This is a genomic window from Nocardia sp. NPDC004860 (genome assembly GCF_040609015.1).
Taxonomy (GTDB): domain Bacteria; phylum Actinomycetota; class Actinomycetes; order Mycobacteriales; family Mycobacteriaceae; genus Nocardia.
On record NZ_JBEXJI010000033.1, the window covers coordinates 1 to 57,671 of the forward strand.

General features: G+C 62.8%; 35 protein-coding genes and 3 pseudogenes (1 of these 38 running past the window's edge). 16 read left to right on the top strand and 22 right to left on the bottom strand.

The features are described from left to right. Positions 1–189 precede the first annotated feature (189 nt). Complete coding sequence (locus tag ABZV44_RS37945) at positions 190–699, top strand: SUKH-3 domain-containing protein (RefSeq protein WP_354847636.1); 510 nt, start codon at positions 190–192, stop codon at positions 697–699. A gap of 242 nt (positions 700–941) precedes the next feature. Here ABZV44_RS37945 and ABZV44_RS37950 read toward each other — a convergent pair whose 3' ends face one another. Continuing rightward, complete coding sequence (locus ABZV44_RS37950) at positions 942–1,217, bottom strand: hypothetical protein (RefSeq protein ID WP_354847639.1); 276 nt, start codon at positions 1,215–1,217, stop codon at positions 942–944. Between the two features lie 144 nt (positions 1,218–1,361). Between ABZV44_RS37950 and ABZV44_RS37955 the strand changes: the two genes are divergently transcribed. Beyond that, positions 1,362–2,078, top strand: coding sequence for an LppP/LprE family lipoprotein (locus tag ABZV44_RS37955; protein WP_354847642.1), 717 nt, complete (start codon positions 1,362–1,364; stop codon positions 2,076–2,078). A gap of 443 nt (positions 2,079–2,521) precedes the next feature. Here ABZV44_RS37955 and ABZV44_RS37960 read toward each other — a convergent pair whose 3' ends face one another. The 5 genes from ABZV44_RS37960 to ABZV44_RS37980 all read right to left on the bottom strand — a co-directional run bounded on the left by ABZV44_RS37960 (position 2,522) and on the right by ABZV44_RS37980 (position 6,783). Further along, positions 2,522–3,007, bottom strand: coding sequence for a TraR/DksA C4-type zinc finger protein (locus tag ABZV44_RS37960; protein ID WP_354847645.1), 486 nt, complete (start codon positions 3,005–3,007; stop codon positions 2,522–2,524). 94 nt (positions 3,008–3,101) lie between these two features. After that, the gene (locus ABZV44_RS37965; protein WP_354847648.1) at positions 3,102–3,689 is read right to left on the bottom strand and encodes a CBS domain-containing protein; all 588 of its coding nucleotides are present in this window, start codon (positions 3,687–3,689) and stop codon (positions 3,102–3,104) included. 15 nt (positions 3,690–3,704) lie between these two features. After that, the gene (locus ABZV44_RS37970) at positions 3,705–4,235 is read right to left on the bottom strand and encodes a GreA/GreB family elongation factor (protein ID WP_354847650.1); all 531 of its coding nucleotides are present in this window, start codon (positions 4,233–4,235) and stop codon (positions 3,705–3,707) included. A 386-nt stretch (positions 4,236–4,621) separates the two neighbouring features. Continuing rightward, the gene (locus ABZV44_RS37975; RefSeq protein ID WP_354847653.1) at positions 4,622–6,145 is read right to left on the bottom strand and encodes a helix-turn-helix domain-containing protein; all 1,524 of its coding nucleotides are present in this window, start codon (positions 6,143–6,145) and stop codon (positions 4,622–4,624) included. Between the two features lie 269 nt (positions 6,146–6,414). Continuing rightward, positions 6,415–6,783, bottom strand: a complete 369-nt coding sequence (locus ABZV44_RS37980) for a DUF488 family protein (RefSeq protein WP_354847656.1) — start codon at positions 6,781–6,783, stop codon at positions 6,415–6,417. 610 nt (positions 6,784–7,393) lie between these two features. Between ABZV44_RS37980 and ABZV44_RS37985 the strand changes: the two genes are divergently transcribed. Beyond that, positions 7,394–7,801 carry a hypothetical protein gene (locus ABZV44_RS37985; RefSeq protein WP_354847659.1) on the top strand — a complete coding sequence of 136 codons (408 nt, stop codon included), beginning with the start codon at positions 7,394–7,396 and terminating at the stop codon, positions 7,799–7,801. A gap of 235 nt (positions 7,802–8,036) precedes the next feature. On the opposite strand, the gene ABZV44_RS37990 is transcribed toward ABZV44_RS37985, so the two are convergent. Continuing rightward, complete coding sequence (locus tag ABZV44_RS37990) at positions 8,037–9,539, bottom strand: plasmid pRiA4b ORF-3 family protein (RefSeq protein WP_354847662.1); 1,503 nt, start codon at positions 9,537–9,539, stop codon at positions 8,037–8,039. Positions 9,540–9,831: 292 nt separating this feature from the next. Next, positions 9,832–10,158, bottom strand: a pseudogene (locus ABZV44_RS37995) (DUF3375 family protein); the annotation flags it as partial. A gap of 150 nt (positions 10,159–10,308) precedes the next feature. On the opposite strand from ABZV44_RS37995, the gene ABZV44_RS38000 reads away from it, so the two are divergent. Further along, positions 10,309–12,075: a hypothetical protein gene (locus ABZV44_RS38000; protein WP_354847665.1), complete on the top strand. Its 1,767-nt coding sequence runs from the start codon at positions 10,309–10,311 to the stop codon at positions 12,073–12,075. A gap of 53 nt (positions 12,076–12,128) precedes the next feature. Then, positions 12,129–12,587, top strand: coding sequence for a hypothetical protein (locus ABZV44_RS38005; protein ID WP_354847667.1), 459 nt, complete (start codon positions 12,129–12,131; stop codon positions 12,585–12,587). 18 nt (positions 12,588–12,605) lie between these two features. Here the strand turns inward: ABZV44_RS38005 and ABZV44_RS38010 are convergent, their stop codons facing one another. Further along, positions 12,606–12,908, bottom strand: a complete 303-nt coding sequence (locus ABZV44_RS38010) for a WXG100 family type VII secretion target (protein ID WP_354847670.1) — start codon at positions 12,906–12,908, stop codon at positions 12,606–12,608. Between the two features lie 35 nt (positions 12,909–12,943). Next, complete coding sequence (locus ABZV44_RS38015; RefSeq protein ID WP_354847673.1) at positions 12,944–13,261, bottom strand: WXG100 family type VII secretion target; 318 nt, start codon at positions 13,259–13,261, stop codon at positions 12,944–12,946. 181 nt (positions 13,262–13,442) lie between these two features. On the opposite strand from ABZV44_RS38015, the gene ABZV44_RS38020 reads away from it, so the two are divergent. Both ABZV44_RS38020 and ABZV44_RS38025 read left to right on the top strand, forming a co-directional pair. Continuing rightward, a complete protein-coding gene (locus ABZV44_RS38020) occupies positions 13,443–13,805 on the top strand; it encodes a YbaB/EbfC family nucleoid-associated protein (RefSeq protein WP_354847676.1) in 363 nt (120 codons plus the stop codon). A gap of 1,158 nt (positions 13,806–14,963) precedes the next feature. Continuing rightward, a complete protein-coding gene (locus ABZV44_RS38025; protein WP_354847679.1) occupies positions 14,964–18,719 on the top strand; it encodes an AAA domain-containing protein in 3,756 nt (1,251 codons plus the stop codon). A gap of 338 nt (positions 18,720–19,057) precedes the next feature. On the opposite strand, the gene ABZV44_RS38030 is transcribed toward ABZV44_RS38025, so the two are convergent. Continuing rightward, positions 19,058–20,353: a serine/threonine-protein kinase gene (locus tag ABZV44_RS38030; protein WP_354847681.1), complete on the bottom strand. Its 1,296-nt coding sequence runs from the start codon at positions 20,351–20,353 to the stop codon at positions 19,058–19,060. Between the two features lie 624 nt (positions 20,354–20,977). Between ABZV44_RS38030 and ABZV44_RS38035 the strand changes: the two genes are divergently transcribed. Beyond that, on the top strand, positions 20,978–23,032 hold the full coding sequence (locus tag ABZV44_RS38035; RefSeq protein ID WP_354847684.1) for a DUF262 domain-containing protein: 2,055 nt from the start codon (positions 20,978–20,980) through the stop codon (positions 23,030–23,032). Positions 23,033–23,053: 21 nt separating this feature from the next. Here ABZV44_RS38035 and ABZV44_RS38040 read toward each other — a convergent pair whose 3' ends face one another. The 5 genes from ABZV44_RS38040 to ABZV44_RS38060 form a co-directional block, all read right to left on the bottom strand. Next, entirely contained in the window at positions 23,054–24,643 is a 1,590-nt protein-coding gene (locus tag ABZV44_RS38040) for a serine/threonine-protein kinase (RefSeq protein ID WP_354847687.1), read from the bottom strand. 42 nt (positions 24,644–24,685) lie between these two features. Then, on the bottom strand, positions 24,686–27,850 hold the full coding sequence (locus ABZV44_RS38045) for a type I restriction endonuclease (RefSeq protein ID WP_354847690.1): 3,165 nt from the start codon (positions 27,848–27,850) through the stop codon (positions 24,686–24,688). A 6-nt stretch (positions 27,851–27,856) separates the two neighbouring features. Beyond that, positions 27,857–29,080, bottom strand: a complete 1,224-nt coding sequence (locus tag ABZV44_RS38050) for a hypothetical protein (protein ID WP_354847693.1) — start codon at positions 29,078–29,080, stop codon at positions 27,857–27,859. A 65-nt stretch (positions 29,081–29,145) separates the two neighbouring features. Next, positions 29,146–31,143 (bottom strand): class I SAM-dependent DNA methyltransferase, encoded by a 1,998-nt coding sequence (locus ABZV44_RS38055; protein ID WP_354847696.1) that lies wholly within the window; start codon positions 31,141–31,143, stop codon positions 29,146–29,148. After that, positions 31,140–33,143, bottom strand: coding sequence for an N-6 DNA methylase (locus tag ABZV44_RS38060; protein WP_354847699.1), 2,004 nt, complete (start codon positions 33,141–33,143; stop codon positions 31,140–31,142). The genes ABZV44_RS38055 and ABZV44_RS38060 overlap by 4 nt, the downstream gene beginning before the upstream one ends. 200 nt (positions 33,144–33,343) lie before the next feature. On the opposite strand from ABZV44_RS38060, the gene ABZV44_RS38065 reads away from it, so the two are divergent. From ABZV44_RS38065 to ABZV44_RS38085, 5 genes are all read left to right on the top strand, one after another. Continuing rightward, positions 33,344–35,839 (top strand): AAA family ATPase, encoded by a 2,496-nt coding sequence (locus tag ABZV44_RS38065; protein WP_354847702.1) that lies wholly within the window; start codon positions 33,344–33,346, stop codon positions 35,837–35,839. 782 nt (positions 35,840–36,621) lie between these two features. Then, complete coding sequence (locus ABZV44_RS38070; protein WP_354847704.1) at positions 36,622–38,172, top strand: hypothetical protein; 1,551 nt, start codon at positions 36,622–36,624, stop codon at positions 38,170–38,172. Then, the gene (locus ABZV44_RS38075; RefSeq protein ID WP_354847707.1) at positions 38,169–40,253 is read left to right on the top strand and encodes a hypothetical protein; all 2,085 of its coding nucleotides are present in this window, start codon (positions 38,169–38,171) and stop codon (positions 40,251–40,253) included. The genes ABZV44_RS38070 and ABZV44_RS38075 overlap by 4 nt, the downstream gene beginning before the upstream one ends. 11 nt (positions 40,254–40,264) lie before the next feature. Beyond that, positions 40,265–41,296, top strand: coding sequence for a hypothetical protein (locus ABZV44_RS38080; RefSeq protein WP_354847710.1), 1,032 nt, complete (start codon positions 40,265–40,267; stop codon positions 41,294–41,296). Continuing rightward, complete coding sequence (locus ABZV44_RS38085) at positions 41,289–46,628, top strand: DEAD/DEAH box helicase (RefSeq protein WP_354847713.1); 5,340 nt, start codon at positions 41,289–41,291, stop codon at positions 46,626–46,628. Before ABZV44_RS38080 ends, ABZV44_RS38085 begins: the two co-directional genes overlap by 8 nt. Positions 46,629–46,948: 320 nt before the next feature. Here the strand turns inward: ABZV44_RS38085 and ABZV44_RS38090 are convergent. From ABZV44_RS38090 to ABZV44_RS38100, 3 genes and pseudogenes are all read right to left on the bottom strand, one after another. Beyond that, positions 46,949–47,352: pseudogene (locus ABZV44_RS38090) on the bottom strand (transposase); the annotation flags it as partial. Between the two features lie 103 nt (positions 47,353–47,455). Beyond that, complete coding sequence (locus ABZV44_RS38095) at positions 47,456–47,593, bottom strand: hypothetical protein (protein WP_354847715.1); 138 nt, start codon at positions 47,591–47,593, stop codon at positions 47,456–47,458. Between the two features lie 404 nt (positions 47,594–47,997). Then, positions 47,998–49,533: a CBS domain-containing protein gene (locus ABZV44_RS38100; protein WP_354847718.1), complete on the bottom strand. Its 1,536-nt coding sequence runs from the start codon at positions 49,531–49,533 to the stop codon at positions 47,998–48,000. Positions 49,534–50,432: 899 nt separating this feature from the next. Between ABZV44_RS38100 and ABZV44_RS38105 the strand changes: the two genes are divergently transcribed. Together ABZV44_RS38105 and ABZV44_RS38110 are read left to right on the top strand one after the other, a co-directional pair. After that, positions 50,433–51,314, top strand: a complete 882-nt coding sequence (locus tag ABZV44_RS38105; protein ID WP_354847721.1) for a helix-turn-helix transcriptional regulator — start codon at positions 50,433–50,435, stop codon at positions 51,312–51,314. Continuing rightward, on the top strand, positions 51,311–51,511 hold the full coding sequence (locus ABZV44_RS38110; RefSeq protein WP_354847724.1) for a DUF397 domain-containing protein: 201 nt from the start codon (positions 51,311–51,313) through the stop codon (positions 51,509–51,511). Before ABZV44_RS38105 ends, ABZV44_RS38110 begins: the two co-directional genes overlap by 4 nt. Positions 51,512–51,551: 40 nt before the next feature. Here the strand turns inward: ABZV44_RS38110 and ABZV44_RS38115 are convergent, their stop codons facing one another. Next, positions 51,552–54,644, bottom strand: a complete 3,093-nt coding sequence (locus ABZV44_RS38115) for an aminoglycoside phosphotransferase family protein (protein WP_354847839.1) — start codon at positions 54,642–54,644, stop codon at positions 51,552–51,554. Between the two features lie 27 nt (positions 54,645–54,671). Then, positions 54,672–54,995: pseudogene (locus ABZV44_RS38120) on the bottom strand (ATP-binding protein); the annotation flags it as partial. Positions 54,996–55,267: 272 nt separating this feature from the next. On the opposite strand from ABZV44_RS38120, the gene ABZV44_RS38125 reads away from it, so the two are divergent. Next, a complete protein-coding gene (locus tag ABZV44_RS38125; RefSeq protein ID WP_354847726.1) occupies positions 55,268–56,935 on the top strand; it encodes a DUF262 domain-containing protein in 1,668 nt (555 codons plus the stop codon). 246 nt (positions 56,936–57,181) lie between these two features. On the opposite strand, the gene ABZV44_RS38130 is transcribed toward ABZV44_RS38125, so the two are convergent. Beyond that, positions 57,182–57,671: the end of a Fic family protein gene (locus ABZV44_RS38130; protein ID WP_354847729.1), read on the bottom strand. It continues 701 nt past the right edge of the window; 490 of the gene's 1,191 nt are visible here — the last part of the coding sequence; the start codon falls outside the window, past its right edge; its stop codon occupies positions 57,182–57,184.

Here is a 57,671-nt window from a genome sequence, read left to right on the forward strand (position 1 = left end):
CATTCCGAACCCGGAAGCTAAGGCCACCTGCGCCGATGGTACTGCACTCGACAGGGTGTGGGAGAGTAGGACACCGCCGGAACATCCTTCGCGAAGGCCCCGACCAATCTGGTCGGGGCCTTCTGCGTATCCAGGGCAACTCAACCAAATCGATACCTGCCCAACACGATTCAGCACCGAATAGTCTCTATGCGCTTCTATTGGCCGAATCCAATCACGCTACAAGCTCTCAAAGCCGCGGGCTGGACTCCAAGTCGCCGAGTAGACATCACCGAGTGGATCGACCGCCTGAAAGCCGAAGGCTTCCACGTCTCCCGCCTCGCGGCATCAACCCTCGAATCCTTCGGCAAACTCGCCATTCGCCCCCCTGACCTCGCCGGCGCCCTGTGGCCTCCTGACCCCCTCTTCTTCGACCCCATCGACGTAGCCACCGGCATGTACGACCGCTACGCCGACTTCGAATCAGCCCTCGGCCACCGCATGACCCCCCTGGCCGCCAACGCCACCGGCACAACCTTCCTCCTGATGCTCGACAACGGCAACGTCGTCTCCGACGGCATCCTGGCCCTCCACCTCCTGGGCCCCACCTTCCCCCAGGCCCTCGACCTAATCCTCCGCCGCCACCGCACCCCCGACCAGATCCTCACCTACCACCGCGGCCGCCCGATCCCAGCAGCCCGGCAAACCCGAGCATGCTAGGTCTCGGCACAACCTCAAATCAGATGACAACCACTTATGCCAACGTCCCGGATCTCACTGTGCCGCCAGGTAATCCGACATCAGAGACCCTCCAGAGGAGTCAGCGTGACGGCCGAGGGACAGGTGTGCGGATTGATCGGTGTCGATCAGTCGTGGTGACGGGTGCGGTCCACCCGTCACCAACGTCGAGCTCGGTCTCCCAGCGCGAGGTCCTCTGTGCCTGACACCGCAATCCGGCAGATTTATGCGGGGTCCTCGAAGAGGCTGTCGACGGTGCTGGCCGCTATGGATTTATCCAGCCAGCCGAGGATACGTTCGGGTTCTGTGCAGGATGTGACGCGCTCACGGGCCGCGGCGGTGATGGTGATTCCGTTTCGCTCCAGTGTGTGAATGACGGCCACGGCAAGCCCCTCAGCACGTCCTTCAGCGAGTCCTTCGGCATGTCCCTCAGGACGGGCCTGCGCGCGCAGGCGCTGGGAGGCCTCGGAGCGGAAAAAGGAGAGGTCCACGGTCATCACTGGGCGAATTGTGTTCGCGCCCCTGGTTTTTGGGGCATCCCGCCCCCATACGCTTCGATAACGCCTGCCTGACTGGACCCGATGACCAGTTTGTCCTTCCGTTTGGATGGAAGTCGGGGATGGCGTATCGATGCGAGGAGATATATGAAGGCCAGATCAGTGCTGTTCGCCGCGTTCGCCACAGCCCTCGTGGCCGCCGCGAGCGGATGCTCCGGCAGCTCGTCGACCCAGGCGGGAACAGCGAGCACGACAGTCGCCGCATCCCAGGGGACGACCGTACCGGCGCAGGGTAACCAGTCGGCTCTGCCTCCGGCCCAGGCTCCGGGCGGCCAGGGCGGCAATCCGTCTGCGGGCGATGCCAATTCGCCGCAGCCCGCGCCTGCCACCAGTGCCGCGACCGACACGCCGCAGCCCACGATCGCGCCGGTGACCACGAATCCGGCGCCCAACGGCAGCGGCCACGGACTGTGCTTCGACCTCAATTCCGGGCTCGCGAACTCGGCGATCAAGAGTCTCGCCCCGACCACGAACGGCGGATGGGGCAACCCGTCGGCGAGCAATGACCCGATCTCGGCGGGCTGCGATGGCGTGCTGTCGTGGATGACGGTGGAATCGGGCAATATTCACCCGTACACCCATGTCCTGTTCTTCACCAACGGCACCTACCTGGGTACCGCGACATCCAGCCCCTACGGCTACACCGAGGTCATCGGAAAGACCGCGAATACCGTCTCGGTGCAGTACAAGTGGGCGAAATCCAGTGACGCCCTGTGCTGCCCGAGCGGCGGCCCCAGCGTGGTGACCTTCACACTCTCGGGTGGCAAGGTGGTGGCGAAGGGGCAGTTCCCGCCGAGCAATTGAGTGCCAGGCCGATGCTCAGGGCAGGCGGACCGCGTCCGGAGCATCGGCGAGTTGGACCAGTAGCGGCGTGCCGTGCCGGGATGTCGGTGCTGATGCGGCTCCGTGGATATCCGTCTGACGGCCGGGTCGCCGTCTCTTATGTGGGCTCCCCTGCGATCCAAACCGCCGGGGCCCGCAACCCGGGTAGCCGCACGGCCACAACGGGGTTCGCCAGCCGAGCCCAATCCACCAGCGCGACCAACGCCAACAGTGGCGGCGGATCCGGCAAGAAATAGCCACAGCCACAACCATTTTCGTGATGCCTGGGTCCGCGCCCGGGGAATCACTGCGCCAGCGCCGGATTCCGGCGGGTTGCGCCACTACCCCCGATGGGCGATGAGGTGGAAACCGGCCCTCAACGACTTCGCCATCACCTTCGAAGGCCGGATCACCCCGACCGGGAACTAACCCACACCGAGATCGGGTCCACCGTTGATCCGAAACTCCCAGCGGCGGTGGTGGTCAGGTAGACGGAGCCAATTGCTGAGCTCCGGTCCTCTCAGAACTGGGCGTGTGTCGTTTCGACGTACATCGGCGGGGGTGAGATGCTGCCGACAATTCAGGCACCACCGTGAAGTGGGAATGGTCTGCAGTAGATGGATCGGGATCTCTGCATGACAGCGGCGGCAGCGGCCGTAACGGCCTGTGGTGATGAGCGTGAGGGTTTCATCGATGTCGGCCAACGCTTGTCGTGCTGCCGCGTACAGCTTGACAGTGACCTCATGTCTAGCCGTATCAGCCGCGTTGGTGGGTGCGGTGGCGCGGTCGATTTCGGCTTCGAGTTCGGCCAGCTGCTGCAGGCGGAAGCGGCGTTGCTGGTTCAGTGTGTTTCGCAGCGCGGGGAGGTGGTCGGTAAGGCGGTCGCCGGGGGCGGTGTGTGCGTGGGCCATCTGGTCTCCAGGGGTTGGTGCTTGCGATGCGGTGGAGTAGAAGGCATGGCCGCCCTGCCGGTCCGCCTCTTGTCCGATTTCTCCACTCGTGTCCCTAGTGCACGGCTGCGGCCGCGGCGGCAGGTGTGGTCGCGATGGTCGCGGTGCGGATTCCGGGCACTGTGCGGGTGAGGGCGATGGCGATGCGCCGTTCGGATTCGTCGGCGAACCGGCCGGAGATGGTGGCGTCGGCTTCGCGGACGGTGACAGGCCAACGCCGTGCGCCGATGTACTGATCGAGGAGGCTTTGTGCATCGGCCGTGAGTGCGTCATCGGGGGTGAGCATGATTCGCAACACGTCGCTGCGGCTGAACATGCCGATCACGCGGCCGTCGGCATCGACGACGGGCAGACTGCGCAGTCCGTGCGTTACCAGTCTGCTGATGACCTCGGCCAGTGCCGCGTTGTCGGGGACCGAGACCGCTGGTGTGGTCATCACCGCACTGGCCGTGTCGTCGAGTTCGCCGGCCCGCAAGAGGTCACCGCTGGTGATCACCCCGATGAGGCGATCGTCCTGGTCGAGAACGGGCAACGCGGCGTAGCCCAGTTCGGCGAGCATCAGCGCAGCCTCGCGTGCCGTGTTGTCGTGCCGCACCGCGGTGATCGGTCGTTGCATGACCTCGAATACCCGAATGTTCTTCATTCCGTTCAACTCCGTTCAACTAGTTTCCGGCTCGGCACGACAGGGCAGATCCTTCGCTGGACTGTTCTCGTGTTCTCCGGAGGCTGGGTCGGTCAGCGCGTAGGGGACCGCGTGTAGCAGCGTCACTGCCATGGTCGTGCCGCTGGGGGCCCGGTAGGTACGGCGTTCGCCCGGTCGCGCTCCGGAGATGGCGCGGCCTAATGGCGATTGCATGGAGTAGACCTCCATCTCGCTGTCTTCGGCCTCGCGTACTGCGAGCAGGAACGTCTCGACCGCTCCGGTGTCGTCGTAGCGAACGGTCAAGACCATGCCGGGCTCGGCGATTCCGTCGTCGGGTGGGTTCTGGCCGATGAGGGCGTTGCCGAGCAGGTGGTGGATCCGGCGGATGCGTGCCTGGCGTGCGGAATGCAGAGCCTGGTTGCGTGCGTAGTCGCCACTGTCCCCATCGGGCATTTCGATGTGGCGTTGCGCGAGCAGTTCCTGCAATTCGGTCTGAAGCTGATCATGGGCTCGAGATGTCATCCAGACGCCTGCGGTGTTGGGCATGTGTTTGTGTCCCTTCCTTTCTGGCTGGGTTGCAGATTGTCGTCAGGGGCGGGGCCAAGACGGCGGTGCCGCCCCTGACAACGCGCAGGCCCTGATGTCGGGCCGAGTCTGAGTCGGTGGGACCCGCGTCGATCGCGGCTGCTGTGCCGAATCGGATTGGATTCGTGCCGCGCGTCAGCTCTGCCGCTGGCTGTGTCTTCAGCGGCACGGGGGGTCTTCAGCGGCACTGGGGCTATGGTCGGTTGTCGGGCCGATCGATGCTCACCGTTTCGCTGCTGCTACCTGCGGCTTTCTTGTCAACTCCAGGGTGGCATGGTTGTCGGGGCGATCAGTTGCGCTGACCCGACAATCGAGGGGTCGAGATTTGTGGCGATGGCACAGCACGGTCAGTCGTCGTCGGTGACGGCGAGTTCGATCATCATGGCGAGTCGTTTGCGGGGGTCGTCCAAGCCGAGGTTGGTCACCTCTGCCATCTTGCGCAGCCGGTTACGGACGGTGTTCTCGTGCACGCCCAGCTGCGCGCCCGCCCGTGCGGGGTCGCCTTGGGCCTGTAACCAGGCGCGCAGCGTTGCCACGTACTCGGTGGAGTTGATGCGGTCGTGGTATCGCAACTGCGACACCGGCCCCCGTGCGGGGGTGCGTCCAGAAAGCCCAGCGGTGCGCAACCGTTGCAGCAGGATTTCGTCCCACGACTCGTCGTAGGCGGGGGGCGCAGCACCTGATGAGTGGGTCTCGTGCAGCGCCAGGCATTCGTCGGCCTCTTGGCGCGCCAACGCCAATTCTGTGACCCGGGCAACACCGCTGATGCCGGCCAGCACCGTCATCTGCGCTGGCAGTGCCGCCTGTAGCTCGCTTATCCAATGGCGTGCCGTCGCCGCCTGATCGGCGGGCAGCACGGTGTAGATGGTGTCGCCGACCAACGCGCTGCGGCTCGAACGGGACCAGCCGAATCCGGTTGTTGCTCGCTCGAAGGCCTGCAGCAGCGCGGCGTGCTGCTCGTCGGCGATCCGTGCACGCAGCGCGATCGCCCGCAAATTCTCCGGCGCCAACCCCAGCCTGCTGGCCACTGTCGCCGCGTCCGCGGCGCCCTCCAGCAAACTGATCACGAGTTCGGATTCCACCTGACGTTCCAGATCCGCGCTGGCCCGCGACCGCAACAGATGCAAGGCCACCGTATGCGCGCCGTCGGCCAAGGCGATCCGTCGAGCCCCGTGCAACGGTGCCGGGCATGACACCCATACCGAGCCCAGCAGTTGCCGGCCCACGCGCACGGCCACGACCATCCGCCCCGTCAAACCACGCTCTGCCTGCGCAGGAACGAACAACGGTTCATCCGAGACCGCCAAATGTGCGAAGACACCGTGTGCATCGAACAGGGCCCGTAACCACTGCGGCATTTCCCGGCTCAGGATCGTCTCGACCCGTGCGGGGTCGAGGTGCTGCTGCAGCTTCGAATACGCCAGCACCCGAGACCGGCGGTCCTCGATCGTCACCGCACCCCCGACCGCGTCGGCCAGACTGTCGGCCAAGGCGAACAAATCGGTTGGGCCGCGACCGGCCTCGGTCTCGCGGCCTTCCAGCACCAACCCGTACACCACCGCGGCAACCGCACTCCAGGCCACCGCAGGATCGACCACCATCACCGCCACCCCCTCGATCTCCGGCTCGTCCGCAGTTTGCGCACCCCCACGGATGAGCGCGACAACAGCCCGCGCCGATATCGCCCAGTCCACTACCTCCGACACCGAGCGTGCCCCGATCCCGAGCAGCACATCACCGACTTCCGCGGGGTCCTGATCGGCCCCGCGGATCACCACACTGCGCAATTGGGTGGACCGGGGAACCGAACACAACCGCAAACGGATCCCATAGCCACCCAGTACGTTCGCCAACCGGTCCAATGTCACCACGAGCCGCTCCTGTGTCGAACCGAAGGTGCAAGTGCAATCAGGCGGCCGACAGATGTTCGCGGACAAGGAAGTCGGGCCATTTCGTGGAGCGGTCCATCGGGATGGACACCAGCGCGACCCGGCGACCCGCGTCGCATCGACGAGGTGAGATTTCCAGTGCCGCGCCCCGTGCGACATAGCCTCTACCTGTAGACGCCGTCAATGCGTATGGCGCGGCTGCGTTTCCGCGGTGAACCTGTATCGCGTCGTAGCCTGTCACCCTCTGGGGATCAGCCCAGTCGTGCGACGGCATCGGCGAGTACGGCGGCTTCGCTGATGTCGGTGTTCTTGGTGCCGGTGAGCAGCGTGAGTTTGTTCTGGTCTGCCAGTTCGCGCAGGTGGGCGAGCGCATCAGCGCGCTCGGGTTCGGTGAGTTCGTCGCGGTAACGGCGGGCGAATTCATCGAAAAGTTCCGGGTCGTGGCCGTACCATCTGCGCAGTTCGGTGGACGGAGCGATCTGTTTGCACCATTCGTCGAGGTGGGCTCTGGTTTTGCTGACACCGCGGGGCCAGAGCCGGTCCACGAGGACGCGGGTGCCGTCATGCGGGGTCGGGTCGTCATAGATTCTGCGGATTTGCACGGTGCGTCGAGTCGTCATCATCGATCCCCGGTTTTATTGCTGCTCGTTTTGGCGGGTTTGGTGTTTGTCGTGCGGTGAACACGTCGGTGGAGGAGGTGTGGAAGCTGATGATTCCTTCGGCTTCGAGGGCGCGGCCGAGGTCGTCCAGGTCGACTCCGGCGGCGACCCGCTCACGCATGGATGCTGACGGCTGCCTGGCCCTTGCCACATATCGAACGGTACGCGCCCGACCGACCGAACTTTGCGATTTGCGTTGGGCGCACACATCATGGTGCAGGCGGTCATCAACCTGACGTGTTCGATATTGCTCCCGCCTCGGTGAGGTATCAGGGCTTCGTCGACACAAGTTTCGCACCGGAGCATTTGTGCGGTGACACTCCGGGCCACGGCCCCCGCAAACTGTCTGGACTGGCGCGTTCGCTGCGACGCGTGTACCGGGGGCCCGCTCCTGCTCCGACAGAAACCCGAGTCGGACTCACATCAATTCGCACGACAACTCGACGACTGATCGAGCGCAAGCATTGCTGTCGTGTCGAGCATGGTGGCGTCGGCACTCGATGTCGTCGATTTATGGTGCGGCGGCCGCCGGTAACGTGGGGATCGGGCGGGGTTTGCGAAAGGGGAGCAGATGGGTACCGTCCGGGCCGCGTCGTGTTTGATGGAAGTGTCTGATCTGGATCGTTCGGTGCGCTTCTACTGCGACGTCTTCGAATGCAGTGTCGCGATTCACGAGTCCGATGCCGCGATGCTTTTAACCCCCGAGGGCTTCCAGTTGTACCTACGGGTGAGCGGAACGTCTGTGAGGCGCGGAATCGGTGACCTGGGCATCACACAGATCATCTGGTCCGCCGACAGTAAAGCAGAACTGGACCGAATCGAGCACCGCCTGCACGCGTGCTATCCCGCCACGTACACCAACACTGCGAACGGGATCAGTTTCGTCGACGGCGTCGACCCCGACGGTTCCCGAGTGCTGATCACCTACCCGAGCCCCGAACAGCTTCCACGCGAGGTTATCGACCATCGGTTCCGATGAATGGTTGATCTCGTTGGTCGGCGCTATCCGAGTCTGCGGCGTAGGTCGGTCGGGGTAGTCGCGGTAGGCGGCGGCGACGTGCAGGGCGGCTTCGGGCACGGTGTTGACCACGTTCGGCGGGTCGGAGGCCAGGTGCCCCGGGAAGGCTTGGGAACATTAAGCCCAGGGCAGGTGTCCGCGTAGTTGCCGTCTCATTCATCTCGCACAACGAGTGGGGTGACCATTCGTCGGACATCTACCGCAACAGTATCGACCGCGCGAACTCGGCTGCGTGTGAACTGAACTGGCGTCCGAATGTGGTGTGGTCCCACCGTAAGAGATTCATCCGCTCGAACACGTCGCTCAGGTGCCCGACCGCGGACGTGATGGCCACCCTTTCGAGCGGGGTGCCGTCGGCGAGCCGCCAGCCGGTGGCGGTCAGGAGGTCGGCGACCATGCGGTCGACACCGTCGGTCACACCGGCAGCGATTGCCATGAGATACAGCAGGGCTGGCTCGTCCCCGTACTTGCCGATCTGTGCACCGGTCTTGGTTGCCAGGTGCCACCACAACGCGATCGGGTCATCGCGAAGTGCACGGCCTTTCGTTGTGGCCGACAGCTTGCCGCGATACTTGCGCACCAGGCCCATCTGTTGCGCCGACGCTCGCAGCTGTGCCACGGGTGGAGTCAGGTCTTCGCGATTGCCCTTCCCGATCCAGTCCTCGTCCATGCTCAGCTCGCGGAAGATGGACGACACGACCGCCGGTGGAAGATATCCGGCTCCAGTCAGGGCGATGCCGCTGGTTCCGAGATGCTCGATGAGGCAGCGATAGGGGTATACCGCGGCGGAAGCGATTTCCTCGTCGATGTGCATCGGGATGCCGAGCTGTACACGATCGGTCAGCTGTCGCAATTGATTTCGAGCCGGCGGCGGTGCTGTCCGCTGGAGCATGACTACGTCGCGCATCAGCTCAGGCAGATCGGCGTCGGTGCTATCGATCGGCCCGGGCTCCCGGTCGGCGGGAATCTCCAATTCGATGGCGGTGAGGCGCTCGTTGATCGTGTCGAGGTCGAAGGGGACCGGCGAGTAGTAGTTCTGATCGACGTCCTCGCCGTACAAACTCCGGAACTCGGCCACCGCCCGACGATGCTCAGGATGTGCGGAATCAGTTGCCGCAATGATCAATTCGTATCCTCCGACACCGCCGCAGTCCTCCGGCGGACCTGGCCGTCGGCCGTCCGTGCACACTGCGCGCGCCGCGCCGGGCTCGCGCGGCGACACGGCCTCCAACTCGATGACGTGCTGCCAGTCATCGCCGAAGTCGTAGAGGTAGTACAAGATGTCGCCGACATCGACCAGCACCTCATCCACGCGGACTTGCTCTTCCGGGATCCCCGGCTCACCCTCGTCGGCTTGGAACGGGCACAGGTAGTACTCCGTGCGTCGGTCGTAATACGCTGGCCCGCTGCCGAACTGATGCAAGTGACTGTCGGTCCAGCCGAACGCGGCCTGAATGGCCGCATGCAGTTCGTCGAGAAACAGTCCGGACGAGAGCTCGAGCCGCCGCCACACGGGCGGTTCGGTATCCACCAGATCGATGCGAACGCGATAGGTCATCGCCTGCTCCCGCCGCGGTCGGCGTCGAGAGGGCACCGGCACCTCTTCCGGCTCGCGGGGGCCGTCCATCAACTGCCCGATCAGCGCTTTCAGGTCATCGGGATGCAGCTGCGCCAGCATTTGCTCGATGACGGGATCCATATCGCGCTGAGGCATAGCGAGCACGCTACTCGGCCCTGGGCGTCGCCCGCCCGCCCGTGGATGCGTACGGGGCCGCCGCCCGGTTTGCTGGCTAAATGCCATGCCTGGCAATCGGCGCATCGATCGAACTACGGATCGTGAGATCCTCGAAGGCCGAAGGCCCGAGCTGACGGGTGGCCTTGGTGACGAGCGCCGGCTGGTTACTGTGGCCCCACGCGGACGGTGTGGGGTTGCCAGATCCCATTGCAACCAATTCAGCTTCCTCTCAGCGGAATATAGCCAGTTTGGGGTGATCGAGCGGCGAGAACTGCCCCGCGGCAACGCTTTCGATCCGCGCGTCGATCTCCTCGAGGCGGCGCCGCAACTCCGCCAGGCGCACTGGCGGATCGGTCTCGGCTCCGAAAGCCTTCTGCCGCAACAGCTCGAACACCGTGTTCAGTCGTGACTCGGTCGCGACGAACGACCGCTCGGCCAGCCCCTTCACCCACGCCAGCGCCTTCTCCACTGCGGGCGTGGTATCGAAATGCGCCTCATCCGAACCCGGCGGATAGAACTTGCGTAACCACCCCGCCTCCGGCGCGGCCCAATCGTTCAGATACGCCGTCGCGGTCTTGGGAAACGTGCCCGCCCCCAGGGTTTCGCATGGCAATGGCCACATTATCGTGCGGTGCCGACAGGGGATGGTTCCGCTTCGCTAGAGTCGAACATCGGATGCGAGGTCGGGGGCGGGGGAAGCCATGGGAATCGGTGTGCGGCGAGGTGAGCGCTGATGGCCCCACCTGACGGTGCGACGCTGGCCGTCGACCCCAACGTGTATTACCAGGCGGCCAAGAGCCTCGTCACCCTCGCGGGCGATATCGGCACCGCCGTCACCCGCGATCTGGTGCCGGGCCTGGCGGCCAGTTCGGGGATGGCTGGTAACTATTCGGCGGTGACCGGCTGGAACACCGCCTATCGCAAGCACGTCGGCGATGTGAGGACCGCGATCATGACCTGTGCGGCCGCGCTGGCGCACTTCAGCGACATTCTCAATATCGCCGGATACAACTGGGATGCCGCTGAGTACAACGCGAATCCGAGTCCGAATAAGGGGACACCGCCGCAGCAGCCAACGCTGGGGACGGTGAAACCGGTGGGGGCCGATGTCTTCCCCGAAACCCCGGACCCCAGCGGCGACAATGGCGCCGGGCTGGTGATCGCGCCCGACTGGCAGAGCCCGACGCCGTGGACGGGAGCGCCGAACGGGCGTGTCGACGCGCTCTCCGCGGCGTCTGCCGCGTGGGATGCCTTCGCCTTCAGCGGCGAGTTGCTGACGTCACCGATGACACTGTTGGACGTGCGGAATTCCTTCATCGGTGTGCAGGCGCCCGAAGTGCAGGATATCGAGGCCGCATTGGATGCGCTGAAGACAGGGGTGGAGCAAATCGGCAATGTCGCAGCCACTCTCGCCATCCAGACCGGGTACCACCGGGACCGTCTCATCGACGCGCGCCAGAAGCTGTCCGACGCCGCGCCGGGAGCGTTCCCGACCCATCCGGGTGTCAAGGTGACACCGACGACGAGTAATACCTCGCTCCGGGTTTCGGTGGCTGCGACGCTCAGCGTGATCGACGTGCTCAACGCCGCGAACACCTTCAACGTGACGGCACGCAACACCCCACTGTTCACCGACTTCGCCAAAACCAACTATGCCGTCGATGGTTTCGTCGCCTCGGATGCGCTGAGTGTCCTTCCGCAGATTCAAGCGCTGTCGAAGTTACCATTGCTGGCCGAATCTGGAAACCAGGGCGACAATACTGCGTTCATCGGAGAATGGGACAACATTGCCGCCTGGTATTCCCCGACGGCAAAGTTGACCGCGGTGAATCTCGGCGCGTTGGATGCCTATGGACCCCAAATGAAGTCATGGGCCGAGCTGGCGGTGAAGTACGGGAACGAGGCGGGAGTCGATCCGCGCCTGGTGCTCGCCATGGCGCTGCAGGAGGGAGCTCCGCTCCGTTCCGGGCTGGGAAGCCACTTTTACGATGACCTCCAGGGTGGGCCATCGACCTATAAGCCCAAGTCCGAGAATGGCATTGATGCCGGGAACATATGGGACTCCGCGCGAGTCAAAGCCTCCGAGCTGGGCATCGACAAGAACGGTGTCGGGAACTCCATCGGTCTCACGAATATGAAGGTGACGCCGTTCAACGAGGTCAAGGCAAAGTACCCGGAGCAGTTCAAGGGAAAGGAATGGTCGGATTTGGTGGGAAACGATGACCTGGGTATGAAGGCGGCTGCCTTGAATCTGAAAATGCTCAACGAGGACGCGGCCACCCAAGCGACGCCGGAAGTGCGCGCGAGCCAGCCCAAGGACCAGTTCCTTGGGTCCGGCTACAACGCCGGTGGTACCTGGGAACGTTCGCTGGAGGTCGCCACGGGAGCAGGTGCGTTCCTGGAGGACGACCAGCATCATGAGGTAGAGCACGGAAAGAGCACCATCAACGTCGTCGCGCTCGCGGACACCATCCTCTGCGGAAGCGGGGCGTATCGGTGAGGGGCCTGGTGCGCGGCGACAGACGATGGGTTCGATGGGGGCTCGGTGCCTTCGTGCTCCTGATCGGTGTGGTGCTGCTGGCATGTGGCTATCAGCGTTTCGAATCCTGGCGCAGCCTTCCGGTCGAAGCGACGCGAATAGCTGAAGCGACTACTGTCGCCGGGTTTTCGCGCACCGCGATAACGAGCTATACGGACGACGATCGGTCCTTCGCACATGTCTATTTCATCGGCCCCGCGCCGAAGCCGGATCCTGTGGCGGTCGCGTCGGTGCCGACGATCCAGCTGAACGGTTCGATCCCGCCTTCCAGCCCGCCGGGCGTCGATACCAAGGTGGGCGTGGTTGCGAAGGGTCAGCGTTCGGATGGATGCATGGCATCCGTCTCATATCCCGCGAATCTGGATCTGGACGCGAGGAGATCACAGTTCCATCTGTCCGCCGATCAACTCGCCGCCGTGTTCAAAGGTGAACAGGTGGTCATCGACGTAAGCATCGGAAACTGTGGCAAGTGAGGTATGCGGCGGCGAACCTCATCCGCGACCGAGCATCGCACTGTTCGTTTTCGCCGCGCTGCTGTAGTGGGTGTGCGCATCTCGGGCGGCCCGCTTCATCTCCTCGATTCCGTCGGAGACCTCGGCCGCGCCGGTCAGCCACTGCTGGAAGGCATCGGACTGGGCGTCTGCCGCGGGTCCAGTCCAGCTTTGCTGGACCGAGGCGATCCGCTGCTGTAGCCCCGACAGGCTATCGGCGAGAAAGCTGGTGAAAGACGATATCTGATCCTGAATGCCTTCCAGTTCAGACAGATTCACCTGAAAGGCTTGCGAGTCATTCATCATTCTCTCCCCAGCGGGATCGGTTCGGCAGCGGTTCAGAGTGAGCAGAAGTCGCCGGAGTTGCCTTGATCCATGTCCGTGTACATGGTGGCCGAGACGCCCAGCAGTTCGGCCATGGATTTCAGGGCCTCCAGCACGTCGTGCGCTCCGGCATGGACTTCTTCCCAGCCGTGGCGGTACTGGTCCGCGGAGTTGCCCTTCCATGTGGTCAACAGGCTCGTCACTTCGGCATCGAGCGATTTGACTCCGCGGATCAACTCTTCGGCTGTCAGTTGCACGAACCGGCCGGCATCGGTCACGTCGGCGGGTACAACGTGGAAGCCCTCCCCGGGCGTAGCCGAGCTCGATGTCATGAACCCCCCTTGGTTTCAACCCGCACAACGAATCCGCGTTAGCCTACACGTAATCGATTGGTGCGCTGAGGGTCTGGTATCGGCAGCATCGCGCTTGTCGCGAACTCGGCTGGACCGCTAGGTTCTTCATCGGCGCGTTCCGACGAGATCGCGGGTTCGTGCGTCGACGAAGGGGTTGCCGATGAGTGCCGAACTCGAACAGCTGGCCGAAGACAACGCGCGTCTCCACAGCGCGATCGTAGAGGTTCGCGGTCGGGCCGAAACCCCCGGCGGCACAGTGGCTGTCGAAACCGACGTGAACGGAACGATCACCGACCTCCGTATCGAGCGGTCGGCGATGTCGGTCGAGCCGGCCCGGTTGGCTCAGGCCATCGCGCAATGCCACCAAGCCGCTCGGGAACGCGCGCAGGCAGAGGCCACCAGGGTCTTCGCGGAGTTGCGGGATCAGCCCGAGGCGTCGAGAGGGAAGGTCTCATCGGACCCACGGTCCGAGGCCACGGAGTGGGAGGAATCGACTCCGCTCCGCATAACCCATTCGTTGTGACGTCACCTCGACCACGAGGCCGCCACATCGCCGCCACGCTATGGACACCAAAGTTTGTCGAGCGTTTCAAAGAATCGATCGAAGTCCTGGTCCAATTCACACCGATCGGCCGGTGAAAGCCATCCGAGTGGATCCGAGAATGCCAGGTGACCGAGATCTGGGCCGGTCCATCCTTTGAACCGTCGGCAAACTACACACCACGTATAAGTGATGCGCGTTGTCCGATGCGCCGGTTGCAGGGATGGATCTCTCATACCAAGAGATGATGGAGAAAAGGGTCTGAGGATGCCTTATTGATATTGACATGGAACGGATCTGTTGCGGTTCTGGTTGTTTCGGGGGTGGCAACCGCGGTTGGACACGCGCAGGCGTAGCGGGTGTCCGGGGTGTCGGAGGGGTATTCGTAATGGGCGCAACAGGTTCGTCGCTGGTGGCTTGGAGGCGTAGCGATCGGGCCGCCGGTCGGGTGAGAACGCGAAGCTGCCGGCGTCGCAGGCCGAGGCTCTGACGGATGCGTTGATCGTGGTTACCCCGGAGCAGCTCGAGGTCGGTGGGCTGTAGTGGACGTTGCGCAGGGCTGCCGAGCTTGCCCGGCGGTTGTTCGAGGCGTTGTTCGCCGAGCGGGACATGGGGAAAGGGCTGCGCCGCATGAGTTCCAGCGCCTTGACAGCCGTGCGCTCGAAGCGAACCTCGAGGCGATGGCCGAGTGGGTGGGTGCAGCGCACCTTTCCGGAACTGGCCACGCGCGCGAAAGCCGAGGGCGCGGTGATCCTGTTCGGTGACCAGGTCGGTGTCCGCGACGACGGGCTTTCGGGCGAATCTGCGCCGGCGTGGCCCGACCCGGTCGTGACCCGTGCAGGATCTGACTTCTGGTGGTTGATTCGCAGCCTCAATGCACGTGGGTGTGACGAAGGCACACGGGCCCGGCGAAGCCGTTCGCACGGATCGGGGTGTCGACCGGCTGGGCGAGCGCCCTGACGACTGTGGCCGTCGAGCGGGCCGAGAAGCGGAGTGTACGTTGACGATTGAAAGCGGCGCCAAGGCGTGTGTCGCAAAGACCCTGATTCTCAAGAGGTTTCGGCTCGGCACGGCTATCGTGTCGTACCGTAGAAGAACAGCGGCACTGTGGCTGCGGGGTGTGGGGAGAATGGGGGATGTGTGACGCGTGAGGCTGAACGGCGGGCGCGGATCCTGCGGTACTGGCGGGCGGTCGAATACTTCAGCCCGCAGCGGGTGGACCCGGTTGACCCGGCCAAGGGGTTGCGGAAAGCCGAACGTGGGCGGGCGCTGCCTTGGGAGCCCGGGGCGCGGGCTCATGAGCGGTTGGAGAAGAAGAATGTCTGGCGGCATACCGTCTATGCCGGGGTCTTTGAGCTGGGCAAGGTTCGTGAAGTGCTGGGGGCGGTGCTGCGAGCGCCGGACGAGGAACTCGATTTGGATTCGCGCGCAGGCGGACACAGTGCGTTGCTGAGCTTCACCGTGAATGCTGACGGGCTCTTGATTCGTGATTCGGTCACGGTGTCGTCGTGTGGGTGGGCGATCGGGCGGACCGTCGATCCGGGGCCGAACGATGACCAGTGGCTGACTGGGTTCGAGGCGACGCAGCGGGAGATTCTCGGCGTGGCCTTCGGGATCGGGGACGGGCGGGTGCCGATCATCAGCGGTGGGGCCGCGTCGTCGGTGTTGGGGCCGGTCGCCGGGATGCTGTCGCGGGTGGCTGTGGAGTCCATCGCGGGCGGTATCGCCACGGTGATCGGCGGCAGCGGAGTGCCGCTGGTGGGCGCGGTGGCCGCGCAGGTGGTGACCCGCGTCGGGGAGGAGATTGCCGGGCGGGTCGGTGACGTCGTATCCGATGCGGTCGGAGGCGGCGATGACGCCGAGTCGGAAGTTGATCAGCCGCCGCTGCTCGGTGCCAAGGCGCTGACTCTGGAGGATCTGGCCGCCCTCACCCGCTGGGTGGCCGAGCGGTTGGGTGTCGCGGAAGCATTGCAGCCCAACGTTATTCGCATCAAGAGTCGGCAGGTCCACGCGAACCACGCCGACGATGCCGGGGCGGACGAATTTCTCAACAGTTTCTACGTCGAAGACTTGGAGCGGGTCACCACCGCGGTCTCGGAAGGAGATGTCGGCGCGGCGTTGAGCGACTACCTGCGGGACGACGCGAGCATTGATGTTCGCGGCCGCGTCGATGTCCGCACCGCGCCCAGGGAAGTGCTGCAAGGGCTCACGCCGGATGCGATGCCGCCGGGGCGGTGGCCTGCCAAGCCGGCGCATCCACTCACCCTGAGTCAGCAGTTCGCTGTCAATGAGATCTACCATGGTCTGCGGGATCCGCAAGCGCGCGGCATCTTCGCCGTCAATGGCCCGCCCGGCACCGGCAAGACCACGCTGCTGCGCGATCTCATCGCGGCGATCGTCGTCGAGCGCGCCATCCGATTGGCGCAACTCGAGGATCCGCGGCAAGCGTTCGAAACCACCGCGCGCACATGGCGAACTGCCGAAACCGGCGGCGTTTCCTACCCCCGTCGGCTGCATCCTTTGATCGGGGAACTGTGCGGTTACGAGATGGTGGTGGCCTCCTCGAACAACGGCGCGGTCGAGAACGTCACGATGGAGGTTCCGGCGACCAAAGCCATTGATGAGGAATCGTTTCCATACGCGGAGTACCTGTCATATCACGCGACCCGGCTGACCGGAGTGAGTTCCTGGGCGGCGATAGCGGCGCGATTGGGACGCCGTAGCTATCGCTCCGAGTTCGTGCAGCGGTTCTGGTGGACGAGTGGAGCCGGTTCGAACGAACCGGAATACGGCTTGTGTGACGTGCTGGAGGCGTTTCGCCAAATCCTCATGGCGGGGGAAGCAGTCGAGGGAGCCCTCACCTGGGACGAAGCCGTCGCCGAGTTCGAGGAGGCGATGGCCGAAGTGCAGCGGCTGGGAGCTGAACGCCAACGGATCGCCGACATCCTGGAGCGCAGTGCCGAGTCTGATCCACAACTCGCACAGTTGCGCGGCCGTGCGGCCGACGCCCAGGCGTACGTCGCCGAGCTCCGGCTTCACCGGGATGTAGTGGTTGCGCAGGTACGCCAGGCGGAGCAACAGCGCGACACCGCGGTTGCCGCGCTGGAGACCGCGTGCACCGAGCTGCGGGCCGCCGACGGAATGGTCGCCCACGCCGCCTTCCAGGTACAGCTCGCGGAAACTGCGCTGCGCGAACATGCTCGGCAACGACCCGGCTTCCTCAAACGGTTGCTGTCATGGGAAGCCAGAGAGAGCTGGGAGGTGGAATCGCTTCCTTACAAAGCCGCCGTGGATGCGGCCGATCAGCGGCTCGCGGAGACCGAGCGGTATCAGGCGCATCGACGCGCGACAATCGGCGAACGGCAGCGAGCCGTTGATGAGGTCGCGCACGCCGTCCGGGCGGCTCATGCCCGGCTCGAAGCGTGTGACCGTGAACTCGCCACCGCTACGTTGGCACTCACCAGCACAGATCGCAGCGTCCGTCACCGGGAGAATCAGCTGCGCCGTGAAGATCAGCTGCTCACCCAGGCGCGCGAGCGTTGGGCCGAGACGGTACCCGGACCGGAATGGGACGCGGCCGTGGACGATCGCGACGCCATGGCGACCCGCGAGAAGTCGTCGCCGTGGATGGATGAGGAATTCGCTACCGCGCGAACCAAAGTCTTTCTCGCGGCGCTGAACCTGCATCATGCGGTGTTCACCAATGAACCGAAACTGGTGCGGGACAATCTTTTCTGCGTCATGGACGTGGTCAGCGGCGATGCTCCAGCGGAGCTGCCTGCCGAGACGGTGCGTGCCGCTTGGCAGATGTTGTTCTTCGTGGTGCCGGTGATCTCGACGACCTTCGCCTCGGTTTCACGGATGTTCACCACACTCGGACGTGAGGCGCTCGGCTGGTTGTTCATCGACGAAGCCGGTCAGGCGGCCCCGCATGAGGCGGTCGGCGCGCTGTGGCGAACCCAGCGCGCCGTCGTCGTCGGAGATCCTCGGCAACTGGAACCGGTCATCGTGCTGCCGTGGTCGGGGCAGCGACGCCTGTGCTGGCAGTTCCAGGTGGACGCACAGTGGACACCGCAAGGATCGTCGGTGCAGTCGATCGCTGATCGTCTGAACCGGTTCGGGACCTGGCTGCCGGATCCGGAGAACCGCGGTCAACTGTGGGTCGGGGCTCCCCTGCGAGTGCACCGGCGCTGCGATCGGCTCATGTTCGCGGTCAGCAATGAGATCGCGTACGACAATCTGATGGTTTACGGCGCCTCCGGCGGAGGTGAGGACGATCTACTGGCCAGAAACACCTGGCTCGACATTCCCGCATCGCCTTCGGGTGAGAAGTGGAATCCGGCCGACGGCCGGTACGTTCTCGCCACATTGAACCTGGTGCGCAGCCGAATTCGGGACCGAATGGAAAAAGAGCTTTCCGAACTCGATGACGAGCTTCCCGACTGGGCCGAATCCGAGGCGACCAAAGCCGCTGAACTCAAGCGCCGGGTTTCGGCAGCGGTCTTCATCGTGAGCCCGTTCCGTGATGTCGTGCATGGTCTGCAACGGGTAATAGGCAGCCGCTTGCCCCGCAAACCGAAGCGTGTCGGCACCATTCACACCACCCAGGGCAAGGAAGCGGAGATCGTGATCCTGGTCCTGGGCACGGCGAAAGATCAACATGGATCCCGTGACTGGGCAGCACACACCCCGAACCTGTTGAACGTCGCGGTAACTCGTGCGGTCAGACGGTTGGTGGTTATCGGCGACATCCGAGACTGGGCCGAACACAGGAACTTCCAGGTTCTCGCCAGATATGGTCGCCGCGATCGAGACGGACTACTGACAATCGTCGATACCGAGGATTGGTCGGTGCACGGTGCGGACGGTGTCAACTGGGGGCTCTACTGGTCGTAGGCAGGCGGCGCAGCACTTTCCCCATGCCCTGCTCGGTGAGCGACACCCCGAACGCCCGTTGCGCCTGCACGCACGTCAGCCCGTCGGCCAACGCCCCTATCATCCGCATCCGCAACGACTCTTGCGGCCCCGGGGAGAGCGAGATATGAGGAACCGTTCCGGCTCAAGGTATCCCGATCGTCAATGACTGCAGGCCGTTTTCGACGCGGCCTTCGCTCAGGAAGCTCCAATCAGACGAAGCTGAGCCCGGCCGACAATGTCGGCGGGAATCGGTTCCCACCCGAGGTGTTCATCACCCGAAGTCTCCCTTTACTGACATGTCAGAGCCCACCGATGGCTCAGTGAACGTGTATACCGTCGATCTGGGTCGCTAGCTCGACCACGCGAGCGTCCTGCGCACCGAATCGCACCGACATCTGCTGATGCAACCGCTTGAGCCGGTTCAACGCTCCCTTCGGATTGCCAAGGCGCAGTTGGCATATCGCGAGACGCTGCAGGCAGTACATCGCTTGCTCGTCGTAAGGGCCGTTGGCCGCGGTGAGTTCGTCTGCGAGCGTTCGGTACAGCTCGGCGGCCGACGCGAACTCGCCAGCGTCGAAGTGACGGTCGGCGCCGCTGCGTCGATCGTCACCGAATACCTGCACCATAGGTGCGGTGCGCGGCTCAACGAAGGCGACCTCGATCGGCGGTGCGATCATCGTGCGTGCCGTCCGGTAGCTCGGCGGAGGCACCAGGGCCTGCGCATACAGGCGTGCCGGACTGGCAGGTTCGCGTACATCGTCGAGTTCGTCGAGCCCGCACACATGCCTCAGCAGTGTGCCGTGCACGGCGGTTGCGTCACACGGCCGCTGCCGTGGATCCTTGGCGAGCATGTCCGACACCAGCGTGCCGATTTCGGTTGGTACATCTGCCCGTAACTTCGATACCTCCGGCGGCACCATTTCGATCTGCTTGCGCCACAGTAGGAACGGAGTACTCCCGGTGATCGCCTGAGTACCCGTGAGGAGCTCATAGAGCACCAGACCCAGCGAATACAGATCGGTCTGCGCTACTACCGGATCACCGTTAATCTGTTCCGGCGCCATGTAGGCGGGGGTCCCGAGGGTCTTGCCAGTGGAAGTGAGCCGCGAGACATCGCTGTCCAGCAGTACAGCCAACCCGAAGTCGAGTACCTTCACAGTCCCGTCTGGACACAGCATCACATTGGACGGCTTGAGGTCACGGTGAAAGATCGATTGCTGATGCGCCGCCGCCAGCACCGCCGCTACTTGCGCGCCGATCGAAGCGACAACCCCGACAGGCAGCATGCTGCGATATCCGGCGGTCCGATCCAGCGGCACACCGTGCACGAAATCCATCACCAGATAAGGCCGTTCGGGCGGTCCCGGCTCGATCCCCGCGTCGTGAATCGCGGGCAGCCCCGGATGCACCAACCGAGCCATCAGCCTGGCCTCGCGAATGAACCGCTGGGTCCACTGCGGATCCGCAGCGAGATCCGGCCGGGTCAGTTTCACCGCAATCGGGCGCTCGAGGTGCCGATCGTATCCCGCGAACACCTGTCCCATACCGCCGGCGCCGATCTGGGTGGTCAGTTCATACCGACCACCGACGACCTGCGGTTGCAGCGCCACCATCACCCCTCCGTGCGTCTCATCGAAGGATCAAAATACCGGATGAGGGCAAGGTCGGCGCTATGCTCTACCCAAACCTGAAGCAGGTCAAACCATTCGGTCGATCTCGCGCGTCCGTTACCAGCGCAGATCGTTTGACATAGTTTTCGGCCGCTATCAAGGGTCCTCCGAGCGGCTGGCATGCCAGCCGACCACAGCAGCAAGATAGGTGACCGCTACATGGCCGACGGGGCGTGGACCCTTCCGAGACTGGTTCCGCGGCCTTGCGCGAGCGATCCATACCACTGCCGACCGGCGCCGACGGCTGCCGAAAGGTGCTGCTGCTCGGCACAACCGCCGCAGGCAAGACCACCGTCGTTCGCTGGCTGCTCGGCACCGCACACGGAATGGGTCGAGGCTTACACGCTGTCCGGCAACGGATCTGTCGCCCGCCGAGTCCACGCGCTCGACGTTCGGGTACTGGAACGGGGGACGCCGATGCCGGTAGCAGGACGAACATTGGAATCGAATACGCTATTGATGAGCGTGGCGCGCCCGATTCGATGCGGCGGCCGCCGAGCGAGGCGTCGTGTTCGAGTGAACGGCACCTGGTCGGTGTTCGGTGGCGTCACAACGAAGGAGAAGTGAGTGGTCGCGGCGCAGGAAACCAGTCTGCAGCGGATCCTCGAGGGGAGCTCGCAGTACCTTGTCCCGCTGTATCAGCGGCCGTACGGCTGGGGTGACGAACAGCTACAGGAGCTTTGGAGCGACGTAATCCAGCTCGCCGAAGATCGCACAGCGGAGCCGCAGGCGACCCACTTCATCGGATCTGTGGTGTTGGCGCCGACGCCGGCGGGTGTCGCAGGCGCGGTCACTCGCTTTCTCGTCGTCGACGGTCAACAGCGACTCACAACATTGACTCTGCTACTCGCGGCGATCCGCGACTACCTGCGGGCAGTCGACGGTTCCGCCAGCCGCGACACCGACCGCATCCACAATCAGCTGCTGACAAATCAATATCACGACGACCCGGATCGCCTGAAACTGCTTCCGACACAGGTAGACCGACCAGCCTACACGGCCGTCATCGACGGCAGCGCTACCGATGACGATGGCAATATCGGCAGTGCGTATCGCTTCTTCCGCAGTCGCCTTGACGAACTAACAGCGGCCGACGACATGCCCTTCGGGCTTTCGCAGGTCGTCCAAGCCGTGGTCTCGGGACTGTCGGTGGTGTCGATCAGTGCGCACCCCGGCGATAACGTCCACCGAATCTTCCAATCCCTCAATAACACTGGTCTGAAACTTACCCAGGGCGACCTCCTGCGCAACTACCTGTTCATGCGGCTGCCGCATCGCAGTGAAGAGGTCTACCGCACCCACTGGTTGCCGTTGCAGGCCTCGTTGGACAACGAACGCATCGAGACACTGTTCTGGCTCGATATGCTGCACAAGCGTCCCAGTGTCAAGCAGAGCCAGACCTTCGCCGCGCAGCAGACCAGACTCGAGAAGCTGACCTCGGAAGAACAAATCGTCGCCGAGATCGAACGGATCGCCCGGCTCGGCCGCCTGTATCGGCTGATGAGCGAGCCAGAAGCCGAGCCCGACCCCGAGGTTCGCGTGCGGCTTACCCGCCTCGCCGAGTGGGATTCCACCGCGCCTGCACCGTTGGTTCTGCACCTGCTGCTGCTACGGGACCGCGGTGAAGCCTCGAGCGAGCAGGTTGCGCGAGCTCTGCTTTACATCGAATCGTTGCTGGTGCGGCGATTCCTTGTCGGTCGCGTATCTCAGGGTTTGAATCGGCTGTTCGCGGAAGCAACACAGCAACTCGACACCGCGCTGCCGGTGGACACCGCGCTGCGTGTCCACTTCTCGGCTGGTCGCAAGCATTACGCGACCGATAAGCAACTGACCGAGGCGATCGTGACCGTGCCGCTCTACCTGAATGGACGCAACGCGCATCGCAAGATTCTGATGACCTGGATCGAGGAATTGTTTCTCTCCAGAGAAACAGTCCAACCGGAATCGTTGTCGATCGAACATGTAATGCCGCAAAGTCTTTCAGCGCAGTGGCGCGCTGAGCTGAGCGCCGAGTACGGAGAGGACGAGGTCGACGTTCTGCACGAGCGGTACCTCCACACCCTCGGCAACCTCACTCTGACCGGTTACAACGAATCGCTGAGTAACCACGAGTTCGCCCTCAAGCGTGAGACCCTGCGCGCCAGCAGTATCCGCATGAACCAAGACATCGCCGCGCATGAATCGTGGGGCCCGAGCCAGATCGAGAAGCGAGGCCTGGCATTGGCCGAGCGGATCATCGAATTCTGGCCGGGACCGGCCGACGAATCAGCCTTTCCCGACAACCCAACCTGGGCTGCCATGCACCAATTGCTTACGGTGTTGCCCGCCGGCCGTTGGACAACCTATGGCGACCTCGGCAACCTGCTCGGCACCGCAGCCCACCGCGTCGGCACCCGGCTGCGGTCCCACCCAGCGCCCAATGCTCACCGCGTTCTCGACGCACACGGCATGATTTCCTATGGGCCCGGCGACATCCCTGAGAACCCGCGCCAACTACTCGAAAGCGAAGGAATCAGTTTCTCTGTGACCGGCAGAGCCGCCTCAGCCCAACGTCTTTCCTCCGACGAGCTCGGACAACTGCAGATAGCCGCGCAGAACCTTGCCTCAGATCTGGTGCATTGACGGCGAAATAGACGGATGCGGTCACGATTGTTCCTGTACGCCGGGTGCCAGATCATCGTCGATGAACCGCTCGAGCGCTTCCGCGGCTTCCTGGGTTAGTGGGTCTTCGGTTCCGCGCAGGATCAGTAGATCCTCGGACAGCTCGCTCAACGTGGTGCGCGCCTCCGCGCGATGACCCATGAGCGCGAGCAACCGCCCGAGCGCCAGCCTCAACTCGAGCGCCATTTCACTGCAGTCGCTCTGTGTGACGCGCACGTCGTCCAGCACCGCGCGCATTCCGGACAAGGCTTCGGTGAGTTCGCCGAGCTCGATGCGGCAGTCCGCGGCGAACTTGCGACATTGGATCGTCAGCTCGTCGGCGAACCCCTTCACCCGGGCGGAGGCCGCGGCAAGAGCGTCGAATTCCGCTCTTGCCTTTCGGAATTCGCCACCAAGGAAGCGAGCGAGCGCGATATCGAACCGTAGTTCCAGTACCCGCGGGCTATCGGTGCCGAAGGCGTGGCCCGCCGGCTCGAGGATGCTGCTGAGGACATCAGCTGCCTGCAGCGAGCGGCCCGCGGCGAGCAAGTCTCGGTACTCGGCCAGCTGATGTTCCAGCCGTTGCTCGAGCACCGCATCGCTGATCGGGGTGGTGGCGGGCAGCGCGCTCCGGAACCGGGTAGTGGGCGTAGACTGCTCCAGACGCAGAGGTCCGTTGGGGCGTCGGAAGATTGCGGTCGGGTCGGGCACGCCGGACAGATGCCCAGCGCTCGGTCCGGCAGCCGACCCCGGTGGGGGCAGTAACGGAAGTAGTCGCTCGTAGACGTCCGCGGCGTCACCTGGTCGCTGTTCGGGCTCTTTGGCCAGCAGGTCCAAGACCAGCCTGTCCAATTCGGCAGGTACTTCGGCACGCAGTTCGCCGGGAGGAACGGGCGCGGTGGCGGCGTGGTGGTGCAGCACGATCGGCGCCGCGCCGTCGAACACCGGGTAGCCGCACAACATTTCGTAGAGGATGCAGCCCAGCGTATACAGGTCGGTGCGGGGTGTTGTCTTGGCGCCGATGGCCTGTTCCGGCGACATATATGCCACCGAACCGAGAATCGCGCCCGTGATCGTCAGCTTCGGGGCGCCGGCCGTGAGCAGAGCGGCGATGCCGAAGTCGATGATCTTTACGGTGCCGCTGGGCGTGACAAGGATATTGTCGGGTTTGAGATCGCGGTGGACAACCGGCAGCGCGTGCGCGTACGAGAGCGCGGTGGCGATTTGCGCGGTCACCGCGACTGCCCATTCGACCGGCAGCGGGGTGCCTGGGTCGAGATAGTGCCGCAACGTATTGGCGCCTTCGACGAGTTCCATCACGAGGTACACCTCGCTCAGGTCCGCGTCGAGGACCGCGTCGTACACCTGTGGCACGCCATGGTGTCGGATCTGTGCGGTGATCCGCGCTTCACGACGAAACCGTTCGGCGAACTCGGCTGCATCGGTCTTCGAGTGGATCTGGGCGAATCGAATCATCTTCACCGCGATCTCGCGGTCGAGCACGGTGTCGTACCCCCGCCAGACCGACCCCATCCCACCGAACCCGATCTCTTCGATCAGGTCGTACCGCTTACCGATGCGCCGAGCCGGCACCGTTTACCCCCTGCCATCCCGCAACACCCATGTACCGCCGCTCTACATTTCGGGCAGTCCATGCCGCCGCCCCAGCAGCCGGAACGCCGCGGTGCGCGCCTGCCGATCCAGGTCCTTCTTGAACTCGTTGTCCCGGGCGAAGTACCGCGCGCCCAGGTCATTGAGAGTATCGAAGTGTTCGACCATCTTCTCGGCAAACACTTTGTCGAAGACGACGCCGAAGTCGTCGACATTCTTGTTCGCCAGCCGCGCCTGCTCCACCTGTGGTTCATCCATGGCGGCGTTGAACGGCACAGCGAGGTGCTCCTCGGAGAACTCGGTGCCGAACCGTTCGTTGAACCGCTCGACCAGCTCAGACAACAGCGACTTCTCGGGCTCCTTGGCCGACCCGGTGCCGTCGCCGAACCCCCGCAATTCCTGTGAGCCTTCAGGAGCGAGTCCGAGATCGTGTTCCCCCGTCTGCTCGAGCCGGAGGTGGCTTAAGTCGACCTCGCCGATGTCGATGCCGCCGTCAGCGCGTCGCGGCAACCGATTCAGCAGGTGGCGCCCGTACAGGTGCAGCAGTTCGAGATCAGGGTCTTGATAGGGCACGATCTGCGCGAGGAACCCGTACTTGCGGACGTAGTCGTTTAGGTCGGCGCGGAATGACTCGGCGAGCGCGACATCGTCTTCCTCCTCGCTGTTGAGAAACACACTGAACCGGTCGACAGCCGGTGCCAGGTGCCGATACAGCTCGGCATGCAGTTTGGCCCACTTCGAGGCCGATCCGGCCGCCTTCTGCTCGGCGTCGAGATAGGCGTCGGCGAAATCCTTCATCTCCTGCGTGATCAGGATCGGCGCGGCCAGCGCCCGGTCGCGTGCGACGTACAGCAGGTTCGGGTCGGTCGGCAGGGTGAACGCGTCCTCGTAGTAGGGCGCGAACGATTCCTTGATCTTCTCGGCCTCGTTGACGAAGTCGAGCACCACCAGATCCTGCTGTGATTTGCCTTCGCGGGTTCGGTTGAGCCGCGACAGAGTCTGCACGGCGGCGATACCGGTGAGCGTCTTGTTCACATACATGGTGGTGAGCAGCGGTTCGTCGAACCCGGTCTGATACTTCTCGGCGACCACCAGGATCCGATATTCCTTCTGCCCCTTGCCGCCCACTTGGGTGGCTCGGTCGTCGGCCCGCGTGTACCGGAACGCCTTGGGCAGTGCGGATTCGGCGAGCCCACCGTTCTCCGACGGCTCGGTGACTTCCTCGCCATCGATCTCCAGACTGCCGGAGAAGGCAACCAGCACACCGATATCCGGGTACTTGATGTCGTACTCCCGATCCTTCAGGTACTCCTTGATCGCCCGCGCCATCGCGACCGCGCTCTGCCGAGAAGCGGTCACCACCATCGACTTCGCCCGGCCACCGAGGCGGCCCCGGGTGTGCGCGACGAAGTGTTCGACGATCACCTGCGCATGCTGATCCACCGCGTATGGATGCATGAACGCGAACCGTGCGAGCAAGCTCGAGGCTTTGGCGTCGGGCACTTCGACATCGTCGGGATTCTGGTTCACCAGGCGGTAGTAGGCCTTGTAGGTGACGTAGTTGCGCAGCGGGTCGAGGATGAACCCTTCCTCGATCGCCTGCCGCATCGAATACGTGTGGAACGGACGGTATTCGGCGCCGTCGGCGGTACCGAAGTTCTCCAGTGTCTTCGCCTTCGGCGTTGCGGTGAACGCGAAGTAGGAGATGTTGGAGGCCTTCGCACGCGCCTCGGCTTTACGCCGCAGACGTTCGTTGATGTTCACCTCGACCGCACCCTGTTCCTCGTCGTCCGCGTCGAGGCCCATGTCGCGCAGCGCGGTCCGTACCGCCGCCGCAGCGTCACCGGACTGCGACGAGTGCGCCTCATCGATGACGACGGCGTAGCGGCCACCGGCCAGCTCGGTCTGCTCGCGCCGCAGATAGTCCAGCAGCGCCGGGAAGGTGTGCAGCGTGACGGTGATGATCTTGCCGCTCTGCGAGCCCAATGCCCGCGCCAGTTGCTCGGACTTCGCGCCCGCCTTGTCGTCGATCTTCACCACCAGGCCGGATACCTGCTCGAACCCGCCGACGGTGTCGCGAAGCTGAGAGTCCAGGTTGCGCCGGTCGGTGATGATGATGACCTTGTCGAAAACCGGTACACCCGGCTGCAATCCGGCCGCCCGCGCCTCCGCGTCGAGATTCTCCAGCCGCTCGGTGTGTAGGTCACTGAGCCGGTGCGCGAGCCAGCCGATGGTGTTCGATTTGCCGGAGCCGGCCGAGGCCATCACGAGGTAATCGTGCCCGGACCCGTGGGTCGCGGCGTGCGCGGTGAGTTTCTTGACCGCATCCCACTGGTGGAACCGCGGGAAGATGGTCGAGCGAGTCGCCTTTCCCGCCGGCCCCTTCTTCTCGGTTGTGTGCACGAACCGTTCCAGCAGGTCCAGCCAGTTGTCCGGCTGCCACACCTGCTCCCACAGGTACGAGGTCGCGTACTTGCCTTCCACAGTGGCCGACGGATTCCCCTTGCCGCCAGCGTTTCCCGGCCCCTCCGAACCGGTGTTGAACGGCAGGAACACCGTCTTCGCCGCCCGCAGCTGAGTCGTGACGAACACCAGATCCGGGTCGACGGCGAAATTGGCGATCACCCGATGCTTGAAGATCAGCTCGGTGGGATCCCGGTCCTCGCGATACTGCCGCTTCGCTTCCTCGACACCCTGCCCAGTCAGCGGATTCTTCAACTCCGCCGTCGCCACCGGAATCCCGTTGAGCAGCAACGCGAGATCCAGACGCGGCCGCGAAGCACCCGGCTTCGTGGCGTACGGCAGTTCGCGAACTACCGTGAGCCGATTGGCTTTATAAGTGTTCAGCACGTCCTCGGAGCCGACAAGATTCGGCTTGAAGTAGGCAACCCGGATCAGAACCCCCCGATCCTTCACACCTTCCCTCAGAACCCTCATCAGCCCCTTGGCAGCCAGCTCCTGCCCCAGCCGCTTTGCGAACCCCCGCTGCGTCTCATCCTGATCCTCCCCATAGGTAGCGACCAGCTCGCACCACTCCGTCTGCTGAGTCTGCGAGATGAAGGTCAGCAGCTCCCCCATATCCAGTCCGAGCTCCGCGTTGTACTCGTGCGGATTCCCCTCCCGCCAGCCGTTCTCCACCATCGCCTGGACGATGGCTTCCCCGAACACCTGCTCACTGTGCACAGACATGGTTCGCTATACCCCCTGGGTGAGATTCCGCCCGGAAGCGGTCGTGACATCGAATTGTCCTGTCACTGCGGCGGTTATTAGAGATTGACGGCGGTTGGCAAGGAGTTCAAGCCTCCGCTCCAATGCGGTACGCAACTTCTCGTCGCGATATATCACCCACTCTGTTTCTGAAACCACTCGTCGCTGGATTTCCAGACTCGGTACCGGAATCGAGATGAAACGGACATTTCCCGCTTCCAAGTGAGGGTGAAGTGCGCCGGTCTGTTCCCTGAGGAGCACATTTTTACCCCAGCTACTCCTGAAGACGTGCCACAAATAATCAGGAAACAGAAGCGAACGGTCAGCACGGGCTATCAGAAGAGCATGGCAGCTCGAGCCCGCGTGCTCCTCATCTACGATTGCTACCTCTCCTATCGCGCCCGTCTGTACGATCAGGAGGTCTCCGACCGAGAGCATAATTCGCGGACGCTCAGCAGCCCAGCTCTCCGGAACAAAATACGGTCGGCGGTCAAAATCAATCCTACCGGATTTGACATGAAGCGACTGCAGATACTTGACGCCCCCTTCCTCAACAAAGAGGTCTCGCGTCGGGCCAACATAACCATTAGTCAACTGCCGCAGAATGCGATTCAGGGGTAGAACTCGCCACCGATTGCCATCACATTCGATATCCAATTCGGCTAGGTCTGGTCCACCATTTTCAACCACCGAACACTGGAACGCACTGGAAGCACGCTCAGAAATCACGCTAATCTGTTTGCGAGTAAACAGAGCGAGGCGATCGATGCGGGAGGTTTCGGCGTCAAGGAAATCGGCGATGCGGCGCTGCTCCTCCCGCGAAGGCGTGAGGATTGGCAGCAGCCGCAACATTTCCCACGGCGTATCGAACTGCGACGGCGGCATATACTTAGAAATTCTTGTCAACTCGGCAAGATAGGGTGTCGAGCGCAGTAGATGATGCAGGTACCTCGAATTGTAATCCGAGCTAGGCCGACACACATAATAAGCCGGGCTGACAATACCACGATAGGACGAAGAACCAATCCCACCTTGCCAGGTGCGCAGTTTATTGAAGACCACGTCTCCAGGTTCGACGACTAAATACTTAGTCAGGTCCTCACCGAGCTGGTTGTGATTGTCTCCGCGCGAGTCGCGAGGAACCACGCCTGCATCGAGGAACACCGAGAGCGGCCGGAGGCCAGGCTCGCCAACCCGCTTCTCGCGTGTCATTACAGACCACAGCGACCGCCATGTCCATCCAACAGGTGCAGCAACCGAAGAAAGTACCCCCGACGTCACTTCGTCACCTGGCCAAGGAGTTCCTGAATCTTGTCCTCGAGGGTCTTGAGCTCCGCATCGATCTCTGCCAGCGGCCGCGGCGGCGTATACACGTAGAAGTGCCGCGTGAAGGGAATTTCGTAGCCCACTTTGGTTTTGGCGTGGTCGATCCATGCATCAGGAACGTGAGGCCGGACCTCACGAATCAGGTATTCATCGACGTCCTCGGTCAACGGAACGTTCTCGAAGTCGCGCAGGTCAGGGTCCGGCTCGGGGGCACCCTTCACCAATTGAACCTCTCCTTCCGCATCGCGCGTGCCGACTGCTTCACGGAAGGCTTTGACGAAAGGTGCACCGCTGGGCCACGTTTCACCGGCACCGACAATGGCATCGCGCATGGCGGACACGGCGTCAGCCTTCGTCTCCCAGGAAATACCGACCAACGGGGCGAGAAGGACTCGGAACGCGTTGGAGTCGCCGTACTGCTTTCGGACCGGCGCCGAGGAGGCCAGCTTGTCCAATCCTTCGCTTGTGAGCGCAAACCGCAGCTTCATCGGTCGCTCCACGGTGATGCGGTGGTATCCGAAGTCCTCGTTGTTGAAGACCTTCACCTTGCCGTGCAGCGGGTGGGTCGGATCCTTGGCGACCGTCAGCGCCTCACCGTACAGCTGCGTGATTTCCCGAATCTGTTCATCGCTGAGCTGCTTACGCTTGTCGCCCAATGACTTTCGCATCTTCACCCAGTAGTCCCGCGCATCCAGCAGGACCACCTTGCCCTGATGATCGAGCTTCTTGCGGTTGGTGAGGATCCAGAAGTAGGTGGAGATTCCGGTGTTGTAGAACAGCTGATCCGGCAGTGCTACAACAGCTTCCAGCCAGTCGTTCTCGATGATCCACCGGCGGATCTCGGACTCGCCGGACCCAGCCGCACCAGTGAACAGCGGGGAACCGTTGAAGACGATGGCAATCCGGCTGCCGCCCTCGCCGGACGCGGTCACCGGCTTCATCTTCGAGATCATGTGCTGCAGGAACAGCAGCGAGCCATCGTTGATGCGAGGCAGCCCGGCGCCGTAGCGCCCCGCTTCACCGAGGTTTGCCGCCTCCCATTCGACATCGTCCTTGATCTTCTTCCACTCCACGCCGAAAGGCGGGTTGGCAAGCATGTAGTCGAACTTGGTCTTCGAGTGACCGTCATTGTCGTCGAGGGAGTTACCGAGAACGATGTTCTCGGAGTCCTCGCCCTTGATCATGAGGTCGGACCGGCAGATCGCCCACGACTCCGGGTTCAGTTCTTGCCCATACAGATCCACTGTTGCCTGCGGGTTCAGGGCGGTGATGTGGGCTTCCGCGGAGCTGAGCATGCCGCCGGTACCGCAGGCGGGGTCGAGTACGCGACGGACGACGCCGGGCACACCGAGTAGCTCGGCGTCCGGCGCGATCAGCAGGTTCACCATCAGTTCGATGACTTCGCGCGGGGTGAAGTGTTCACCGGCGGTCTCGTTGGACTGTTCGGAGAAGCGCCGGATCAGTTCCTCAAACACGTAACCCATCTGATGGTTCGACACCACTTCCGGGCGCAGGTCCAGGTCCGCGAACTTGCCGACCACCTGGTACAGCAGGCCCGCCGTGTCGAGTTTGCGGATCTGCTGGGCGAACTCGTATTTCTCCAGCACCTCACGCGCGTTCTCGGAGAAGGCGCCGATGTAGGCGATCAGGTTCTTCGAGGCGTAGGTCGGGTCGGCGGCGATCTTCTTCAGGGTGAGATCGCTGGTGTTGTAGAACACCGCGCCGGCCGCCATGGTCAGGAACTTGTGGACATCGAGGTCTTTCCCCGCCAGCGACTCGGCCTTGGCGACGACCGCGTCCCGGGTAGGCGCCAGCACGCACTCCAGGCGTCGTAGCACCGTGAACGGGAGGATCACCTTGCCGTAATCGGACTGCTTGTAGTCGCCGCGCAGCAGGTCCGCGACCGACCACGCGTGGTTGGCCAGCTCGCTGTGCTTGCCGGTGTTCACTCACTGCCTCCTCGAGGATTACCAATGTCTTCGTGTGTCGCGCTGCCCGCGGTCGGTTCGAGCGCACCGGCGACCAGACCGGTGGTCATCACCTCGGCGACCTGATCTACTGCCTCGCCGGCCTGAGCCAATGCCGCTCGAAGCTGGTGCAGGCGGCGAAACGCTTCGCCGTAGCGCTGTTGCTGGGCCAACGGCAACAACGGTATTCGCGTTCGGTGCAGAGCGGAGTGAATCGCGGTCGTGCCAAGGGAAGAGCCCTCATCGATGCCGCCGATGAATCCAGCGACGAACCACGGGTCCAGGCGTTGCGGGTCCGTGCGCACGAGTTGCACGTTCGGGCCGAGTGCGATCCCCTCCTCTTCCGGGCCCCCGATCCGGAAGGCTTGGCCCCGAGGAACGCGCACTGTCGGCACCAGAACGTCACCGATCTCGACTTCGACCGCCAGGCTGTCGGGCTCCACCTTGATCTTGCCGGATGCCGGACCGCCGGTGGCGATGTCGCGGCCGGTGATGGCCAGCCGCAGATCCTCGTCGTCGGATGCGGTCGACCTCGACGGTTGCGCACGCAGGATGCGGACGGCTCCGCCCGACGCCAGATCGGACAGAGTCGCGGTCCGCCACGTCGCACCCGAGATCTGCCTAACCTGGCCGACAGCTTCGGAGGCGTCAGCGAGTTCCGCAACGGTGGCGCGCAGGCGTGACAGTGCCGTATCGGCCTCGTCGGCAACGATTTCGGGGTCGATCGCCAACCTCACCCGCGGTCCTGGCGTGAGATCGACCTCTTCGTCGAGCAGGTCGACAACCCTGACGACGGTCGACACGTTGGGCTCTTCGGCCTGCGCTGCTCGACCTTCGACGAAGGCGGACCACACTCGCCGCACCGTCTCGGCGACCGGCGGCCAATCGACAGCGTCGCCGGCGCCGCTTTGCGCGGCCTCGCCCGCGGCCGTGTCGACCAGCAGCACGCTGTCGGCCACCGCCGCGTCGGGGTCCGGCTTCTCCAGGATCCAGATCTGAGGGTTCAGTCGCGCCCACAGCAGCTGAGGCAGTCGCGGCGGCAGGGTGATGACCGCACGCAGCGCGCCCGCTCGCAACAGCGCACCGCGGATTCGCCTGCCGGATGCCTTCGACGCGACATGCGCGGGAAGAAGCAGCACGGCACGTCCGCGGGGACGAAGATGCGCGAGCGCGTGCTGGACCCAGGCGAGGTCGGAATCCATGCGCCCGGGCGTGCCATACGCCCACCGCGGGTCGTCGATATGCACTCGATCCGCGGCCCAGTCTCGAACACTCAGCGGACTGCTCAGTACCGCGTCCACTTCCAGGCCGGGGAAGGCGTCGTCGTGCAGGCTGTCGCCGGTGGCGATGTCGGCGTCGACCTCGGTTTCGGCTTGGACCACCAGACGGGCAAGGGCCGCTTGGGTTTCCGAGATGTCCTGTCCGTAAAGCTCGGTGGCGCCGCGCTCCGCCGCCGCGACGAGCAACGAACCGCCACCGCACGCGGGGTCGAGCACCCGCGTCGGCCCGGCCTGGAGCGGCTCGAGCAGTTCGGCCATGAGGGCGGCGACCAGCTCGGGAGTCCGGTAGAGGCCGACATTCTGCTCACCGCCGTGCGCGTGGTCGGCCAACGCCTGCAGTGCCGCGCGGGGCCCCTCGACCTCGGCGGCGTGGGCCAATGTTTTCAGGACGCCGGACACGGCGTCGGTTGTCGCGGGGTCCGACGACACCCAGCCGGAATCGGACGGCTTCAGCCCGGCCAGCAGGATCCGCGCGTCATCGCTGGACAGCGCGGAACGCAACTCTGTCTGCAACGAGAGAATCGGTGCGTCGGTGGCGTCTTGGCCGCGGTCGGCCAACCATGCCTGCACCGCGTTCCAGTCGAACACGGGCCGGAACTCGGTGCCGCCCACCGGCTTCGGAAAATCCTCATGACGTTTGCGCCAGTTGCTCACGGTCGCGCGGGTCACGCCGACCAGTTTGGAGATCTCCGTGGCGGTCACGGGTGGAACCAGGTTCGACATGTCACCCCTCTCGTGTACATCACGATCCTGGTGCATGCGTGTGTGAAAATCAAGCCAAATTGCATTGCTTGACAACATTCACACAGAGCCTGATGATGTGTACATCAACAAACTGGCGCGGGTCGCGCCGGCTCTCTCTGGCTCCACCCGAATCACCTATACGAAAAGGGTTCACCGCCATGACCGATCCGCTTCCCGACAGCACCCGCCTCGCCCCCTGGATCGCCGACCAGATCGACGGATCGGACCTCCCCGACGAAGTGGGACTGCTGGTATTGGCCGCCTTCGAAGGCGATCGAGCGCTCGACGACTACCTGGGCGGCGGCACGCCGGTACGGCTCGCCGAGGAACCGCCCGCCGGCCGAACACCATCAGATGCTCGCGGAACTTTCCTCACTTCGGTGGAAGTTGAGGGTTTTCGGGGGATCGGACCCGCCACCACCTTGAACCTGCGGCCCGAACCGGGGCTGACAATCGTGGCCGGGCGCAACGGATCTGGAAAGTCCAGCATCTCCGAGGCGTTGGAGCTCACGCTCACCGGCAGCACCGTCCGCTGGTCCACCAAGAAGTCGACCCAGTGGCGTGACCAGTGGCGCAACCTGCACCACCCCACCGCGCGCATCGCGGTCAGCATGGTGGAGGAGGACAATGACCCGGTCGTGGTGCGGCTCGACTGGTCCGACGACGAGACCGACGTGAACCAGCACACCACCCGCACCCAGCGACGCGGCGGCAAGCAGCAGATCGGTCGCGACGACCTCGGCTGGGACGCACCGCTGCAGCGATTCCGCCCGATCCTGTCCTACGACGAACTCGGCGCGATGCTCAACGGCACTCCCAGCGACCTGCACGACGCGATCTCGCGAGTCCTGGGAGTCGAACAGCTGACCGAGGCGATCAATCGAATCTCGGTGCGACACAAGGACCGCAAGGCGCCCGGCGACGACCTCGCGAAACGCCGCAAAGCCCTGGCCGAGGCGGTCGCGGAATTCGACGACGAGCGGGCCGCCGCAGTGGCGCCACTGCTGCGCAAGACCGCGCCCGACCTGGAGAAGCTGCGCGCGTCGCTGCGCGAGGCCGAAGCCGTTGCGAGCGGACCGGTTTCAGAGCTGCGTGACCTCGCGAACCTGACGGCCCCGATCACCCCGGAGGGCGCCGTCGCCATCGCTACGCGGTTGCGAGACATCGACGCCGAACTGGCCGCGCTCAGTGTCGTGTCCGATGACCGCGCACTGTCCACCCTGCGGTTGCTCGAACAGGCTCTGCGGGTGCACGAAGAGCACGGCGACATGGCGTGCCCGGTATGTCACGGCCGCACGCTCGACGCGACCTGGGCTCGGGAAAGCCGTGCGGCGGTGACCGCGGACCGGCAGCACCTGTCAGCGCTGAACGATGCCCGAAAAGTATTGGAACAGGCGCACTCCGAGGCCCTTCGCGCGCTGCCGCCCGTGCCCGCCATCCTCGACCACGCCCCCGTGCCGGAGCTCGAGGAGACGGTGGCAGCCGCCCGCAGCGCGTGGCAGAGGTGGGGCGCGATCACGCACGGCCCCGTTGCGCCGACGACGGCACAGCTCGCCGACCACCTGGAAACCAACGCCGCCGCACTCGGCGACGCGGTCGCCGCGCTCGACAAGGCCGCGGCGGCATGGCTGGCGGAGCGTGAGGACCGCTGGCAGCCGGTGAACGCCGAACTTCATGCCTGGTGCGCGGATTGGGAGGCGTGGCTGGGGGCCAAGCCCGTGGTCGATCAGCTCAATGAGGCCAAGAAATGGCTTCAGGACAACGATCGCCGACTGCGCAACGAACGCCTCGCGCCGATCCGCGAGGGCGTCCAGCACGCGTGGGCGACGCTGCGGCAGGAAAGCAACGTCGAGATCGGCGACCTGTGCCTGGAAGGGTCCGCGACCCGGCGCAAGCTGCGCATCGACTCGCTGGTCGACGGCGTGGCCGCGGATGGGCTCACCGTGCTGAGCCAGGGCGAACTCCACGCCCTGGCACTCGCCCTGTTTCTGCCGCGCGCCACCATGGCCGAGTCACCGTTTCGATTCCTCGTCCTCGACGACCCCGTGCAGGCCATGGACCCGGCCAAGGTGGACGGGCTCGTCACATTGCTGAGCGAGCTCGCCCAGACCCGCCAGGTCGTGGTCTTCTCCCACGACGACCGCCTGCCCGCCGCGGTGCGGCGGGGGAACTTCGCGGCCACCATCGTTGAAGTCAACCGCGGCAGGGACTCTCAGGTGTCGATCACGATGCTCACCGATCCCGCTCGACGGTATATCGAAGACGCTTTCGGCCTGGTGCTCGAATACGAGAATGGCAAGCTCCCTGATGAGGCGATGCGCCGGACGCTGCCCGGCATGCTGCGGTTCGCGGTCGAAACAGCCGCCCGCCATACGTATTTCACGCGCAACATCAGGGCCGGACGGTCGCTTCAAACACTCGAGAACGAGTGGGGAGAAGCGGCCACCACACGAGCCAAGGTGATCCTCGGAGTGTTCGGCGAACGACGGGAAAACCATGTGCTCGAACAGTGGGCGCGAGCGCAGTATCAGAAGTCCGCGCTGCACATCACAGGGCCCAGGATGCACGACGGGCTCACCCCGACCTCCGATCCACGCCAGGCGGCAAAGGACGTCCAGCGCCTGGTCGACGACATCGAAAAGGCGGGAAAGTGACCAGCTTGCTGACTCTCGCTGCTGAGCAGAGTTCCCGACAATCCCCGCACAGCAATAGGATCGCGGCCTGGCTGACCCGGACCGCACTCGAGCAGATCGTTGACGAACTCCTGCGCGCGAAGGGGATCAACCCGGGGAGGGCCAGCAGCCGAACCCGCCTGGCCTGCCTCGAAATCGCCTACCGCGATGAGAGTGATCTCCCGTCCCGATCTCAGTACGCGTGGACGCGGTTGTCCGAGGCGTGCCACCAGCACGCCTACCAGCTGTCACCGACGTACCAGGAAGTACAGCACCTACTCGAGATCGTCCGCAGTCTCCAGACAAGCCGACCGCAAGTCCGGTCCGCCGAAGGAGAGGTCGCCTCTCGTTGATGGGTTCCGAGCATGTGCCGAGCATCGACAACCCGCTGATGAGACGCAGAACTGTCGGTCAGCATGTCCAGAGTGCTCGCGGGCCGGCGAACGAGACACGGTTTGCTGCGCGACGAACCCGGGTCGCCACAGGTTCGATGCGGAGACCCGACACCGTGCCGCTCGCATCCGGTAACAACGTTGCCCTCCTTTACGATTCGGCGTGGACGTCACATGTCCGCAGCACAAACCCAGGGGGACTATGCCCAGAGAAGGCCTCTGTGAGTTCAGCACGTTTCTTTCGTCGCTCGAGGGATTCCCGTCGGCAAACGCAGTCGCGACGCCACGTGCCCTTGCGTCGGAACCGAACAGGGAACGGTCACCGTCAGTGGTCGGAACGCATCGCTCGGCTACGAGCGGAGGGAGCCACAGTTGAAGCACGCGATGGACTGGCACCTCGAATTGCTGGTTGATGCGGAAGATGCAGAGAAGAGCCATCCGGGGTTCGAGTGCCCGAACTGCTGGAAAGAAGTCACACTCGCGCGCGGCAAAATCAATGCGGCCTACTTCCGGCACGCAGACGAATCACCAAGCTGCCCTGACTACCACCCGGGCATCAGCTCCTCTTCTCAGTGGACTAGTCAGCATGACTCGCGCTTCGCTCTTCGACTTGCCTGCACTGAGGACAAATGGACTCTCTATCTCAAATTGCCGGAACTCCGGGATACCGAGATAGCAAAAGTTACTCCCCAGAGCCTAAAAGGCCTAGCTGTTGCATTACAGCACGAGAACGGCGACCCAACGATCGTGAACGGGCTCGAGCTATGGCCAGGATCTGGCAGATCGACTGTTACCTTCAACCCTGCCAACCCGATCCTCCGTGCCTATCCTCAAGGGGACTGGCCGTGGGATCCTATGCGCTGGAACCACGCTGTCCAGAACATCCCAGCGATGGGCGCTGTGTTCTGCCAAGAAATGGGCGGCGACTACATCCTGTGCACCGCAAGCCGGCCTGTCTACCTCGGTAGATCAGTGGTGTTCCTTGCTCGGCACCCGGTGTCGCCGCCGAAGTGGATCACGACCCGTAGACTTGAGAGCCACGACGGATTCACCGCCTGGCACTTTGCGGCCCCTTGCGATGCCGATTCTCGCTACTCGCGGTGGCTGACAAGCCTTGGCACCGCGCTCGCTGAAATTCACGATCTATCGACATTCCTGACGCCACCGATTGATTACGGGAACGATGAGACGCACGTCATTCAAGCCAATGATTGCGCAATCATTGCGCCGTCATCCACAGCTGTTGCGATCGTTGCCGAGTCAAGCCAGGAGCTTCTTCTACTGAAGCTGAGCGAACCAGGCGATTTCGTGAGGTTGTCCGGAAGCTTCCGCGATGCTCGCCTACGTACCCGTTCAGGCGACCAAATGCATGTCACTAAACGTGATCTCGCACAGCCGCAGCAGCCGTTCGGTCGTGCACGACTCTGGTGCATCATGATTGGGAGCCGAGTTCACCGACCCTACTCGGCTGACGATATCGACGAGATCAGGGCCCCGGAACTCTGGGTCGGCACCGAAATCCCCCTTCGTTTCGTTGCAAAGGTGCAGTACCCGAATAAGACGGTCACACGGCTGTCGCACGTGAATGCGGAAGAATTGGGAAAATGGCTTAAACTAGTTGACTCGACCGCGTGTTCGCTCGAAGTGGACGCGGGCAGCTTCGGCATAATACGGATCAGTAGCGCTAAGCAACCGCACCAACCTGTTGAGGCAGATGACGGTTCCGGCGCGAGCCGCGGGTTGTCTCGAAATGCGCCAAACTCAGGAACTCGCCGCGGTCAACGATCGGCACTCAACGCGCTGAAGCGACCGCAATGGAGTTCTTCCTTTATGGCTCTTCGCGCTGATGGCGAATTTTCGAGGCCTTATTGGATGTTAGGCGGTCGGCGGAATCCGACTGGGGATTGGAGAATTCAGCGATGACTCTGGAAACTGGAACGCTCATGCTTGGCAAGATCCTCAATAGCCGAAATAGCAAGCGAATAGAACCAAAATTCATTTTTGTCGACGATAAATGGGATCCTGTCGACGGCGACGCATTCAAGTCAAGCTCGCCACTGAAGGCGCCGAATGATTTGCCAGTGGAAAACTCGGCCCTTGTAATTGCAGAACTTGTCGAAGAATCGAATCTGCCCGGTAAGGATCAGAAGCGATTTAGCCTTACGTCAGTTCGGCCAGCCGATGTGGTGATCGATCGGCGCGCCGCAGGACCAGCGCACCGCATTGCCGAAGAGATCGGCGAGCTACGTTTCCCTCGTTGGGCAAACAGCAATACGAAAATATACGCCCTGTGCGAAGATGAAGTTCTCCTCGGCCCACTCCGAGTGGTCAAGCGAAAGGCCGTCGCGCCGTCCCCGGAAAAGCTAGAGATGCGCGATTCGGCCGGCATGGTTGTTACCGACATCGATGGGTACATGGTTGGTGATCGGATCGACCGCCTGCCAGCCGTTGACTACATCGACTGTCGCCCGCTCGACGAGGTTGTGGACGCCGTCGCCGAACTGGCAGTGTCAACGCTCACCGGGCTCGATTTCGCTGAAGTGAACATTCAATCAACGAAGGAGACGCTAGCGAAGGTCCGCGACTGGATAAGCGAACGGTCCAGTACGAGTGGCGATTCTCTTGATACTCGGCGCGTTCAGCGAGCGTTGCAGGCATGCGAGGACGCCGATGCCACACGCCGCCTGGCGTCGCGGATTGCAAACACCCTGAGTGGACTGCCGACGGTAGTGGCGCTGATGGACCAGGCGATCGAAGAAGCAAGAGCCAATGCCGAGAGGGCCGAGCTCAATCAGATCGCCGACAGGGTCGCGCAGGGAACCAAACAGCTGGCCGACCTCGACAAGGGTCTGCATGCTGCGCAATCAGAACTCCAGCAGCTGAACAATCAAATCGCACACGCACGGCACGAGCTCAACAACGCGCAAGAAATCGTGAACGCCCGCAACGAGGAACTACGACGCGATGTCGCGATTGCTGTCGAGGAGCTCGTCACCGGCACGCGGGAGCGCCTCGCATCATCGATTATCGTGCAGGCTCTGACCCGAGACAGCGCGCAGGTGCAGGCAGCCAGCCCTTCATCGCCAACTTCCATCAACCTGAGGCCGGTTGCCAAATCGCCTCTTGCGGAAAGGAATGCCGTCAAGAAACAGTTGATGGCAGCTATGAGGGCGACGGGCATGAAGGGTCCCGACGCCCAGCGCCTCGTCGCAGCCATCAGCGCGGGACTCCTACCGATTACGTTGGGCAATGGCGGCCCGGCCGCGCTGTCGGCGATCGCTGCCCTGACGTGCAGCGGCCGTGTCCTTCGAATTCCGGTCGCGCACGACTTCCTGCACCCGGCGGATCTGCAAGGGCTACACTCAGCTAAGCCCGGCGCATTCCGAAGCCATCATGGAATTCTCGAGGCCGCAAACTCTGAGGCTGCCGCAGGCGAGGTCATGGTCGTACTCGAAGGCATAAACCAAGCCCCCACAGAGTCCTATCTCGTCCCGTGGCTGCAAAGCCGCTGGGAAGATACCGGGTTCACCTCTTTGGGCCCGCACCCGAATCTGAAAGTCGCCGGCACAATCGCGACTGGGGTGACCTCGGCACGCATCAGCCCGGACTTGTGGGGCTACGCGATAGCGGTTGATTTACCAACGCTCCTCACGTGGCCAGTAGCGAATGAGTTCTCGTATATAAGGCTCGCGGAATCGACAGAGCCTACGAACGACGAAGTTGTCAGCTACCTGCTGGCGGATATCGAACCCATCTGGCCGTTTTCGGATGATATCGAAAAGGCCGCGGAACGATTTGCGGCCGCGCTAAGCCCTCTCCAGGCTGAAGAAAAGATCAGCGGTTCCGTGGCTGAATGCATTCTTCTTCCAGTCGCGGCGACGTCTCTGGCTGATGATGAATATGAGGAATTTGTGGCCGGACTGGCGAGGAATCTCTCCCTAGCAGACGAAATGGCCTTGAGATACCAAAATCTGGCCAAGCGACTGCGCATGCGACTCGGATGAACGACCCCCAAATGAGACTCGAAAGAATTGGACGCACGACTGCCGTACGGGAACTGGAGCGAAGTCTGGCACTGAAACCAGAACTCGATATTGTCGAGCGCCGCTACGAAATGCTCCGCGCCGTGGCCTGGGCATCGACCCATGCTCAAACACCCGTTTACGTCCGGGTTCTTCTCGATCGCGCAGTAACCGTGGACAAATCACTCAATCTTGGTGATGCCGGGCTTTCTGAATCCGATCGACGCCAGATACTCCGGGAGCAACTCGAGGATCTGGCTTCCATCGGTGATCTTGCGGAGCTCGGGAATGGTTACTGGGTAAGCGTCGACGGTGTAATCGTTGAACTAGGAAGCGATCAATCTTGCCTATTCGTCAGCGGGATTCCATTGCGCATATTGGACCAGGAAACCAGGGATGCAATAATGTATTCGGGTGCCGCGCGCCACCTCGCAAAGGGCTCCGTCCTCGGCAAACTAGAGCTACCGATAGTAGGACTTCAGCTCTGGGCCCGTCGCCTGTCAACCGATCTCGAGACGTGGACAAGACAATTCGGCGAGGCGATCCGTATTGCTGCCGGTACGCCGGACGATTCGCTGGAGTTCTACCTCCCCGAGACCGCACGACGTGGATGCCTCCAACACGATCGCTGGCAGCGAACGGCCAGCAATCTGACTGGCACATACCTTTACCGGCAGACGGTGTTGAACCACTGGCGACTCCATGGTCTCGCTCGCCTCAATGCGGGAGTGGTCGAGGGTACATGCGAGATCGATCGCCAGGATGCGCATCGATTGATGTTTGGCTACGACATGCTGGGGGGCAATCCCACGACCGCCACTTGGAACGAATCCGCAAGCAGCAGTGCGGAACTCATACTTCACAACCCGGTTCCCGCGCCGGAGATGCGCGCGTTGACTGCACTCGCGAAACGGCTGCCCGCCAAGAAGTTCGAGCACAGATTCATTGCGACGACGTACCGACAGCAAGTACGACAGACCGTTGAGGACTTAGGCATCCGATTGGTGAGAGGTAGCGATGGCTGAAAGAGATATCGGCGCGACCCAGGTTGTGCGTCAGATTCGAGAGAGCTTCCTGCGTTCAATCGAAGCCAGTTCCCCCATCGACGACGCCGACCTGGCCGAACGCCGGCGAAGGCTACTCGAATGCCCAGGCGTTATCGCCCAAACGCCACACGTCGAGATCACCCCGTCGTACATGTACGGCCCGCACTTCAATGAACTCAACGTTCCTGGGACCGTCCGCAAAGTACTGTCCGAACTGCACGAATTCACACCGAGTGTCGGCATCCACCCGCCATATCTGCACCAAACCCAGGCACTCGAACGCTTCTTCAGTCTCGACAAGCCCTCCGATCTCATCGTCGCGACAGGTACTGGTTCGGGAAAGACCGAAACCTTCCTCTACTCGATCCTCGGGATGCTCGCGTGCGAGGCTGAACAACCGAGCTTCAGGCAACCCGGAGTGCGGGCACTACTGCTCTATCCACTCAATGCGCTCGTCAGCGACCAAACATCTCGTCTGCGCAGACTATTTGGCGACGAACGGGTGGCTCAGTACTTTCGAGACCGAGGCGGCCGACATCCGTACTTCGGCATGTATACGGGACGGACTCCATACCCGAACACACGTACCGCAGAACGCGACAAGCGCCGGCTCGCAGATCTGATCCGGTATTACACAGAGCTTGAGAGTCGAGAAGACAAACTCGTCAAGGAGCTGAAAGACCGCGGTCGCTGGCCGGCCAAGGACCTGGCCCGTTTCGCGAAACGTGGGGCAGATCAGTACACGACAGGCCCCTACGACCGAGAGCTGCTCACCCGCCACGAGATGCAGCTCACCGCGCCAGATATTCTCGTCACGAACTATTCGATGTTGGAGTACATGCTGCTCCGCCCGATCGAGCGTCCGATTTTCGACCAGACCCGGACGTGGCTGAAGTCCGATGAACGGAATCAGCTCCTTCTCGTTCTCGACGAAGCTCACATGTACAGAGGCGCGACCGGCGCCGAGGTAGGACTCTTGATTCGACGCCTCGGCGCTCGCCTCGGCATCACTCGCGACCGGATTCGGTGCATACTCACAAGCGCGAGCCTGCAGGTCAATGATGGTGACACCGGTGCGATCGAATTCGCACGTGCGCTAACGGCTGAGGGTACGACGAGGAAGTATGCAGTCGTGCGCGGGACCGTCGAGAAGGTGACCGGAAGCGCGAAGGCCACTGCGCGTGAGACGGCGACGTTGGCCACAGTTGACGGTGCTGCGCTGTCGCTTGCTGAGTCAGTTGACGAAGTACAGGCGGCCCTCGGTGAGTTCAGTGCCCTGGTGAAGCTCGACGACGACGCAACTCTCCAGAGTGCCCGGCAGGCCGTTGGCGAGGCCCTCGGCAAGTTCGGACCCGCAAATATGGTCATCGAGGAGTGCTCTGGCAATGCGATCGAGCTACGGGAGCTCTCCACCAAAATCTTCGGGAGCGCCGCAGTCGAGGCCCAGGACAAGGCCCTCGACGGTCTGCTGGTGCTCGGGGCATTTGCCCGCCGCCCGCAACCGGGCCGTGAACAGCAACCAATTCTCCCCTCGCGAATTCATATGATGTACCGAGCTGCGCCCCCATTGTTCGGTTGTATAAATTCTGACTGCACAGCCGTTCCCGGAACCCAAATCCACCAGCTTCTTGGACAGATCTATGAAAGCCCGCGAGTCCAATGCGACTGCGGTGGCCGTGTTTATGAGATCCTCTCGCATAAAAAATGCGGTGCGATCTATGTTCGCGGCTACACCTCAACCGAGGAGCCAACGTTCCTATGGCACGAACCGGGTGGACGAATCGGTGCAGGAAAACCGCTCAAGGAAGTGAAGCTGTACCTTGGAGAGCCGCATCCGGGGATCCGCAGCCGTGTGATTCCAGTCGGTCTGGATGTGAGGACGGGCCGACTTGTGGGGCCAGGTACGTCGGGCGCTCGTTTGCTATTCCGGGCCAACCCGACCAAGAAGGGCGCCGCCGAACAATTTTCTCGGTGTGTGCGGTGCCTCGAGTCGGCAGAGCGCGCCAACTACTCGACGTTGTCGAGCCTTGCCACGACAGGCGAGTCAGCGTTCGCGAGCCTAATCCGGCAACAGTTCACAGCGCAACCTGCTGTCCTTCCGCGCAGCCAGCACAATCCAAATCGTGGACGAAAGGTACTGGTGTTTTCCGACGGTCGTCAGAAGGCGGCCCGCCTCGCGAGGGACCTGCCACGGGACGTTGAAGATTCGACGATGCGCGAAGCTCTCGTCCTGGCCATACGCGAACTGACTGACACATGCGCCAAGCCGCCAACATTGAACAGACTCTACTGTGGGTTCGTTGCCGTCTGTTACCAACATGGCCTCTCCTTCTTCGATGGGGACGACCAAATCCGGCTAAAGAACGATACAACCGAGTACGCCGAGACCTATGACGGAGACCTCGCGACGGCATTGGAGTTCGACTGGCAACCAAACGCCCCACTCAAGTTCCGTGGCGCGGTTTTCCGACAGCTGTGCCACCCCACGAAGTCTCTCATGATAGCTCACGCCGTTTGGCTATCGCCTCCGCCGAATGCGAGGCGTCTACTGCTGAAGAAATTACGCGACGAAGGAGTTCAGTTACCAGAGGCGTCGATAGACGAGATAGTTTCTGCATGGTCATTGCAGATGCTCGAGCATGGCGCTCTCGACCCACGTCTGCCGAATGCCATTCGCCGCCAAACACTTCCTTACTACCAGGAACTCCGGAGGGTAGACGCATTCAAGTCATTCTTCGCTGAGATCGGTGAACGACTCGGGCAGCCGATCGACGAACTGCGTGAGCAACTTTTTGCCGTATTTGCCCAACCAACCGAAACGGACAGTGCATCTGCAGACGTGCTGGACCCTAGCCGATTCCAAATTGAGGTTGCACTCTGCAACACCTGGATCCGCTGTTCAGACTGTGGACATATCGCCCCGATGGGGCTTCTCGGTAGGTGCCTCAACTACGACTGCAAATCGGCCAATCTGGAGAAATGCGGTCACGACCATCCCTCCGCGTGGACGTCCGAGAGTCACTTGCGGGCTCCTCTTGCGGAGGTACTCAGCGGACGAACACCGATGCACATTAATGCGGAGGAGCACACGGCTCAACTCTCACAACGTGACGACACTGTAGCGTTCGCGACCACCGAAAGATTCGAGCTCCGATTCCAGAACGTAGAGCTGGGTGATGGCGCCCCAGCGGTGGACGTCCTGAGCTGTACCACGACAATGGAAGTTGGTATCGATATCGGCGGGCTCACCGCTGTCGCATTACGCACAATGCCACCGATGCGTGAGAACTACCAACAGCGCGCAGGTCGCGCGGGCCGGCGAGGAAGCGCCGTATCGACCGTTCTCACCTACTCCGACGGAGCGCCCCACGACAGCTACTACTTCCAGAATCCTCACGCAATGATCAGCGGGGCCGTCTCAGCGCTTAGAATCAAAGATAACAACCAGAAACTGGCGCGACGGCACGTCCACTCCTACATACTGCAAACGTTCTTCCACGAAACCATTCAGCCAAACCACCCTGGGGTTAAGTCCGGTGAGGTTATGTCAGCTCTTGGTTCAGCGCTCGACTTCTTCAAAAACGAGGATGACGAATTATCGTTTCAAGCTTTCAAAGAGTGGGCTGAAAATAACTTTGGCTCAATAGATTCGCCAGCGGTCCTGCGCATAACTGACTGGCTGCCAGACAATCTGCTTGGTCCCGATCGGCGAGTTGCCAACTATGTCACAGAGACCGCACGTGAATTTCTGAAATCGTTGGAGGAAGTCGGCAGTTCAGAGGCCATTGTACCCCAGGAGGGGGGCTCCCGAACCAATCTTCTTGATGTGCTATTCGACGCTGGCCTCCTGCCTAAGTATGCGTTCCCGACTGATGTGTGCTCGTTCTACATCGAGACCCGAGATGAAAAAAACCGGATCATAACCGAGGAGCGTCCGCAACTGGCCAAGATCCAGGCCCTCAGCGAATACGCTCCCGGACGTACGATCGTCGTCAACAAGCGGACCTATCGCAGTGGCGGACTCTACTTCCCTCCAAGGGATAGAACGCACCGCTGGCGACCCGCAGCGTCCTACTTTTCGGCTCCGCTTGAGCAGTACATTGGATGCACCCGATGCCCATATGTCCGACTCGATGACACTCGCCCCAGTTCTCATCAGGCCGGAAAGTGCCCGGTCTGCAACGCAGATCTTATTCCGCGGGACCTGTTGTCACCCAGCGGCTTCTATCCAGAGGGTGCATCGCCGGTCGACGAAAGTCATGAGACTCAAATCTATACCAATGCTGGTAACGCACAGATGCCCGAGTTCGTGGACCGCTCGAAACTAAAGTGGCGCGTTGACTTCGGGAAGAATCTTCGCACTTGCTTCCAGCATGATGTCGAACTGATAATCGTCAATCGCGGCGATGACGACGAAGGATTCGGCATTTGTGAGCTTTGTGGTGCGGCATGGCCGAACGCGACTATTCCGTCAGACGGGAAACATAGCTTTCCATTCTTAATTCCGGTAAATCAAGGTTTGCGTTCGACGTGTCACGGTCGTATCCGCAAGCAGATATTCCTTTCTCACCGATTTAGGACCGACGCGCTGCTCTTGCAGATCATCGCAAAGCGGCCCATAGTCCTTGGGCCGACGCGGCCGTGGGTGAACGATGCATTGCTCACACTCGCAGAGGCCTTTGCCCTGGGTGCAACTCTTCATCTCGACATCGACCCTCATGAAATCAGCGCCGGTTACTCACATCGAATTTCTCCTGAGCCGGGCACGAGCGTTTCCGAGATGTTTCTATACGACACCGCGTCGGGTGGCGCCGGATACTCCGCTGATGCCGGCCGCGAAATCGACGCTGTTATCCGGCAGGTAAGGTCTGTACTCGCCGACTGTCCCGCCGGATGCACCCGGTCTTGCACTCGGTGCCTTCGCCACTACCGGAATAGATTCATGCACGGCCGCCTCGACCGGCATCTCGCACTGAGCCTCTTCGACTATTCGATCGACGGAGCGATCCCGGCCCTTCCTGAAATGAAGCGGCAAGAGAAACTACTCGATCCACTGAAGCGGTACTTTCAGCTAGAAGGGTGGTCGGTTGGTTCCAATAGATCTGAATCCCGGCCACTTTCACTTTCCGATGGCAACTCGAATGTGGTCGTGGGCGCGTACCCGGCACTGCTCGACGAGGACTATGCATTAAAGTCACTTCGCCTGTCGGCTAATCCCGGCGAACGCGCTGTCGCGATTCCGGACTTTGCCCTTGTGCGTGATCTGCCTGCCGTACATCGCCATGTGATCAGCGGCGCGCCACTTGCCTAACCTCGCTCGTTCGCCGGGCCTTCGGCCCGGCGTGCTCGGTTTCGGATTGGTATCCGGTGGCTGATGAGCAGTCGGTGGGCAACACAGGGTAGCCCGGTCAGCGGGTGCTGCCGGGTTCCACAGGCCCGGAGGGGAGCCTTTCGGCCGTTGTCAGGACGGGTTGATCGCTGGTCAGCCTGGTTGCAGGCGGTGCAGGGTGGTGAGCAGCAGGCTGGTGTGCGGGGCGTGACCACCCCGCCTGCCGCTGGGAGCCGAAACCCTGCGCATGCAACTATTCTCGATCCAGGCCCGCCACGCCCGCCTGCGTCTGTCGCGTCGCCCAGGGCGATGGTCTGACACCAGGCGGTCAGGTCCAGGGCCAGGGCGACGATGGTCAGCCAGATCCGGGCGGCCTCGAAGGAGTGGAACGGCAGGTTGCGCAGCCCGGTGTCCTTCGCGGCGCGGATGACCCGGCCACGCCCGGAATGACGACGCGGTCTTCGCAGCGGGCGCGGCGGCGGTGGCGTAGGTCCAGGTCGGGCAATTGTCCGCGGCCGGTGTTGGTGACGAACGCAGTCAGCCGCAGCCCGTCGACGTCGGTGAACCGCAGTTGTGCGCCCGGGTGCGGGCGTTCTTTTCGCACGATCAGACGCATCCCGTCGGGCCAGCCCGAAAGCTCTGCCAGGCCGGTGATTTCAGCGACCAAGGCCCCGTCGCGGACCTGCCCCTCGGCATCGTAGGCGGGGAGTCCACACGTGCTTCGGGACGGTGTTGATCGCCTCGACCAAGGCATCGGTGAGGGTGAAACCTGACCGAAGTCAGGTTTCATGATCTTCTCATCGAGTCCCTCAGGATGGGCGGCGAGCAGATCCCGCGGTGATAGTGAAGGTCGCGCGGGCCGGCTTGGACATAGGGTCGGCACGGTCGAGCTCGCTCAGCGCCCATACGATTCGGTTGTAGGCTCGGCGCTGGCGCGAATCCAGCACTTCATCACGCTGTTCAGACGTCAATCCCCGTCGGTCGAAGACGGCTTCCTGTAGATCATGCCGGCTTCAGACCTGCCCGTCGTTCAGTGCCGCAGTACCGGCGTCTGAAACCCATGCCAAACGGGCGTGCATGAAACTGGGCTGCCAATGAAATCCGCTCTTGTGCAATGTGATTACAGCCTGCAGTCCGTGCACACATTAGACGGTATACCCGACACCACCGACAGGTTGCTCGTTATCAGCGGCATAGCCCATTCTCGGTGTGTGTGCCCGAAAACTGTGTGCGAGTGTCTGTTCTGCAAGAGCATCGAGAACTGCTACGACAGAGGATGCCGGCCCGATCATTTTCAGCACCGATGCACTTTCGGCGGGTGCTACTGCGGCCCTAAACAGTCGAGCCGGAATCAATGCCCGCTATGCCGCGTGACGATCTTGAGTAGGTTCAGCAGCTCCTCCGCCTCGATGAGCTGGCTCTGCTCGCTTTCCGGCGCGTCGACATTCCAGTGTGCAATCTGATTACGGTACTGTGCAACAGATTTCAGGCGCTCGACCCACCGCTCCTGCTCGAACGGCCAGTCGAGCTGGTTCCAGATATGCTCTTTGGCAACCAGATGCGGGTAGTTGCCCATCGTCAGATGCTCGGGTGCACTAATAGACTTTGCCTTCTTCTTGTTGTTTTCGAAGCATGAGGCGAGGTCCGCGCTCGGCACCTTCTTGAAGGCGATTCGCAGGCGGCGCTCGACCTCCTCGAGCACTGTGAATGGCGTGACCCGGGTCTTGAGTTCGCCAGCGAGGTCGGATGCGGTAATGATGCGAGTGACGACGTTCGCGCTGTCGACGACGATGATGTAGCCGTACTTCTGGATGTCGGGGATACGGGTGAACAGCTCTTCTTCGACGTGGGCCGCGGGTGGCCACTTGTCCGCGCGTGCTTCCCAGAGGCTGAGGGCACCAGGGCGTAACTGGCTGTGCGCGATGCTCTCCCAAGTTATGACGCCGAGCAGGCAACGGTTATCGTCGACGATCGGAAGCTGGGAAAACTCGCGGGCGGCCATGATCTCTGCGGCCCGGGCGAGGGAATCGTTGCGGCGGATTGTCATTACGGATTCTGGTCGGCGTAGGTTACCAACACGCCACGTAAGGTCGGAGTCCTGCGACGTGCTGGTGCTGCCGGGCGTGTGGGCCGTGGCCGCCGCCGCATTCGGTTCGGCCGTCTCGATGGCCGAGACGGTGACGGTGTCATCGAGTTGTACCGCCGTGAAATCCGGGTCGGTTGTGAGGCCAAGGTCGCGGAGCTCATGGTTGACCGATTCGACTGCGTCCGTGGTTCGTCGGGAATATCCCCACAGGCCGATAAGATCTCGGGCGGACAGCAGGCGGGTGCCGGAATCGCTGACGTCCGTCAGCAACTCCTTGATGTCGACGGGCGGTGTGACCGCGCCGGCATATCCGGGGTCGACGCCGGTGTCGGCGAGAGTTTGGATGCGTGTTGCCGCGTCGCGCCGACTCAGCTCGCTGATCGTGAGGAAGGAGCCCATGCTGTCCCTCAGGTCGGCGCCGATGGCCGCGCGCTCCACAGTTTTGAGCCACTCGACCTTGCGGACGTGCATGAAACCCGGCCGTGCGCCCGGCCTGTGCTCGTAGTCGCCGACAATCTTTCCGAGCGCCACCACCGGCTGGTATTTGCGTGGCATGACAATCAGGTCGCCAGGCTGCATCTGGTGTACGAAGCGCCACAGTTGATGCGTCCAGTTATCGACGGTACGTCGGCCTTCCGACCGATAGCAGCGCTTGAGAATCGAGCGCAGCTCTTCGACTGACTTCACGTGTGACAGGTCCGGGTGAACCTCGCTCCAGCCAGCGATTGCCAGTCCATCGGTGAGCGCTGCCTCCTCACGATGTCCATCCCACCCGCCGCGTACCGTCCATGCGCGTGCCACTTGTTGAATCCTCCGTTGACCCTCGATCAGACAGAAGGGTGCAGTCAACCCCCAACAGCACGGTAGCGAATGCATGCGATTGCTGCCAGGGAATGCAGACCTTCTCGGCAGGACGCATCTGAAAGCCTTGCACGCCAACACCGTTGCTTTGCGGGAGATCCGGCACCCATCGGAACTGGCTCGGTTGACTGGTCGACTCATACTGTTGCCGCTAAGGTGGCGATTTCGAAATGTGACGGTGGTGACGACGGCGCATCAGGCAAAGCGCTTCCCCCTGGTTGCCAGAGCGGCTCGGCCGCGAGTGCTGATTCGCCAGCGGCAGCGAGGCTGGCTGGGGATGATCAGGCCGCGGGATTCGAGTTGCGCGAGGGTGTTTCGAGTTCGCCAGCTGGTTAGAGTTGATGACCGTTGGATCTGGGCTGCAGTCAGTGGTCGTCGGTGTGGAGTGCCGCCAGGATGGCCACCTCGGCAGGGGTCATTGTTCGATCACCTTCGGCTTTCGGGATCGGTGTCTTCCCGATGGGCGGCCGCTTCGATTGGGGACATCGAGATGTCCGCCTCCGATGAGTGGAAGTCGAAGGGAGCTGGGGCTTCCCGCGTGGTTGTCCGAGTAGAAGCCCCAGCAAGACCAGACGAAGACGGCCGTGCAGAGAGTCAGGATCGACAGGAGCGCCCACGCGTCCCAAGGCATTGCGGCATCCTCTCGTCAAACAGAATGTGTTGGAAGAGTTCGTTATTCGAGCTAATCGGGCTTGTTTTCCGAACGAATCTCAGTAGACACGGGGCGTGATGGTGTTGGAAGATTTCAGTGCCGCGGTTTCCGGGGCACTTCTCAAACTTCCAAATCTCAGGAAGAAACCATTCCAAAACGACGCCGAGCAGATAGTGAGGCTAACGGAATGACCGGTTCGACCGTTCCCCGCAGGATGCTGGGGCGCCAGTTGCGCCACCTGCGTGAGAAGGCGGGGGTGGGTATGACACAGGCGTGCAAGGCTATTGAGGTTTCGCCGCAGACTATGTGGCGGATGGAGGGAGGGCAGTCGGTCAAGCTGAAGGTGGTCTACATCGAGGCGTTGTGCCGGCTATACGGGGCGTCGGACGACGATATGGCGACTCTGCTCGGGCTGATCGAGGAAGCGCAGCGCACTGGGTGGTGGCACTCGTACGGGGATTGTGTGCCAGTGCATTTCGATCTGTACCTTGGGCTTGAGGAGGCTGCCAAACGGCTCACCACGTGGCAGGTCACCCTGCTGCCGGGATTGCTCCAGACGCCTGAGTACCGCCGCGCCATGATCTGGACGGTGTTTCCTGGAATGCCTACTGCAGCGGTCGAGCAGCGGGTGGAGATGACCGTGAAGCGGCAGGGGCGGTTGCGTGAAGCGGACTTCGTGACCACGGCGCTGCTTTCAGAGGCTGTCCTGCACCATCAGGTCGGAGGTCCAGGGGTGATGGCTCGTCAGCTGAGTCATCTCGTGGCGCTCGGGAAGTCTCCGAACGTCTCGATTCGGGTTGTACCGCAACGGGTCGGCTCGCATCTGGGGTTGCAGACTGGACCGTTCGTCCTGCTGGAGTTCCCATCGCGAACATCTCCTGACCTGCGTACCAAATGGGTCGAGCCGCCAGTCGTCTACGTCGAGGGCTACACCGGCGCTCTCTACCTGGAGAAGGACAGCGAGATCGACAGTTATCGGAGTGCTCTTGTGGAAATCAAGCGGCATGCGTTGGATGAACAGGACACACGAGACATGCTGGCGCAGATAGCGAAGGAGTACATCGGATGAGTACCCGATCCGGTGCGGTCTGGTTCAAGAGCAGCCGTTCGGCACAACAAGACGCGTGTATCGAGGTTGCCCATTTCGCGGATCGGACAGGGGTCCGCGATTCGAAGCACCCAGGCGGGCCTGAACTGATGTTCCCGGCTGCGGAGTGGAGCGTCTTCAATGACGCCGTGAAGGCCGGACGGTTCGATCGGCACTAGGGTCGCAGGTTGGGATTGAGCTGGCTGCGTACGTGCAGATTCATCCGCACGCACGCAGCGCCGACTCGATGAACTCCGGTTCGAAACGCACATCCTTACCCCAAACCTGATGCGCAAGATCGAGTTTGCCCTTGAGGTTGGCTACCAGCGCTCCCTCTTGGTCGGGGGTACGGCTGCCCTCAGCCAGCGCCTTGGCGTAACGGACCGAATCGACGATGACGGACTTGATCCGTTCATGGTTCAGGTACGTCTGCAGGTCGGCTTTCCAGTTGCCTGTTGATGCCTCGGGTTCGGCCGCCGCCCACAGCCGTAGGAATGTTGCGTACTCGTCCGGCTGGTACGCCATCTTGTGCAGGTGTGAGGCCACGTCGTATACCGGGTCGCCGTATAGAGCCAACTCCCAGTCGAGGAATACGACCCGCCCAGCGCGGATGATCATGTTCTTCCGGTGCACGTCGGCGTGCACCAGTCGGAATGGCCGGGATTCGAGTGTGCGCCAGCCTGCTTCGATGGTGTTGAAGGGGTCCTCGGGTACCTCGAGCTTTCGGTAGAGCGGGCGGAAGCGGTCATAGTTCTCTCGGAACACCCGTCGAGTCACGTCCGAGAGCTGGCCGGCGAATACCAATGGGTCATCGGAGAGCTGGTGTGGCGTGGCGGGCAGCAACTCGGTGGGGATGAGGCGGAGTTCGGCGAACAATTGAGCAACGTCTCGGGGTACACATGGCGGTACAGCCTGTCCGCGGGGTGCGATGTTGTCGAGCAGTTCGCCGTCGATGTAGTCCTGCAGTTGGTATGTCGGATCGGTGGATTCCCAGCGCACTTGGGGCACGGAGGTGACGAAAGGTTCGATCGTGCGGAGTACTTGGACCTCGGGCCACAGTCGCAGGTCCATGATGTCCGCGCCATCGACGGGGATTCGGACATTGACCGCGCCCGATGAGGTCTCGACGCGCACGTTGTGGTTGTAATAGCCTGCCGCGGAGTCGGTTCGGGTCACAGCTTCGCGGTAGCAGGAGTCCGGATCGACGCCCAGGACCTTCGCGAAGACCTCCTGGGCGGCGTGATCCAGATCCTGTCCCGGTGTGGGGGCCTGGATTCGGGTGAGTGCTCGTGCCGCGGCGAGGGACACTGCCGGATCGGACCATCCGAACAATGCCAGCACGCCGCGCGCGAGAAGGACGAGTGCCGGGTAGACGTTGGCGGCTTCGAGTTCGGATACCGCCCAGCGGGCTGCTTCGACCGCGGCGGTCTGGTTGCCGCGGCGGGCGTGGACGCCGGCTCGGAACAGTTCCGCTCTGGCGCGGCCGGAGCGGTAGCCCGCGCGGTCGAGGGTTTCGCAAGCGTCGGCGAAGGCGCGTTCGGCTGCGTCCAGGTCGCCGAGTGCCAGGTGGGCGATGCCGAGGGCGGTGAGCGCCTTACCGAGTTCATGGAGGGCGCCGAGTTCCCGTTGGATAGTGATGGCTGCGGCTGCGGCGGCGATGCCTTCGGCGGGATCGGTCAGGGCGAGCAGCTCTGCCCTGTTCGTCGCTATATTCGCCTGTCCGACGACTGTTCCCGCTGCCTCGAAATGAGCGTCGGACTCAGCGAGATAGCGGGCGGCCGCGGCGGTATCGAAAGCCATGCGATACGTGAGATGGCGCAGCCGGGCGATATCGCCGAGAAACTCGTGGTCTCCGGGGCCGGCGAGCTCGCTGAGCTGTTCACACAATTCGAGTGCCTGCGCGAACCGTCCCTGACACATATGCAGGTCGGCTGCCCACAATCCCGCGCCGAGCCGAACCTGCCCGGTCGCTCTCGACCACAGAGTGCTGTACATCTCCAGTGCGTCGTCGGTGCGGCCGAGGATGCGTCGGGCATTGGCCGCAGCGAGTGCAAGGCGTTCGGCGACAGGTCCGATGCCATCAGCTGTGATCGCGGCGGTGAATTCGTCGGCTTGCTTCGCGTCTCCGAGGAGAATCGCACCCTCGGCTGCCAGATACTGTGTCAGCTCGCGCAATTCGGGCACGGCAGGCCGTGTCCTGCCGTTCTCGGCCAGGTAGTCGTTCAGATCGGCCAGTACCGCATCGATCCCTTGTTTGCCGCCGGCTGCCGCGACGCGGTCCACATAGTCGAGCAGCGCGACAATGGTCAGCGTTCCGGCGCGCAAGCCGTGGTAGCAGGCTTCGCGCAATGCGGCGACGCGGTCGGCTCCGGAGTCCGCTCGGTCCCGCCAGAGGCTGTGCAGCACATCATGAAGCGTAGTGGCCACCTCGCCGTCAAGTCGCTGACGCAACGCGGTCACCATGAGCTGATGTAGCTGGAACCGGTCGGCGACGCGATCCGCCTCGGCCGTGTGGACGAACGAATAACTGATCAGTGCTTTCCACGCCGAGATATGTGCCGGGAGTCCGAAAGTCGTTGCTACGGAAGTGAAGATCTCGTAATCGAACACCCGGGGGAGGCCCAGCAACTCCAGCGTTCGGATCTCGTCGGGTGCGACGTGCTGGAGGAAGCGCTCCAGGATCGCTTCGGGTGAGATCAGATCCGGTGAGGTGCCGACATAGGCCCGGGCGTCGATCGCGAGATGCAGATAGAAGGGAACACCTGCGCTCGCCGTCGCGATTGCCTCCCGCTCAACGGGGTCGGTTACGCCGGATGCGTCGAGCAGGCGCCGGCGGTCGGCCATCGACAGGTCATCGACGGCCACTGTCTCGGTCCGGTCGCTCCACTCGCGATCATGCCGCTCCCAACCGAGCGGCTCCCGGCTGGCGATCACCACCAATCCCTTGTCCAGCTGCGCGACGATATCTCGAAGCCAGGCATCGGACACCGCGGCTCGGCCGATCCGGTCGATACCACCGACCAGAGCCTCGTACGCGTCGAAGAACGCGACATAGGGTGCTCGCCCGGATGCGGCATCAGCCAAATCGGCAGCGAACAGGTACGAAACGGCACCTTCCAACTGGCTCAGCGTCAGCTGATCGAGCTCCTGAAGAACCTGATCGTGGCGGATGCGATACGACCGCTTCGCCTTTCGCGTTCCGAGTTCCAGCAGGCGCGCGGCGGTGCCGAAGACCGGGATCCCTGTCGCGTTGTTGAGGACTTCGGTGATCACCTCGCTGTTCTCCGCGAACGTCATCGATTCGAAGCTCACGCGCAGATGCGGGTGCAACCGTTGCCAGAGCACTGTGTAAGCGATGTCGAATCGGTGGAACTTGATCTTCCGGGAACCGTATTGGGATCGCAGCACGGCGAGTGCATCGATCGACTGCCGGTGGCTTGGCACTTGGAAGTCGACGGTCGCGGTGGGGTGCGCGTCCGAGGCTCGTCTGCGCAGTTCTGCCAGCAATCGCGATTTTCCGATGCCGCCGACTCCGGTGAGCAGCAAGACTTTTGGAGTGTCCGATGCTTCGGCAAGTAGCCGGTCGAACCGAGCAAGCACTCTGTCCCGGTTCACGAACGGTCGGCCGATTGCTCCTGGTTGATAGCGTGCGATCAGCGCCATAGAGCCTTCCCCCTCGCTGTGGCTGCGGGGCAATTGTCCCCGATGATCAGGTCGAAAGGGCGGAGTTTCGGACGGACTCTCACGTCAAGTTGTCGAGACCAACCGCCCGGCACTATTCACAAAGGCGCCGACCGGGTGACCGATACAGTGACCGATTCAGCGAGAAGGCGCTCGAGCTGGTGTTTTCCGGTCAGCGGTCGTCGGACGCATCCGTGTGCGCGGCCGCCTCGGTAGGGTGGTTCGGCGGACCACTCGAACCATAAGGAAGCTTGGTGTTCTCTCCCGATCAGCTGGTTGTCGTGATACCCCGCGAGGACATCGAAAGGGGGGACCTGGGGCCCGCCCTCGAGGCCCTCAACTCGTGCTTCCTTTCGCCGGAGCGCGCCCGAATTTTCATGGGCGCAGTCGAACTGGTCATTGAAGGTTACGAGCACATCCCGACCGAGCTGTTCGAGATGGAACCGGTCCGTCAGTTCGTGCTACGGCTCGACGATGAGTTTCCCTACTGGTTGTATTTCCTCGGTCTGGGTGGCCCCTCACTGCGGCTGATCTTCGGCTGCTTCCTGCCGCCGTTCCTCGACGAGGCCGAGCGGCGCCAGCAATTCGCGCACCGTCTGGGGGCGGTGGTGGAGAACCGGTGGCTGCCCGCCATGGGTGACGTCGCAGCATTCGCCGGCCTCGCTGCGGCCGAGCTGGACGCCCGCACCGCCAGCGTCTTCGACCACTACTTCCGTTCCAGCGCACCGGCAATCGCGACATCACCGGCCGACACCACCGTGACTTTTCGCGATCAGGCTGCGGCCGTGGTGGAGGAAGTCTTCTACGGTGAGCCGACCGGCGTTGAGATCGAGAGGGACGACCACCCGTTCGACGGCCGCCCGGCGGCACCCTGGGATCCCGAGCAGATCCGGATCTCCACCCGCACGTTCTCCCTGCGCAACGTTCTCGACATGATCGACGACGGCGATCTCGAACTGGCCCCCGATTTTCAGCGCAACCGAGTGTGGAAGGGCCGCCAGAAATCCCGGCTCATCGAGAGCTTGCTGCTGCAGATTCCCTTGCCCGCCTTCTATTTCGCCGAGGACCGCGGTGGGATGTTCCGTGTGGTGGACGGCCTGCAGCGGCTGTCGACCGTGCACGAGTTCGTGAAGGGCGGTTTTGCTCTCGACGAGCTCGAGTACCTCGATGGCGAGCGCGAGAAGACCTTCGCCGAACTGGATCCGCCACTGCGCCGCCGCCTTCACAACGCCCAGATCGTGGTGCACGTGATCGAGCCGTCCACGCCCAACCGCGTCAAATACGACATCTTCAAGCGCATCAACACCGGTGGAGAGCCGTTGAACGCCATGGAGATCCGGCACTGCATGAGCAGCGCGCGCAGCCGGAACCTGCTCAAACGGTGTGCCTCCGCCGAGGTCTTCCACGCGGCGACCGGCGGCGTGCTGCGAAATCACGTCCGCATGAACGACCGCGAGGCCGTCCTGCGTTTCCTGGCCTTCTACACCCTTCCGGATCTGCAGGAGTACGACTCCTACGGGTCGTTGGAGAACCTGCTCGACGCCACCACCGAACTCATCGACGACGTCGGCCAGATCTCCGACGCTCACCTCGAATCCTGGTTCGCCGCCTTCGAACGCGGCATGATCAACGCGCGAATCATTTTCGGCGACTATTCCTTCCGGCGCTGGCCCGCCGGCAACGATCGGCGCTCACCGATCAACCGGGCGCTGCTGGAAAGCTGGGGTGTCGTTCTGTCCGCCTACCACCCCGACCAGCTTGAGCGCGCCCGGCCTCGAATCGTCGCCGAGGCTCGCGCGGCCATGGCGAAGAACAACGAATACATCGCCGCGATCAGCGCCTCCACCGCCGACCCCAAACGCGTGCGGGTCCGCTTCGAGGTCGCGCGCCGGATCGTCGAGGACGCGGTCGCTCTGTCGTAGGCACAGGTTTCGTCCGGCCGCTGGCCTCGGAGAACATCGAGTCGTTGCGGTTGCAGGATCCTGGACGGATTGGCGCAGGCCCGGTCGGTTCGTATCGCCGGTGAACCGGAACTGATGTTCTCGGAGAGCGATTGGGAGGCACTCGCCGACGCGGTGAAGGCTAGAGAATTCGACCGGCCCATAAGGGCAGGACTTCAGTCCTGCAACTCGCCGCTCACCGTCACATCGACCCGTACGCCAGCTGATTCATATGTGTTCGATCGTGCGCCGGCCGATGGCCGCGCTGAGCGCGTCCAGCTCCGCGAGCACATCGGTCGCGGCCCAGATGCGGTTCCGTTTGCTCTCCGAGAGGAGCTCGAGAATCCCCGCGTCGGTCAATCGACCCAGGGCCCGGTAGGTGCTGGCGTCGGTGGTGCCGGCGATGCGTTGTGCGGTGTCGGCGTTGAGGATTGGGGTTTCGAGTAGCGCAGCGAGGAGGGTTTCCTCCGCCGAGTTTGCTCGCGGGCGGGCGATGTCTTGCCAGCGTCTCGGCAGGTCGGCGAGAGCCATGGCTGACTCCTGTGCGGCCTCGCTGGCGTGGATCGCGCCGACTGCCAGGTACTCGACGAATGTGTCGATGTCGCCATTGCGAAATCGGTTGAGGTGCATGAAGTATCGGCCGGTGTCCGCCAGCATGACCGACGCCAGCGGTACGGTCACTCGGCGAGTGAGGCCGCGGCGGCGCAGCACGGCACTG

Excerpts from the sequence above, each read along its gene's own strand:
- ABZV44_RS37945 (WP_354847636.1), top strand. The coding sequence starts at position 190 with ATGCGCTTCTATTGGCCGAATCCAATCACGCTACAAGCTCTCAAAGCC.
- ABZV44_RS37955 (WP_354847642.1), top strand. The coding sequence starts at position 1,362 with ATGAAGGCCAGATCAGTGCTGTTCGCCGCGTTCGCCACAGCCCTCGTG.
- ABZV44_RS37960 (WP_354847645.1), bottom strand. The coding sequence starts at position 3,007 with ATGGCCCACGCACACACCGCCCCCGGCGACCGCCTTACCGACCACCTC.
- ABZV44_RS37965 (WP_354847648.1), bottom strand. The coding sequence starts at position 3,689 with ATGAAGAACATTCGGGTATTCGAGGTCATGCAACGACCGATCACCGCG.
- ABZV44_RS37970 (WP_354847650.1), bottom strand. The coding sequence starts at position 4,235 with ATGCCCAACACCGCAGGCGTCTGGATGACATCTCGAGCCCATGATCAG.
- ABZV44_RS37980 (WP_354847656.1), bottom strand. The coding sequence starts at position 6,783 with ATGACGACTCGACGCACCGTGCAAATCCGCAGAATCTATGACGACCCG.
- ABZV44_RS37985 (WP_354847659.1), top strand. The coding sequence starts at position 7,394 with ATGGGTACCGTCCGGGCCGCGTCGTGTTTGATGGAAGTGTCTGATCTG.
- ABZV44_RS37990 (WP_354847662.1), bottom strand. The coding sequence starts at position 9,539 with ATGGATCCCGTCATCGAGCAAATGCTGGCGCAGCTGCATCCCGATGAC.
- ABZV44_RS38000 (WP_354847665.1), top strand. The coding sequence starts at position 10,309 with ATGGCCCCACCTGACGGTGCGACGCTGGCCGTCGACCCCAACGTGTAT.
- ABZV44_RS38010 (WP_354847670.1), bottom strand. The coding sequence starts at position 12,908 with ATGAATGACTCGCAAGCCTTTCAGGTGAATCTGTCTGAACTGGAAGGC.
- ABZV44_RS38015 (WP_354847673.1), bottom strand. The coding sequence starts at position 13,261 with ATGACATCGAGCTCGGCTACGCCCGGGGAGGGCTTCCACGTTGTACCC.
- ABZV44_RS38020 (WP_354847676.1), top strand. The coding sequence starts at position 13,443 with ATGAGTGCCGAACTCGAACAGCTGGCCGAAGACAACGCGCGTCTCCAC.
- ABZV44_RS38030 (WP_354847681.1), bottom strand. The coding sequence starts at position 20,353 with ATGGTGGCGCTGCAACCGCAGGTCGTCGGTGGTCGGTATGAACTGACC.
- ABZV44_RS38045 (WP_354847690.1), bottom strand. The coding sequence starts at position 27,850 with ATGTCTGTGCACAGTGAGCAGGTGTTCGGGGAAGCCATCGTCCAGGCG.
- ABZV44_RS38050 (WP_354847693.1), bottom strand. The coding sequence starts at position 29,080 with ATGACACGCGAGAAGCGGGTTGGCGAGCCTGGCCTCCGGCCGCTCTCG.
- ABZV44_RS38065 (WP_354847702.1), top strand. The coding sequence starts at position 33,344 with ATGACCGATCCGCTTCCCGACAGCACCCGCCTCGCCCCCTGGATCGCC.
- ABZV44_RS38075 (WP_354847707.1), top strand. The coding sequence starts at position 38,169 with ATGACTCTGGAAACTGGAACGCTCATGCTTGGCAAGATCCTCAATAGC.
- ABZV44_RS38080 (WP_354847710.1), top strand. The coding sequence starts at position 40,265 with ATGAGACTCGAAAGAATTGGACGCACGACTGCCGTACGGGAACTGGAG.
- ABZV44_RS38085 (WP_354847713.1), top strand. The coding sequence starts at position 41,289 with ATGGCTGAAAGAGATATCGGCGCGACCCAGGTTGTGCGTCAGATTCGA.
- ABZV44_RS38105 (WP_354847721.1), top strand. The coding sequence starts at position 50,433 with ATGACCGGTTCGACCGTTCCCCGCAGGATGCTGGGGCGCCAGTTGCGC.
- ABZV44_RS38110 (WP_354847724.1), top strand. The coding sequence starts at position 51,311 with ATGAGTACCCGATCCGGTGCGGTCTGGTTCAAGAGCAGCCGTTCGGCA.